This window comes from Bacillus sp. FSL K6-0073 (assembly GCF_038006085.1).
GTDB classification, from domain to species: domain Bacteria; phylum Bacillota; class Bacilli; order Bacillales; family Bacillaceae_G; genus Bacillus_A; species Bacillus_A cereus.
Genome location: NZ_JBBOUN010000001.1, coordinates 592,672 through 650,342, shown reverse-complemented (window position 1 = coordinate 650,342; position 57,671 = coordinate 592,672). Strand labels below are relative to the sequence as shown.

Genomic DNA, 57,671 nt, shown 5'->3' with positions numbered 1-57,671 from the left:
TTAAAAGTCATTGCAACTTTCACAGATAAGTTCACCTATATTTTCATCGTTGTTCTCCCTCTTTTATTTCTACTCTATTCAGTAATAAGAAAGAAGAAAGGAGAACAGTATGTTTCCAAAAAGATTTAAATTACTTTTTATATTATGTACTAGTTGCCTCCTTTCTGGCTGTTGGGATCAAGAACCATTAAGAGAAGCTAGATTAGCTTATAGCATTGGATATGATGTTACGGAAGAGAATAAGCTTCAGCAAACGCTTGAACTCGTAAAAAGTTCAAGTGGAGAGCAATCTTCATTCGAAAATGAAATACATTCAGCAACCGGGCATAACATAAGGGATACAAGCGATGCCCTAAAAAAAAATGTGACTGGGAATATTCGCTATTTTAAATATGGTGTTCAATTACTAGGAACCAAAATTCTAAAAAAAGGTATATTACCCTATTTAGATGTCAGCTTTCGGGACCCAACAAACCCAACTGCTTTAGTAAAACTTATTGCAGTAGATGGTGAAACATCGGAGATACTCGAAAAAAAGAAAATAGGAAATTTACTAATTGGAGATTTTCTACAGAAAAAAGTGAAAAGTTTAGAAGATATGAGTGTATTTCCAAAAGAAACTTTAGAAACAGCCGCTACAAAAATGTTAGATCCCGGTAAAGACTTTACACTCCCTTCTATAAAAATAAAAGGAAAAGAATTAATTACAAATGGGTTAGCTTTATTTAACAATGATAAATTGACTGGACATTTACCTTTGAAACAATCTGTTTTATTCGTATTATTAACCGGAAAAATGGGAACAAGTGCCCGTATAACCCAAAAACTTACTAGTGATGAATCTGAGAAGACATCTGATTATTTAACAATGGAAATTAGCAATCGAAAGTTAAAACGAGATTTAAAAATAACAACGGATAAAAAAGGAAATGTTTATGCTCACATTAAGCTCCAACTAAAAGTAATAGCACTTGAAGCCCCAAGAGATAATATTTATAAAATGGAAGCCAGAAAAAAACTAAATAAGGAATTATCAAAGCAACTTACGAAAGAAGCGAAAAAAATAACAAATAAACTACAAAAAGCAAATTGTGATGCTTTTGGAATTGGTAGACATCTCATCGCTTATCACCCTGATTTATGGAAGAAAAAAAATTGGAATAAAGATTATGCAAAAGTAAAATTCAAACCTGAAGTAGACGTAAATATTTTGTATAGTGGTGTCTTAAAATAAAAAGGTTGTATGCCGCTCGGGCATACAACCTTTTTATTTCGTATATCGATACACAATTGATTCATATGGTCTTAATTTAAGTTTTGTAATATCCTTGCTGGAATCTTTATAATTCGACAGTAGTACCTCTTGTTTCATTCCATCTAATTGAACGTGCGCCGGTACAGAGTACGTTATTTCTTCTCCATAGAAGTTATTTATAACAAGTAGTACTTCACTTTCTGTAGTACGAGTATATGCCCAAATTTTAGGATCATTTTTATCCAAAATAGCATATTCTCCTTCTGTAATTACATCATACGTTTTTCTAAGCTCTATTAACTTTTTATAATGATAAAATACGGACTCTTTATCTGCTAATGCCTTCTCTACGTTTATTTCTTTAAAATTTTCAGCCACTGAAATCCAAGGTGTACTTGTTGTAAAACCACTGTTCACCTCTTCATTCCACTGCATCGGAGTACGAGAGTTGTCACGAGATTTTTGCTTTAAAACCCCTATAATCTCTTCTTGTGATAGCCCTTCTTTTAGCTTTATATCGTATATATTTAACGATTCCACATCACGATATTGCTCGATGGACTTAAATTTAGGATTTGTCATACCGATTTCTTCCCCTTGATAAATATAAGGCGTTCCTTGCAGCATGTGCATAGCTGTCGCTAACATTTTTGCAGATTCGTTTCGGTACTTTCCATCATCACCAAAGCGTGACACGATGCGAGGCTGGTCATGATTACACCAAAATAACGCATTCCATCCTCCGCCCTTTTGCATTTCAATTTGCCAATTAGACATAATTTCTTTTAATTTAATGAAATCAAAATTCGCTTTTGTCCACTTATCTCCATTGGGATAATCTACTTTTAAATGATGAAAACTAAACGTCATACTTAATTCATTACGCTTAGGATTTGAATATTTAATACAATTATCAATTGTCGTAGAAGACATTTCTCCAACTGTAATTACATCTTTTCCTGCAAAAACATTGCGATTCATCTCTTGTAAATATTCATGAACACGCGGGCCATCTGTATAATACTTGCGTCCATCACTTGTCGCAGTATTACCTTCATCATTTAAGAAGCATTGGTCTTTTGAAATTAAATTAATGACATCTAATCGGAATCCCGTTACCCCTTTATCCAGCCAAAAGCGCATCATATCATATACTTCTTCACGAAGTTTTTCATTTTCCCAATTTAAATCAGCTTGTGTTTCATCAAATAGATGTAAATAATATTGCTCCGTCTTCTCATCATATTTCCAAGCAGATCCACCAAACTTAGACTGCCAATTATTTTTTTCATCACGCCAAATATAGTAATTACGATATGGACTATTTTTATCTTCCTTCGCTTCTTTAAACCACTTATGTTCAGTCGAACTATGATTTACAACAATATCAAGCATAATTTCAATGTTACGTACTTTCGCTTCTGCTAAAAGTTCTTCAAACTCTTCCATCGTTCCGTAAGATGGATCAATGCTGTAATAATCACTTACATCATATCCATTATCATTTTGTGGTGATTGGTATATCGGTGTTAACCAAATATAATCCACTCCGAGTTCTTTTAAATAATCTAGTTTCTCTGTAACCCCTTTTATATCACCGGTTTCTCTATTGTAATAACTATTAAAGCTCTTCGGATAAATTTGATAGACTACACTTTTATGCCAATCCTTCATGTTTAACTTCCTCCTACTTCTGTTTCACTCTTTTTGCAAATAACCATGTTAAAGTAAATGGGATTACAACTGCAATAATCATTCCGACAATAAACATTGGAATCGATTTCGGAATGATAGAAATAAATGCTGGCAATCCCCCAATTCCGATAGCAGGTGCTAATACACCATTTAATGTAATGAATATCGCTGCCACAGCAGACCCTATAATCGCTGCATAAAACGGGAACTTATTTCGTAAATTCACACCAAACATCGCTGGTTCTGTAATACCGAAGTATGCTGAAATGGCTGATGTTGATGCCATACTTTTATCATTTTGATTTTTAGAAATCCAGAACATCGCAAGTGCCGCACTACCTTGCGCAATGTTAGAAAGAGCAATCATTGGCCAAATAAATGTACCGCCATGTTGTGCAATCAATTGTAAATCAATTGCAATAAACATATGATGCATACCTGTAATTACAAGCGGTGCATATAACGCTCCAAATAATACTGCTCCAACTACTGGTACTGTTTCATATACACCTACCAATCCTACTGTTAATAAATCTCCAATATGACGTGTAACCGGACCAATAATTCCTAATGCTAACACACCTGTCACAACGATTGTTGTAATTGGTACAACTAATAATTGAATTGCATTTGGTACATGTTTCTTTAAGAAAATTTCTACTTTACTTAACACAAATGCAGCTACTAAAACCGGCAAGATTTGACCTTGATACCCTACCTTTTCAATTTGGAACAGTCCTAAAATATCGAAGTACTCAATCTTTTGTCCGTCTAAACCAGTCGCTGCTTTTCCATAGTCCCAAGCGTTTAATAAGGCCGGGTGCACAAGCATTAGTCCCATAACAATCCCTAGTATTGGACTACCACCAAAACGCTTCGTTGCTGACCAACCGACAAGTGCTGGTAAGAATACGAATGCTGTATTGGCCATCATATTAATTAAATCCCAAAGCCCGCCTAAGTTCGGATAAACATCTAATAAATTTTTCCCATCAAAAAATAAGTCCTTTGCGCCTAATAGATTGTTAATACCCATTAGTAAACCAGCTGTTACGATCGCTGGTAATATCGGCATAAATACATCCGAAAATATTTTTACAAACTTTTGAGCTGGATTTAACTTCTGATTTCCAGAGTCTTTTACGTCAGCTACAGTCGATTCTTTCATACCTGCAAGCGTTATCAATTCAGCGTAAACACGATCTACATCCCCTGGACCAATTACAACTTGAAATATACCAGCGTTATGAAACGCTCCTTTCACTAATGAAACAGACTGTAATTTATCATTATCTATTTTACTTTCATCTTTTAAAGCGATACGGAGCCTCGTCACACAATGTGCAGCTTGTTCAATATTGTCTTTCCCACCAATATACTGCAACACTTCCTCTGCTGTTTTACGATAGTCTTTCCCCATATTCCCATCCCTCTTTTCTTTTTTTGATACCGTTTACAATTACATATTAACTCGTATATATAAGTTAGTCAACACTCGTATATACGAGTTTGTGTTTTTTTTATAAAAAAAGAGATGAAACAATATTTTGTTCCACCTCTTTACTTCCTGCGTGCCACATCCGAAAAGTGAAAAATATCTAAACGGTGGCGTGATTCTGTATATTCAAACTGACTTCCATCATACAAATGTGTAAAGTTTTTCACAACGACAACATAGTCTGTTCCATTTAAATCTAAATACTTTCTGTCATCCTCTGTACATGGCTGTACTTCAATTACCCTCTGCGAATAACTAATATGTAGCCCAAGCTCTTTCTCGATGTATTTATAAATCGATGCAGTTGCAATTTCTTTCGTTAATCCTGGAATAAACTCAGATACAAAATGATTTATATCTAAAATTACTTTTTCTCCATCAATATTTCGTACACGTTTAATATGATCAATCTCTGTTTTTTCTTTTACATTTAATAATTTTGCAATTTCTTTTGTGGCTTTTTCTTTGTCCATTTCCACAACTTCCGTAATACAATGACGTCCCAAACGTTCATTTTCTTCTTGGAAACTTACAATACCGCCAAAATTAAATTCAATATTTTTTCGCTTTAAAACAAAAACACCTTTTCCATGAATTTTTTGCACATATCCACGCTCTTGCAGTAAATCTACAGCTTTTCTCACCGTGCCTCGGCTTGCCTCATACTGCTTCATTAATTCTGTTTCTGATGGGATTTTGCATCCCTCTTTTAATTGTTTATTATCAATAGATTTACTGATTTCTGTATAAATTTGTTCATACTTACTCATCATCTACAATAGCCCCTTGTCACCTTCTAATTCTATATGTATTATAACATGCTTCACTCTTCTGCCAATCTCTCACTTATTTTCCAGTACAAGAAAAATATAGGTAAATATTTAATCTTTAAAACGTATTTTTATAAAAATTTTTATATTTTTCTTTTCATTCAAAAAAACATGTAGTATACTAACTTCAAAATCAGAGGAGAAAGGGAGCAAAGAACTATGCTTACTTATACAACAACTGTAGTTACATTTGCACAAAAACATCATCATCATACGTAACCCTTGAAACCTAGCGGAAAAATTACGCGTAGGTACAAGGGTTATTCCCGTTGTACCTACGCTTTGGCAAAAGAGCCATGTAGGTATTTTTTTATCTACATGGCTCTTTTTTTATTGTCAAAAAGCTAGTAAAAAATGATGTTTAAGCAAAACTTACTACAAAGGAGTTAACAAAAATGGAAACGAAAAAATGGGGATTATGGGTTTTAACAGCATTTGTTATCGGGAATATGGTTGGCGGTGGCGTATTTATGCTTCCAGCAAATTTAGCACAAGTATCAGGTCCAATGGGTTCTACACTCGCATGGAGTATTACAGGCCTTGGCGTATTTATGATTGCACTTGTATTTGGAAATTTAGCGATTCGTAAACCAGAATTAAAAGCTGGACCACAAAGCTATGCTCAAGCGATGTTTCCTTCAAAAAAAGCTGGTAAAGTTGCAGGATATAGTATGGCATGGGGATATTGGGCTGCTAACTGGGCTGCAACAGCATCTGTTATTATTTCCTTTGCTGGATATTTATCAACATTCTTTCCAGTTTTACAAAGTAAGCAAATTCTTTTTTCAATAAACGGATTTTCACTAGAACTCGGAAAAGGGTTAACTTTCCTTGTATGTAGCCTTATGCTATGGGGAATTCAATATATTCTTTCTCAAAATATTGATCGAGCTGGAAATATGAATCTACTTGCTACTATTGCAAAAATTATCGGATTTACAATGTTTATTGTAATTACATTATTCATTTTCAATGCTTCTAATTTCGGAGACGGTCAAACCTTTATGAATGAAGCAGGACAATCTATCTCGTTAGGTGGCCAAATCAATTCAGCTGCTATTGCAACACTCTGGGCATTTATCGGTATTGAATCAGCGGTTATGCTTTCTAACCGTGCAAAATCACAGCGCGATGTAAAAAAAGCTACGATTTTCGGATTAATTATCGCTCTTCTTATTTACATGTCAATTACTTTACTTACAATGGGAGCTCTTCCGCAAGATGCTTTAAAGGAGTCTCAAAAACCGTTAGTAGATGCATTAAATTTAGCAATTGGAAATAAAGGTGCATATATAATGGCCTTACTCGCTCTTATATCTTTATTTGGATCTACAGTTGGCTGGATCGTTGTTAGTTCAGAAGTACCTTACCAGGCAGCAAAGAATGGACTTTTTCCTAAGTTTTTTGGGAAAACAAATAAAAAAGGTAGTCCTTCAAAATCATTATTGATTACAAATGTAATGACGCAAATTTTCTTATTTTCAACGATTTCTGGTACTGTTTCAGAAGCATATAGTTTCGCTATCGTCGTAGCAACATTAGCCTATTTAATTCCATACCTTGTTTCTACCTTGTACCAATTAAAATTAGTTATTACAGGAGAAACGTATGATATACTACCAGGATCTCGAGTAAAAGATGGAATTATCACTACATTGGCATTGGTATACTCCATTTGGGTTATCAAAACGGGAACTGCTGATTTAAAAACGTTCTTCTTAGGAATTGGATTGTTTATATTAGGTCTTATTCTTTATCCAGTACTAATGAAAGACTCACAAAAAACGGATTAAATAAAGAGAAGCTGCTGGCTTCTCTTTTTTATTAAAAATCTGTAATTAACTTTTCTTTTAGCTCTCCTACAGATAAAGGTTTCGCATAATAAAATCCCTGTACATAATCACAGCTCATTGATTGTAACAAACTCTCTTGCTCTACTGTTTCTACTCCTTCAGCAACTACTGCTAAATTTAAACTATGAGCAATTTCAATAACGGATTTTACAATCGTTCGTTCTGGTTGTGCGTGATCATAATGAAATTCACGAATAAAATTACGATCAATTTTTACAATATCCAGTGGTAGTTGTTTTAAATAATATAAGGAAGAATAGCCAGTTCCGAAATCATCCAAAGCAATTAACACACCCATATTTCTTAATTCTTGTAATGTAGCAATAATATAATCAAAATGGCGGACTGCTATGCTTTCCGTTATTTCTAATATTAAACGGTTCGGAGGAAAACCAGTTCTCTTTAAAATGCTACGTACAGAGAAAATAAAACGTTTCTGCATTAATTGTTGTATAGATAAATTCACTGATAACTTTAGTCCTTCTTGATAATTTGGCAATGTTTTAAACAATCGGCACGATTTTTCTAATACCCAGTCTCCTAGCTTTATAATAAGTCCAGACTCTTCAGCTACCGGGATAAATTCGTTTGGTGAAATAGGTCCGTCTTCTGTCATACAGCGTACTAGAGCTTCTATACCAGAATATCTCTTCGTTTTCAAATCAATAATAGGCTGCAATACTACATCTAACTCTTCATCACGAATTGCCTTTTGCAAAGCAAACTCAACTTTCATTCTACGATTTATTTTCGCGCGTAGCTCATCTGTAAAGAAACATGCAGCATTTCTCCCCTGTTCTTTTGCACTATACATAGCTAAGTCGGAGTTTTTCAATAATGTTTCCACGTCTTGTCCATCTTGTGGATAAGAACAAAGTCCTAGACTAGCTGAAATATATACTTCATGGCCTTCAAGAATAAATGGTGCCTGGAAACATGACAACACAGATGTCGCTAACTGCCTCATATCATCTTGTCTATGATTTTTTGTTAACAGCACAAATTCGTCGCCACCTAGCCTAGCCAGAACATCTTTCTCTCCTAGTACATAATGCAACCTTGAAGCGACTTCGCTTAAAAGTAAGTCCCCTATCATATGACCTAACGTATCATTTACTAATTTAAAACGGTCCAAATCAAAGTAAATCATACCAAATTCTTTTTTATCTGCAATCAATTTATTAACGGTCGTTATTAATTGCAAACGGTTCGGCAAACTCGTTAAAGCATCATGATAGGCAAGTTCCCTATAACGACTTTCACTTAGCCGCAACCTCTGTTCCGCTTCTTTTCTACTACTAATATCATTTCGTATTGCGATAAACTGGTATGGCTCTCCTTTTTCATTTAAAAATGGAACAATTGTTGTTTTGACCCAATAATATGTACCATCTTTCGCTCGATTCCGAATCTCACCTGTCCATACTTTCCCATTCAAAATACGTTTCCATAAGTTTTGAAAAAAGGTTTTCGGATGATGACCTGAATTTAAAATACGGTGATCTTTTCCAATTAATTCTTCCCTTTTGTATTTAGAGATTTCACAAAATTTATCATTTACATATGTAATAAGACCTTCTCGGTCTGTAATTGCAACAATTGAAGACTCATCTAATGCTAACTTTAAATCTCGCAACGAAGAGTCATATAATGCATGACCTCTCTGTTCTAGCATGCGCATCTCTCCTTGCTTCTATCTGACTAAAACACAACCTGTTTCTCTTCATAGAAATAGAGATATTTCATTTTCTAATACTAGCCCTTTACATAAATTATCTTTTTAAATAAACCGATTAAAATAACATAATATTATTTGTAATAAAAAGCAATATTATACCGTTTCAATTATAACTGGTAGCTTCCCATATCTCTAATTACTTCGCGCCTTATTATACCGCAATCCTTTTAAGTAGCTCTATGCAAGCCTTGTTTCCAACTAATACCACTCATATCTGATCTCTTTGTTATTTAATAACGAAATAGAAATTAGATCATACTACATAACTATTCACGAATAATAATATGAAAATCTACATTAATGTGTATGTTTTTGAATTACAATAACAAAATATTAACATATTTCTACCTTAACTTTGGAATTATTTTATAAATAAATACTGTATTAAACTAAAAAAGAGGATAGCCTCTTTTTTAATTTAATACGAATATGGTATTTGCTGATAACCTGGGTATGGCATTGGATACGTTACAGGGTATGGCGATGGATAAGCTACTGGATATGGAGCTGGATAATATCCTCCACTTGTTGCACCTGTTAATGCACCAGCTGTCAGTCCGCCTAACACTCCTCCTGCAAAGCTTCCAGGGAAAAATCCACCTCCCCATGAACTACCACCACCCCAGCCCCATCCGCCTCCGTGATGATGATGGTGATCATAGTGATTGTGTCCTCCATGGTGATGATGTCCACCGTTATGATTGTGCCCACCATGATTGTGTCCTCCATGATGATGATTCCGATAGTACAATCCATTGTTTTCTATATAATTCATGTTTCTCCGCTCCTTTTCGATTTTTTCATTTTCATATGCGTTAAGAGTGAGATAAAAAATGGGATAGTACACTGTATGTAGGACAAATGCGGAAAGTATAGGTGATATGTCTATATTTTGTAAAAAAAGCAAAACACCTTATAATAAAGATGTCATATTACATCTTCTATTTAAGAAGTCTATATTGAAAAAAGATTAGGGGAATTATATAGAAATGAAAAAGCCTATCGTTCAATTACTATTAATATTTACAATCGTATCTATCGTTCTGTTCCTATTAAATACATCGTATATTTCGTTATATACATTTGTCGGTGCTCTATGGTCCATCACAATCGTCGGAATTTCATTCGTTATTTTTATAGAAAATAGATCTCCACAAAGTACGTTAGCATGGTTTTTAGTATTAGCACTTCTTCCTATTATAGGTGTGCTTTTATACGCTATTTTCGGACGCAGCCGCTGGAGAAGAAAAAAACATCTCCATCGTTCAGAAGAACAAAGAAAATTATTCCGTGAAATATTAGAAGGAAGAAGACTAGAGTTATTACTCACAGTCCCACTAAATGAACGTTCCATACATTTAACAGAAGTCATACAAAAATTTGGAGGTGGTCCTGCCGCAGATAAAACAACTACAAAACTTTTAACAAACGGAGATCAAACATTTTCAGAAATTTTGCGAGCTATAGAGCAGGCAAAGCATCATATACATATTCAATACTACATTTATAAATCTGATGAAATTGGTACAAAAGTTCGAGATGCTTTAATACAAAAAGCAAAAGATGGTGTTATTGTACGCTTCCTTTATGATGGCCTTGGAAGTAATACGTTAAGAAGACGATTTTTGCAACCTATGAAAGAAGCTGAGATTGAAATTGTAGAATTTGACCCTATTTTTTCAGCTTGGTTACTTGAAACTGTCAATTATCGTAACCATCGAAAAATCGTTATTGTAGATGGAGAAATTGGTTTTACCGGAGGACTCAACGTCGGTGATGAATATCTTGGCCGTTCAAAGAAATTTCCCGTTTGGCGTGATAGTCATTTAAAAATAGAAGGAAAAGCATTATATAAATTACAAGCAATCTTTCTAGAAGACTGGCTCTATGCCTCTAGTGGTTTAAATACCTATTCCTGGGATCAATTCATGAATAGACAATACTTCCCAGGTAAAGAAATTTCAAATGCAGAAGGTGCTGTTCAAATCGTAGCAAGCGGACCAAGCTCCGATGATAAAAGTATTCGTAATACATTATTAGCTGTTATGGGCTCTGCAAAAAAATCCATTTGGATCGCTACCCCTTACTTTATTCCAGATCAAGAAACTTTAACATTATTACGCTTAAGTGCAATTGCCGGAATAGATGTACGGATTTTATATCCAGGTAAAAGTGATAGCATCATTAGCGATCAAGCATCTCAATCCTATTTCACTCCGCTTTTAAAAGCTGGTGCTTCTATTTACAGTTATAAAGATGGTTTTATGCATGCAAAAATTGTACTCGTTGATGATACAATTGCAACTATCGGAACAGCGAACATGGATGTACGTAGCTTTGAATTGAATTACGAAATTATTAGCGTACTTTATGAATCAAAAACAGTTCACGATATTAAATGTGATTTCGAAGAAGATTTTAAACATTCAACTGAAATTAAATGGAACTCTTTCCAAAAAAGAAGTATAAAAAAACGCATATTGGAGTCTTTCATGAGGCTCATTTCTCCTTTACTGTAGGCAATCAACTTTATCTTGATTGCTTTTTCTTTTCCCTTTATCCTCCTTCCTTTTCTTTGCATACCATATTAAAACAAGTTATCATAAGATGTATTACTTTATGAAAATAATGTTAGGTGGGAAATACATGTTAGAACAATTTCATATACATGCTGATTTAAAACAACAGCTTTCTACGATTCATGAAAAGAATAAACAAGAAGCTGGTGAAAATGCACATTTAATCGGAACGAAAATATATAAAGCGTCTGATAATAGCATTATTGAAGATGCGATTACAGCACTTCTTCTTGGCAAGAACATTCTCTTAAAAGGACCGACTGGTAGTGGTAAAACAGTACTAGCGGAAACTCTTTCTTCTTTATTCCAAAAACCAATGCATAGCATTAACTGCTCTGTCGACTTAGATGTAGAGGGTATTTTAGGATACAACACACTACAAACGAAAGATGGTGCATCTGAAGTTTCATTCGTTAACGGTCCTCTTATGAAAGCAATGAAGAACGGTCACTTCCTATATATTGACGAAATCAATATGGCAAAACCTGAAACTTTACCGCTACTTCACGGCGCATTAGATTACCGTAAAATGATTACAAACCCATTTACACAAGAGGTTGTATACGGTGATGACGAATACCGTGTAATTGCTGCGATTAACGAAGGTTACGTTGGAACAAGTGAACTAAATGAAGCGTTAAAAAACCGTTTCGTTATTATTGAAGTTCCTTACATTCAAGGTGACACATTAAAAGAACTATTATTAGCAGAATCAAAATTAAATGATGTTGCAACAATTGAAAAGTTTGTTGCATTTGCAAGCGACCTTATGCCTTTAGCTCGCGATGGACGTGTAAGTGAAGAAGCAGCAAGTATTCGTGGTATTATCGACGCATGTGATTTAGGTGTATATATTCCTATTATGCGAGCGATTGAACGAAGCATAATTGCAAAACTTAATGATGAAACAGAACAAATGACTGTCCGTGAATTAGCAGAAAGTTATTTCTTTGAGGGATAATTTATGAGACAAATTTTTAGTGACAAAAAAATTGATGCGTCGCTGTTTCTACAAATGGAAAACTTAATGTATGCCCTTCTAAAAGAAGACGATGCCTATCTTGAATATGGCTATAAAGCATACTACGACGAAATTGAAAAGAAAGTTGTCATTAGTCACTTTTGGGATGATCGAAAAGAAGAAGATACAGTAATCGGATTAAAAAGCGAAGTGTTCTTAAAAGCACTTGGTAATAAACATTACTCGGACATGACTTTAATTCGTTCTTATGCGATTGAATTGCAAGAATCGCCCCTAAAAAAGTTTTTAACACAATTATTTGTTCTATTAGAAGATTTACGCGTTGAGGAAATCGTAAAGAACTTACGTCCTGGCACGAAGCATGTTTTTAAACGTCGAAAAGAAATGTACCGCAACTATTTCGGCTCTCAAAATGAAATAAACCGCGTTCGTAATTATCACGGTGATCGTCTATTTTGCCTATGCTATCTTTCATTAACGAGCGATAAATATGAAATGTTTAATAATGAATATTTTGAGCAAATTGAAGCGATTTTACATGAAACATTCCAAGCACGTAATACAGAAGATATTATGTATATCGTTGAGAAAATTCGCTATCGCTTAGAGGCGCTTCTTGAAAGTGATATGCTTAACAACTATTTCGGACATGCTCCACTTTACTTATCTGTCCTTGCAGACGAAAAGAACTGTCGCGTCGAAGATTTAGCAAATGATGATACGCAGCTTATAGATGACGATGAAAATAAAAACAAAATGGATGAAAGTTTCTCCACATGGCATCGTGAAAATAAAAATAACGAAAACGAGAACTTTTTACGCTTTGAATTAGAAAGCGGAACAAAAACAAACATGATGGGCGATACTGCTCGCGAATCAGAAGATGGCGACCAAGCACTTGGTTCTGTACAAGGTACTTCTCAAAAAAGTACACAATCCAACTTTGATGGCGCTGATACAGAAGAAGCAAGGGCTTCACACGCTTCTAGCCAGCACGACGGTGCATACGGTAAGTATAATGTAGGTGCTTCTCATACATTTAAAGAAGCTCGCAAAGCAAACTCAGATGAGAAAAAAGATTACCAAGCTATCAAATCAGTCGTCAATAAAGATGTAAAAGAATTAAAGAAAATTATCGAAAAAACGATTGAAAATAAAACGAATGCGAATAGTGATAAATATTACGGAAGACTTCGTAAGAAATTCCTTCGTATTTATACCGAAAAACAACCACGTATGTTTTATAAAAAAGGACAAGAGTCACAAGAACTCGATGTTGCATTCCAACTGTTAGTTGACTGTTCTGGTTCTATGTATAACAAAATGGAAGAAACGAAGAAGAGTGTTGTACTATTCCATGAAGCTTTAAAGTCTTTAAAAATCCCGCACGCTATTAGCGGATTTTGGGAAGATGCCTCTAGCGCTAAACCTGAAGATAAGCCGAACGTTATTCATGAAGTTGTAAATTATAAAAACTCAACGTTACCAAACGTTGGTCCAGAAATTATGCAACTTCGTGAAGAAGAAGATAACCGCGACGGATATATTATTCGTATCGTTTCTGAAAAACTTGCCAAAAGACCTGAGAAACATAAATTCTTACTAGTCTTCACAGACGGTGAGCCTTCTGCGCTAGACTATCAACAAGACGGAATTTTAGATACGCATGAAGCTGTTAAACTCGCGCGTAAAAGTGGTATGGAAGTAATCGGTATCTTCATCGAAGAAGGCGAAGCGAAAGAAGCAACTTATCAATTGATGAAAAACATTTATAACCATCACTTCTTAGTTGCAAATCATGCTGAAGATTTACGATTGAAGATTAAACCATTGCTGAAAAAACTATTACTGAAGACGATTGAATAGAAAACAGGAGCCTTGTGGCTCCTGTTTTTTCGTTCAATTACTTTGTTTCTGGTTGAAACTTGTATGGAATGGCTACTTCTAATAAAGATTCAAATCCTCCGTCATAGTATGGGAAGCGCTCATTCGCAATTGTTCGATCTACCCACTCTATTGCAGAAATTTCACCTTCATCTTCCGCAATAAGTTCCCCTTTTACTACATTCGCTCGGAATGTAAAAAACAGTGCATGATTCCCTGATTCTTCAAAGAATTTTTCATTGATCGCAACAAGTCCACCTAACGTAGCAGTTAAACCTGTCTCTTCTTTCACTTCTCTTATTAGTGCTTCCTCTAATATTTCACCTTTTTCCACAGCCCCACCTGGCAATGACCAAACGTTTTGTTCTGTATTATGTACCATTAATATTTTATCTATTTCCTCGTCATGTATTAGTGCGTATACGACATCAACTCTTTGCATAAGACTTCTCTCCTCCCAAAAATAATGAAGAGCCGATTCCTAAGAATCGACTCTTCCTATTAATTCATCACTAACTCAGCTGCGAGCTTTTTTTTTAACTTAGCCAGCATGTCAGTTGTCATTTTGTCTAAATCGTATTCTGCTTTAAAGCCCCACTCTTTCATTGCTGCAGTTGCGTCAATAGAGTTTGGCCAGCTATCAGCGATTGTTTGACGAGCTGAATCTACTGCGTAATCCATTGTAAACGTCGGAATGTGTTTACGAATTGACGCTGCAATTTGCTCTGGCTCGAAGCTCATTGCTGTAATGTTAAATGCATTTCTATGCACTAGCTTACTTGGATCAGCTTCCATTAATGAAATGATCGCTTGTAAAGCATCAGGCATATACATCATGTCCATGTACGTTCCTTCAGCAATGTATGAGGTGTATGCACCTTTTTTAATCGCCTCATAATAAATTTCAACTGCATAATCAGTTGTTCCGCCTCCTGGAGGAGCTACGTAAGAAATTAAACCTGGGAAACGGACACCGCGCGTATCTACACCAAATTTTTGATGATAATAATCACATAGTAATTCTCCTGCCACTTTGTTTACCCCGTACATCGTAGTAGGACGCTGAATTGTATCTTGCGGTGTATTATCTTTTGGCGTCGATGGACCGAATGCGCCGATAGAACTTGGCGTGAAGAATTTACAGTTTAATTCACGAGCTGCTTCTAATGCATTTACAAGTCCGCCCATATTTAAGTTCCATGCAAATAACGGATTTTTTTCTGCTGTTGCTGAAAGTAAAGCTGCTAAATGAATAATTGTATCTACTTCATTACGCTTTGTGATATCATGTAGTTTTTGTCCATCTGTTACATCTAACGTTTCAAATGGACCAGACGTTACTACTTCACTATCTGTTTCACGAATATCTGTTGCAATAACATTTGATGCGCCGTATACATCACGAAGTTTCATTACTAGTTCAGAACCAATTTGCCCTAAAGAACCGGTTACTAGAATTTTTTTCATTTTCCCCACTCCTCATTTGCAAGCTATTCAAAAGATGTCGTTACTTAAATGATGCCCATTTCTTTTCCTACTTTTTCATACTTAAGAATTGCTTCATCTAACATTTCTTTCGTATGAGCTGCTGTAGGCATATTACGAACGCGCCCTGTTCCTTTTGCTACAGTTGGGAACACGATAGATTTTGCGTATACACCTTCTTCATTTAGACGTTTACTAAATTCTTGTGTTAATACCTCATCCCCAATGATACAAGGTGTAATTGGCGTTTCACTTTCCCCAATGTTAAAGCCAAGTTCTTTTAATCCTTGTTTTAAGTAGCGACCATTTTCCCATAAGCGATCGTGTAACTCTGTGCTTTCCATTAAGATTTCAATTGATCTCATGCAAGCTGCTGCATCAGCTGGTGTTAATGCTGTAGAGAATAAGAATGGACGTGAACGAACTTTTAACCAGTCAATTAAATTTTGTTTCCCTGCTACATATCCACCAATCACCCCAATTGCTTTTGATAATGTACCAATTTGGAAATCAACTTTATCAGAAAGACCGAAGTGCTTTACAGTTCCTGCACCTTTTCCAAGTACACCTGAACCGTGTGCATCATCTACGTATGTCATTAAATCTAACTCTTCTGCAATCTCAACAATTTCTGGTAGTTTTGCAACATCTCCATCCATTGAAAAGACACCGTCTGTAATTACCATTAATTTATTGTAAAGACCTGATTCTTTCGCCGCAATTGCTTTTTGGCGTAAATCTTCCATATCCGAATGTTTATAAACAATAATTTTTGCTTTTGATAGACGACTACCATCAATAATAGAAGCATGGTTTAATTCGTCTGAAAGAATTGCATCATTTTTATCCATAACAGCTGAAATCGCTGCCATATTACAGTTAAATCCTGATTGATAAGCAATTGCTGCTTCTGTATGTTTAAACTTTGCAATTGTTTCTTCTAACTTAATATGCAAATCTAAAGTACCGTTAATTGTACGAACAGCCCCTGCTCCAACACCGTACTTATGAATAGCACCAATTGCTGCTTCTTGCAAACGGCTATCTGTTGCTAATCCAAGATAGTTGTTTGAAGATAAGTTAATATATTCTTTTCCGCCAATTGTAATGATCGGTCCATTTGAACTCTCAAGCGGATCAATTACGTTATAAAGCCCCTTTGATTTTAAATCCTCTAAGTTTTCTTCTAAAAATTTCGCAAGTGTTTTACTAGACATCGTGAAGCCTCCCATCGTTCATGTAAGCGGATTATTGTCTTAATAGTTCTAATAATCCCTCTACTAGCTTAACACGTTTTCAGAATTTATTATAGAAAAATAGTTTAAAGTAACCGCTTACATTTTTAGATTATATATGATTCATTACAATAAATCTATCATTTACTTTTCATATTTGATAGAATTAAAAAAATATTTCGGGAGGTTTCAAACATGGCATTTACAGAATCTGATGTATACAATAACACAGCATTTTTCGAACAATATATGAAACGAAGATACCGAGAAAATAGCCCAAATGAATCCATTGAAAAACCAGTATTCTTTCAGATCATTGGTCATGTACGAGGAAAACAAATTCTCGATTTAGGCTGTGGTGATGCTAAGTTTGGCGCGGAATTATTAGAAAAGGGATGCTACTCTTACACCGGCATTGAAGGCTCCGAACTTATGTATGAAAAAGCTAAAAAACAACTAGAAAATAAAAATGGATCTGTTCATTTTTTAAACCTCAAAGATTATACCTACCCCTCTTCCACTTTTGATTTAGTAACATCTAGACTCGCCTTACATTATATTGAACATCTTGATACCATTTTTCAAAATGTATTTCAAACTTTAAAAACAAATGGCACCTTTACCTTTAGCGTTCAACATCCCGTTATTACTTCTTCGTTTGAAAGCTTACAAACAAGTGGTAAAAGAACGAGTTGGCTCGTCGATGATTACTTTAAACTAGGCAAACGGGTTGAACCATGGATTGACCAAGAAGTTATTAAATATCATCGTACAACGGAAGATTATTTCACATTATTACAGCAAGCCGGATTTACCATTACATCATTAAAAGAAGCTACACCAAATCCAACCTATTTTCAAAATGAAGCAGATTATAAACGTCGCTTACGTATTCCTCTCTTCCTCTTATTTTCTTGTACCAAATAAAAAAAACGATGAATCACTCATCGTTTTTTTATCTCATTGCCTGAGCAACTTCTTTAACTACACGTCTTCCTCTTCCGTGAGGTATACAAAGCGGTGTTCCAAACAACGGATCCGTACTAATTTGACACTCCATTCGGAATACATCACGTACTAGTTTCTCATCTACCACTTCTTCAGGTTTACCTTGTGCATATATTTGTTTATCTTGAATGGCTACAATGTTATCTGCATAGCGACATGCTAAATTTAAATCGTGTAATACCATAACAATTGTTCTTTGTTCTGTTTCATTTAATTCGAATAATAAATCTAGCACTTCAATTTGGTGAGTCATATCTAAATATGTAGTAGGCTCATCCAGTAAAATAATATCTGTATCTTGTGCAAGCGTCATTGCAATCCAAGCACGTTGTCGTTGTCCACCTGAAAGAGCATGCACATCACGCTCAGCAAATTCTGTCATACCTGTTGCTGCAAGTGCCTTCTGTACCATTTCCTCATCTTTTTCTGACCACTGTTTCAGCCATGTTTGATATGGATAGCGTCCTTGTTTTACAAGTTGCAATACTGTAAGCCCTTCAGGTGCTTGCGGTCCTTGCGGTAAAATTGCCATTTGACGAGCAATTTGCTTCGTTTGCATACTTTGAATAGCTTGATTATCTAACAAAATGTCACCAGTTGTTGGCTTTAATAATCTAGCTAGTGAACGTAATAAAGTTGATTTCCCGCAACCGTTGGAACCGATAAAGATTGTAATTTCACCTTTTGGAATTTCTAAATTCAACTCATCAATAATAATTGTTTCACCATAAGACAACGTCAAACATTTCGTCTCCAATGCTTTTTGCATATTCATCTCCCTTTATGAATTCCGACTTTTATAAAGTAAATAAATAAAATAAGGTGCACCAATTGCTGATGTAAATACCCCTGCTGGAATTTCAAGTGGTGTGAAAACTGTACGCCCAATTAAATCTGCAGCAAGTACTAGAATTGCACCGACAATAGCTGCAACTGGGAGTAATGCACCGTATAAAGAACCAACTAGCCTTCGTGAAATATGAGGTGCCATTAAACCGACAAATCCAATTCCTCCGGCGAAGGCAACTGCTCCCCCAATTAAAGCCGTACTAAGTAATAACATGAATACGCGTGACTTCGTTAAAGGAACACCAAGTCCTACCGCAATATCATCCCCTAGCTCTTGCGCATTTAAATGTCTAGCAGCTATAAATGATATTACCGTTAAAATGAGAACCCACGGTGCAAGCACCATAACGTTTTGCCATGAAGAACCATAAACAGTACCTGTAATCCATACATTCGCTTGACTCGCTTGATAAATTGGTGCTAACAACATAAACAAAGTCGTTGCCGCTTTCGTTAATGCCCAAAACCCCACACCAATTAAAACAAGACTAATCGGCGATAACCCGTCATTTCTCCATGCAAATAAATATACAAAAAGCGCCACAATCGTTGCCCCAACAAAGGCTGCTAACGGCATATAATGAATGCTTACAGTTAGCGCATTATTTTTATCACTAAATATAGCTAAAAACAATACAACTGCAACACTTGCCCCACCCGTAATCCCGATGATATCCGGAGAAGCAAGTGGATTTCGAACGAGACCTTGTAAAATACATCCTGCTACAGCAAGCGCAATTCCTACAAGGATGGCAATTAAAATACGCGGCATACGAAACTTATTTACAACCATGTTAGACATCGCATCGCCATTTCCAGTGATCGCTTGCCATACATCATAAGGAGCAATTTTCATGTCTCCCATACCTGCACTCGCAAAAAATAATCCTATTAAAACAACTAATAAACTAAATAAGACGAGACAAGCTCGTTTATACATTAAAAACGAGGGCCCGCCTTTCCCTATACGAAATGGAATATACTTCTTCATTTGCTAAGCCCTCTCTTACGTGCAATATAAATAAAGAATGGAGCTCCAATAAATGCTGTCATAACTCCTACTGGTACTTCTTGTGGCATAATGACATATCTTGCTGCTATATCAGCTAAGATTAATAGTATTGCACCTAATAAACCGCTATACGGTACTCTCCACCTATGATCTACTCCAACTAGAAATCTGGCAAAATGCGGGGTAACAATACCAATAAATCCAATTGGACCTGCGACCGCAACTGAACCACCAGACAACAGGACAATAATAAGTAGTACGAATGATTTCATTAAAATCGTTCGTTGTCCAAGTCCTTTTGCAACGTCTTCCCCCATCATTAATGTATTTACTTTCCCTGCCATCATAAGAGATGCAATCCATCCTATTAATAAATATGGGAATACAGATTGTAAAATTTCTAACTTTCTCCCTTGCACAGATCCAGCAAGCCAAAATAATACCTCTTCAAGTGCTTTTTCATTTAACACAAGTAATCCTTGTGTTAATGATGAAAATAATGCACTAATTGCGACCCCTGCTAACGTTAACTTAAGAGGTGTAGTCCCTTCTTTTCCTAAAGAACTAGAAGCAAATACAAGTACAGCTGCAACCGCCGCTCCTAAAAAGGCAATCCATGTGAAAGCTGATAATGATGTTACTGAAAAGATTACAATTGCTACAACTATAAAGAACGCAGCACCTGAATTTAATCCAATAAAATCTGGAGAAGCAAGTGGATTCTTAGTTAAAGTTTGCATAAGACAACCAGCAATGGCTAAACTAGCACCAACACTAGCTGCAATTAACGCCCTAGGCAGACGTACATTTTGAATAATAATATGTTCATTGGAACCGTTAAAATGGAAAAAAGCATCCAATGCTAGTTTCCAACTCGTATTTGTATATCCGAAAATAATACTTCCCCAAATACAAATAACGACTGCAATGATTCCAACAAATAATCCAATCCATTTTGCTCGATTTGTTTTTAATAACATGCAGCGTTTCCCCTTCAATGTATAATGATACGTTGTTAGTGTATTTCAACTTAATTCTCATTGTCAACGGAAATGAGAATTATTTTCACCCATATGTATTGACAATCAAAAGATAAAGGCTTAATATCATGCTTGCTATTGAAAAATATTCTCAACATGTAGGGGGTACATAATGAATTTCATGCGGAAGAAATCGTTTACAGTATTTGTATTTTTACTAGCATTTTCAATGCTTTTAAGCGCTTGTGGAAAATCAAATAACAAAGAAGAATCTACAAAAGAAGATAATAAAAAAGAAGTGGTTACTGTAGAACATGCAATGGGTAAAACAGAAGTTCCTGCTAATCCAAAACGTGTAGTTATCTTAACAAATGAAGGAACTGAAGCTTTACTTGAATTAGGTGTGAAACCAGTTGGTGCTGTAAAGTCTTGGACTGGTGACCCATGGTATCCACATATTAAGGATAAAATGAAAAATGTAAAAGTTGTTGGTGATGAAGGACAAGTTAACGTTGAAACAATTGCTTCTTTAAAACCAGACTTAATTATCGGTAATAAAATGCGCCACGAAAAAGTGTACGAACAACTAAAAGCAATTGCACCTACTGTGTTCTCAGAAACATTACGTGGTGAATGGAAAGATAACTTCAAATTTTATGCAAAAGCATTAAATAAAGAAAAAGAAGGTCAAAAAGTTGTAGCTGATTACGAATCACGTATAAAAGATTTAAAAGGCAAACTTGGCGATAAAGTAAACCAAGAAATCTCTATGGTTCGTTTCATGCCTGGTGATGTTCGTATTTATCATGGCGATACATTCTCTGGTGTTATTTTAAAAGAACTTGGATTTAAACGTCCTGGAGATCAAAATAAAGATGATTTTGCAGAGCGTAACGTATCTAAAGAGCGTATTTCTGCTATGGATGGTGACGTATTATTCTACTTCACATTCGATAAAGGAAATGAGAAAAAAGGGTCTGAACTAGAAAAAGAGTATATAAACGATCCTCTATTTAAAAATTTAAATGCAGTAAAAAATGGTAAAGCATACAAAGTTGATGACGTTATTTGGAATACAGCTGGTGGCGTAATGGCCGCTAACCTACTATTAGATGACATCGAAAAACGCTTTGTTAAATAATATTTCCTTAACCAGCTCCCTTATGTGGAGCTGGTTATTTTTCAATTCACTTAAATGTCACATTATTTCGTTTTGTATTTTTATTCCCAATATGTTATATTGAGAAAGTAAATAGAATATATTTTCTTTATATCAGAATAAATGTTTTAATCTAAATTTTCTGATTAATCACTATTTTATTTTCTTTTAGAATTCAATTATTACATTTGAAAACGCTTATCATCTCGTTTTCAGGGCAAAATACAGTAACGGTCGAAGAAAAATAGAACTTTTTTAGAAATTTTCTTTCTATTTCCATATAATTCTATTGACTTCTAAATATTTTGTAAATTAAAATGATTACATAAATATCCGTTATACAGGATTAGGGGGAAACAAAAATGGATGCAGCTTTAAAATTAGACAAAGCTGGAGAGCAACAATCACCAAAAAAACATCCACCAGGGTTATACTTGTTGTTCTTTACAGAGGCGTGGGAAAGATTTAGTTATTACGGAATGCGTGGCTTATTAGTTCTTTATTTAACAACGAGCTTAGTAAGCGGCGGTTTAGGATTTGATAAAGCAGTTGCAGTTCAAATTTACGGTATTTTCACAATGTTAGTATACTTCACACCTATTATTGGTGGTTGGTTAACTGACCATTTCATTACGAAGCGACATGCCATTACTATTGGTGGTATCATCATGGCAATTGGTAACTTTGTATTATTCTCAATGAACACAAAAACTGGACTTTTCTTAGGATTAGGATTATTAGTTATTGGTAACGGATTCTTCAAACCAAATATTTCGACTTTATTAGGTCAATTATATAGCGAAAACGATTCTCGTCGTGATAGTGCCTTCACTATCTTCTACATGGGGATTAACTTAGGAGCTCTTATCGCTCCATTCATTTGCGGTTACTTCGCAGATTATAGATACGGTTTCTTAACAGCTTGTATCGGTATGATTATTGGGCAGCTTGCCTTTAATTTCTTAGCACCTCGTTACTTAGGGTCTATCGGAACAACTGTTGTAGGTAAACAATCTAAAGAAAAAAATGCAAAAGCAATTGAGAAAAAACCTTTAACAACACAAGAGAAAAAACGTACTGCTGCAATTTTAATTTTAACTTGTTTCGTAGTATTCTTCTGGGCAGGATTTGAGCAAGCTGGTAGTTCTTTAACACTTTACACAGATAAGTTCGTAGATCGTACAATTGGTGGATTTACAATTCCAACACCTTGGTTCCAATCTGTAAACCCACTATTCATTATCTTACTAGCATTACCTGTTTCTGCGTTATGGATTAAGCTTTCAAAAACAAAAAATGGCGATTTGAAAATCCCAACAAAAATGGCATTAGGCATGATTTTACTAGGGATTGGATATTTAGTTCTAACTTTAGCTGTTTTAAAAACTGGTAGCGATGAAGGTAACATTACAATGAAAGCAAACTTACTATTCATTGTATTCACTTACATGTTCCACACAATCGGTGAGTTATTCTTATCACCAATCGGATTATCTATGGTAAGTGCAATTGCTCCTGTTAAATTAGCATCATTATTAATGGGTGTATGGTTAGCTGGTACTGGCTTCGCAAACTTATTAGCAGGACAATTAGCCGCTTTCACTCAATCTTTAGGATATTTAGAAGTATTCGCAAGCATCGGTATTATCGTAATTGTACTGGGATTAGTACTTCTTATGTTCTCTAAGAAAATTGCACATATGATGGAATAACAAAAAGACGCTTCTAAAATTAGAAGCGTCTTTTTTATTACTTCTCCTCTAAAGCTGTCACGTCCACATGAACGCTCTCACCAGGATTAGATACATCATACACTTGAGCACTCCCCTTCTGCTCATCACAGCTCTCAATCCATACTGGTACGCCCTCATATGTAACGTCAATTCTACTTGAAGAAGATAAGATTTGTTTCACACGTTTCACATCCATACTACTATCCCTCCTTTTGCTTACTATACTCCTTTTTATTTTTTCTTTTCCTTTTAGAATATATTCCGTAAGGCAGCATATTGATTGATAGTCATTTCTTCCTAACATGCTAATATTTACTCTCTCGCTACCTTTCTGACAAATAAAAAAAGACGTATATTCTACACGTCTTTTTCCATAATATTCAAATTTTAAGAAAATAATGTTTTTACTACTGCACTTACTTTATCATTATGGATTTGATAATACACTTCTAATCCTCGTCTTTCAAAGCGTACTACTTTATTTTGCTTTAACTTCGTTAAATGTTGTGAAACAGTTGATTGTGGAATTTCTAATACTTCCTGGAGCTGTGTTACATTACATGTTCCTCTTTGCATAAGTTCCATTACTAGACGTAGACGAAGTGGGTGAGCTAACGCTCTTAACATTTGTACATCTTCTTCTGAAATACGACATTCGAATTGATTTTGGCTCATAAAGTTCCCCTCATTTTCGTTTTTATTTGCGTTTTTATGTTCTTTTTATTTATTTATATATCTGTTCTTATATTTCCTGTTACGACATAACTTTATCAACCTATAAAGCCGAAAAATTTTTCCATCTTTATCAGCAAAAATTCAGGAAAAAATCCTTGCTGATTTTGAATATTATACTATATGATATAACGAAAAAGCAAAATAATGGCCTACGAATACTTTGCTTGCAAACTTTGTTTTATCAGGCTTTTTGTTATATTTTCACCTCATTGAAATGCACAGTAACGGTATTGTAAAATACCGTCTATAATTGATAACCTATCGTAATGTAGTTGAACTATAATTAACCTCTTTGTTACGCTAAAAGGAATTTTCAGTAAAAAGAGATGATGTGATATTAAAAATTTGTTTCTTATTTTTTATTCGTATTGCAAGCGGTTGGATTGTTGTGCAAAACTTCCTATTAAATCCACTCACCGTTCCCCCCACTAGATCAAACAGGACAGATAATTGCATATATCAAACTTTATACTTAATATAAAAGACTTCATCTAATATACGCCTATAAGGAACATGCCATCTGAATAAGCAAAATAATATGCACATAGTTTATACAGCGCACTTAAATTCATTTGAGTGTGTTTTTTGTCTACTTTATGAACAAAGCTTTTCTTTTAACACTATTATGGAATAATTATACTTTTTTACGTTGACAATAGTGTTGAAGGAGAATATACTAAGCATGTAAGTTGATTGTGAATTGTTTCACAAATAATGTGAATTTCTTCACATATAATAGATAGGAGTTGTCATTATTATGAGTACTTGGACACAAATTTATGACCCGTTAAACAATATTTGGTTATCTGCACTAATCGCAGCACTTCCAATCTTTTGTTTCATCATTTGTTTAATGGGATTCAAAATGAAAAGTTACATGGCTGGTCTTTATAGTGTGATTGTCGCTATTATCCTTGCAATATTTGTTTATAAAATGCCAGCAACAGTAGCTGTAGCATCTGCCGGATTCGGTGTTTTATCTGGATTTTATCCAATTTGTACTATCGTTATCGCTGCAATTTTCCTTTACAAATTAACTGTTAAAACAGAGCAATTCAATATTATTCGCGATAGTATTTCAAGCATTACAAATGATCAACGTTTACAAGTATTATTAATCGCTTATTCTTTCGGTGCTTTCTTAGAAGGCGCAGCTGGTCTAGGGGTTCCAGTTGCTATTACAGCCGCACTACTTGTAGGTATGGGCTTTAATCCATTAAAAGCAGCAGGTATTTGTTTAGTAGCTAATATTGCTGGTGGTGCTATGGGTGCTATGGGTATTCCAGTTACAGTACCAGCACAATTAACTCAACTTGACGCATTAACTATTGGTCGTCAAACTGTTCTTATTTTACCTTTCATTAGTGTTATCTTACCTTTCTTACTTGTTTCAATGGTCGATGGAATTAAAGGTATTAAAGAAACTTGGCAAGGTATTCTTGTAAGTGGTGTTTCTTTCGCTATTACTCAATTCGCTGTAACTTACTTCTTAGGCGCAGAACTTACTAATATTTTCGCAGCCGTTGTAAGTATGATTGCTCTTGCATTATTCTTACGTGTTTGGCAACCAAAATCTTCTACTAAAGAAGAAAAACAAGAAACTAAAGTATCACATACATTCAATCAAATTTTATATGCTTGGTCTCCATTCGTATTCTTAACTGCATTTGTAACAATCTTTAACTTAAAACCGATTAAAGCTTTATTTGCTCCAGATGGTGCGTTAGCAAACTTAGTATTTAACATTCAGTTCCCTGGTCTTCATAATGCTGTTATGAAAACTACACCAATTACAAAAGCTGATACACCTTTCGCAGCTGTTTTCAAATTTGATGTATTCTCTTCTACAACTACTGCGATTGTACTAGCAATTATCGTTTCACTTATCGTTTACCGCGTAAAAGGTAAAATGGTTAAGGAATTAATGATTGAAACAATGAAAGAATTAAAAGCTCCAGTATATACAATTTGTAGCGTTATCGCTTTAGCTTACGTAGAGAACTACTCTGGTATGTCATCTACACTTGGACTTGCATTCTCTTCTACTGGTAATGCATTCCCAGTTCTTTCTCCAATCTTAGGATGGATTGGCGTATTCATTACAGGTTCAGTAGTTTCAAGTGGTTCTTTATTCGCACCACTTCAAGCAGTAACAGCAGACCAGTTAAACATCGTTCCTTCTACACTCGTTGCCTTAAACGTAGTAGGTGGTACAATGGCAAAAATGGTTTCACCACAATCTGTAGCAGTTGCTTGTGCCGCAGTTGGACTAGTTGGTAAAGAATCTGCTCTATTTAAAACAGCAATGAAATACAGTTTAATCTTCTTAGCTGTTATTAGCTTACTTCAATTAAACGCTGTATTTAATATCTTTTAAAAATAAAACACCGATCCAAATGGATCGGTGTTTTTCACATTACATTTCTTTATTTTTTAATAAAGAAGCTCCAGCAATTTCAGGGTGAGTCATTTCGAATGGATCTAAAATAATATCCAATTCCTCTTCTGTCAGTACACCATGCTCTAAACATAACTCCCTAACAGATTTTCCTGTTTCAATCGCTTCACGTGCAATACGAGATGCTGCTTCATAACCAATATGAGGATTAACTGCTGTAATAATTCCAACACTTTTCTCAACATATTGCTTCAGCAATTCTTCATTTGCTGTAATTCCTTCAATACAATATTCACGGAATACACGGAATCCATTATTCATAATACTTATAGATTGAATTAAATTAAATACAAGCACAGGCTCCATTACGTTTAACTCTAATTGTCCTGCTTCTGATGCTAAGCAAATTGTATGATCGTTTCCGATTACTTGGAATGCGACTTGGTTAATCACTTCTGCCATAACTGGATTTACTTTACCTGGCATAATCGATGAACCTGGCTGACGTGCTGGCAATTGAATTTCAGCCAACCCAACACGTGGCCCAGACGCCATAATACGAAGATCGTTTGCAATTTTAGACATGTTCATCATACATACTTTAAGTGCTGCAGATACTTCTGTGTATGCATCTGTATTTTGCGTTGCATCAACTAAATGCTCTGCACCAACAAGTGGGAACCCACTAAACGTTCTTAAATGTTTTACCACCTGTTCAATATACGTAGGATTTGCATTTAATCCTGTACCAACAGCTGTCGCCCCCATATTCACTTCATATAAATGTTGACGAGACTGTTTAATTCTTTTTATATCACGCGCAAGCACTCGGCTATACGCTTCAAATTCTTGTCCAAGGCGAATTGGAACTGCATCTTGTAAATGTGTGCGTCCCATTTTAATAACGTGATCAAACTCTTTTGCTTTTTTACGAAAAGCAGAATGAAGTTCTTCCATTGTAATAAGAAGCTTTTCTAACATCATAAGAGTTGCAATATGAATTCCTGTCGGAAACGCATCGTTCGTTGATTGGGCCATGTTCACATGAGTGTTTGGGCTAATTTTCGCATACGCCCCTTTTTCATATCCCATACGTTCTAACGCTCTATTCGCAATTACTTCATTTGTATTCATATTAATAGAAGTTCCGGCTCCGCCTTGAATAGGATCCACGATAAATTGATCATGAAACTTTCCATCAACAATTTCTTGCGCTGCTTCTGCAATTTCATGTCCAATGTCTTTAGCTAAGTAACCAGTATCTATATTCGCAAGCGCCGCCGCTTTTTTCACAATTGCCATTGCTGTAATGAGTGATGGATGAATGCGATATCCTGTAATTGGGAAGTTTTCTACGGCACGTAATGTTTGTACACCATAATAAGCTGCACTTGGTACTTCTTTTTCACCTAAAAAATCTTTTTCTATACGTATATCCTTCGTTGCTATCATTTTTATCACCTATACTTTTTCATTCTAAATCCTTATCCAAAAAATCCGCCCTCTAAAAACACGAGTATCATTCAGAAGAATTTTTCAGTATCCACCTTCACTATATAGTACCTTTTTTGAAAGCGCAAACATTTATTTTTCTGCATATCCTTTTTATTAAAGTTTATAGAAAATCATTCTTCTACTTTCCTTATTTCCACTCGTTTAATTTGATGCATATCCTTTTCAAGGACTTTAAAATAAAAACCGTATTTCTCAATAACATCTCCTTCAGCAACGATTTGTTTTTGTACCATAATCCAGCCACCAATTGTATCTACATCATCAGCAATTAAATGTATGCCAAGCAAATCATTTACTTCACTAATAAGCACTTTTCCCTCTACGATTTTATAACCTTCACTTACATGCTCTATAGGTGGATTCTCATCTTCATCGTATTCATCTCGAATTTCTCCAACAATTTCTTCTAAAATATCTTCTAGTGTAACAATCCCTGCTGTACCACCATATTCATCATACAATACAGCTAATGGAATGTGTTTTCTTTGCATTTGTAATAGTAAATCATGAATTGGAATATTTTCTAGCACTTCAATAACTGGCCTTGTATATGGCATAATCGAGCACTCCTCGTCCCGATTACCATCCATATAACGAATAAATAAATCTTTTACATTAACCATCCCAATAATTTCATCTTTATCTTCACCAAATACAGGATATCTCGTGTACTTTTCTTGCGCGATTACTTTAATATGTGTTTCAAATGGTTCGTCCTCATATAAGCCTACAACTTCCGTACGAGGTACCATAATTTCTTTTGCTACTCTATTATCAAATTCAAAAATATTATTTACATATTTAAATTCCCTTTGGTTAATCTCTCCGCTCTCATAGCTCTCAGATAAGATTAACCTTAATTCTTCTTCTGAATGAGCTACTTCATGTTCAGAAGCTGGATTTAATCCAAATAAACCAGTTACAACCCTCGCTGAACCATTCAAAGCCCAAATAAACGGATACATAACTCGGTAAAAATAAATAAGTGGCTTCGATAACAATAAGCTAACTTGTTCTGCTTTTTGTATAGCAAATGTCTTTGGAGCAAGTTCCCCAATGACAACATGTAAAAATGTAATTACTGCAAAGGCAATAATAAATGAAACTGTACTGGAAATTGTAGGTGAGAATTGCAATTTTAAAAACAACGGCTCGAGTAAATGTTTAATGGTTGGTTCCCCTAACCACCCGAGCCCTAAAGCAGTAATTGTAATACCTAGCTGACAGGCCGATAAATATTCATCTAAATTTGTAGTTACCTTTTTAGCGGCCAGTGCACCTCGTCTTTTTTCGCTAACGAGTTGATCAATACGACTGCTACGTACCTTAATAATTGCAAATTCAACAGCCACAAAAAATGCTGTTAACCCAATAAGAATGACTACCATCAATAATTTTAAAATATCCACATATGCTCTTTAGCTTTCTTAGCTAAAGTTACACCTCCTTTTAAAAAGAAGTTTCACTTTAGTTTCTTCAATTATTGGAAAGCAACTCTATATAAAATCCACCAATTTTCAAACCTCATACAATTCTAAAGGTAAACCATCAGGGTCTTGGAAAAAGACGAATTTCTTCCCCGTTATTTCATCAATACGGATCGGTTCGGTCTCAACACCACATTGATTTAAATGCTTCACAGCTTCTTCTATATTTGTAACAGCAAATGCTAAATGTCTAAGACCGGCTGCTTCTGGAAAACTTTTGCGCTCAGGCGGATTTGGAAATGAAAATAATTCGATTTGATACTCTTCTCCTACACATAAATCTAATTTATAAGAATCTCGTTCCTTTCTATATACTTCATTCATTTCTTTAAACCCTAATATTCTAGTATAAAAATACTTTGACGTCTCATAATTCGAACAAATAATTGCAACGTGATGCACTCTACATATATTCATACTCTCTCTATTCCTTTCTTTACCAAAGATGCATATTCTCCCTTGAAATGAAAAACATATATAGCAGAATATCTCTTTTAGGGGGCTTACCATGAAATTCATTACTTTTTTCGTCGGACTAATTGTTGTTTTCTTGCTCGCTTATATTGCTAGCAATAATAAGAAGCATATTAAATTTAAACCAATTTTTATCATGCTTATTATACAGTTAATTTTAACCTATTTACTATTAAATACAGAAATCGGCCTCATACTTATTAGAATCATTTCCAGTTTGTTTACAAAGCTACTCGAGTATGCTGCTAATGGAATAAATTTCGTATTTGGTGGTCTTGCAAATAAAGGTGAAATGCCATTTTTCCTTACTGTATTATTACCAATCGTCTTTATTTCTGTTTTAATTGGTATATTACAACATTTCAAAATACTACCATTTTTCATTCGTTGGATCGGGTACTTTCTTAGTAAAATAAATGGTCTTGGGAAATTAGAATCTTACAACGCTATCGCCTCTGCCATTGTCGGCCAATCAGAAGTTTTTATTACAGTAAAAAAGCAATTAGCTCAAATCCCAAAACACCGTCTTTATACACTTTGTGCCTCCGCTATGTCAACCGTATCTATGTCTATCGTAGGTGCCTATATGACAATGATTGAACCTAAGTATGTAGTAACTGCACTCGTTCTCAATTTATTTAGCGGTTTTATTATCGTACTCATCATTAACCCTTACGACGTTAAAGATGACGAAGATATTTTAGAAATCAAAGGTGAAAAACAAAGCTTTTTTGAAATGCTTGGAGAATACATTCTTGATGGTTTTCGTGTAGCCATTGTTGTCGGCGCTATGCTCATCGGATTTGTTGCCTTAATTAGTTGTATTAATGACTTGTTCCTCATTATATTCGGTATTACGTTCCAACAATTAATTGGCTACGTATTTGCACCTATCGCATTCCTTATCGGTGTACCAAGTTCTGAAATTGTAGCAGCTGGCAGCATTATGGCAACGAAGCTTGTAACGAATGAATTTGTCGCAATGATGGACCTTAGTAAAATTTCTAATAGCCTTTCTCCCCGTACAGTTGGTATTATTTCTGTTTTCCTTGTATCTTTTGCCAATTTTTCTTCCATTGGTATTATTTCAGGTGCGGTAAAAGGACTAAACGAAGAACAAGGAAACGTTGTTGCGAGGTTTGGCCTTAAATTACTATATGGAGCTACTCTCGTTAGTATTTTATCTGCAATTATCGTAAGCATTATGTTGTAATTAGGTAAAATTTTATCATTTTCTTATCCCTATCTTTTGTATACAATAACGAATAGGTGTCTTATAAAGTGAAACTTTAATCAGAGTGGGGCTATCCCCACTCTGATTATTAGCCTTCACCAATCGGGTATTTACGGGCAGTTATCTCCCACCTAACTTCATTGTATTCACTGGACTTTGAGGTGGGCGTTTTACTGCTCGTTAATACGGGATAAATAATCAAGACATCTATTTTTTATACATGTACAATCGCTTTTATTTAGCGTAAAATATTTTTTATGTGTTTGAATACACTTCTAAATGTATACACTTTGATAGTTTTAAAGGAGAAAAAATGATGAAATCCGACACGAACAACAATACGCGAGCCAAAAAAGGACGCTCAAAGAAAAAACGCCTACTTTGGTTCCTTCTTATTCCATTACTAATTGTAGCACTTGGAGCAGGAGGCTACTCCTTCCATATATACAGTAAAGCAAAGTCCGTCTTAAATAATGCTTATGCTGAACTAGGTCGAGGAGATAAGTCCAGTAAACGTGAAAAAGCTGTTAAACCTATGACCGACAATATTTCCGTACTAATTATGGGTGTTGATGAAAGTGATATTAGGGAAAAAGGTTATGGAAAAGCAACTCGAACAGATGCGTTATTACTTGCAACAATTAATAAAAACGATAAATCCGTTAAACTTGTAAGCATTCCACGTGACTCACGCGTCTACATTAAATCACGTGATAAATACGATAAAATCACACATGCGCACGTATTCGGTGGTGTAGACAGCACAATTGATACGGTAGAGAACTTTTTAGATGTTCCAGTTGATTATTATGTAAAATTCAATTTTAAATCCTTTATTAAAATTGTTGATTCTCTTGGTGGCATTACTGTGGACGTTCCAGTTGAATTCACAGAGCAAAACAGTAAAGATGAAGCAGATGCAATTCATCTAAAAAAAGGACGTCAACATTTAAATGGAGAAGAGGCACTGGCACTAGCTAGAACTCGTCACATCGATAGTGATTATATGCGTGGCCAACGACAACAGCTTGTATTAGAGGCCATTGCTGAAAAGGCACTATCTCTTAATTCCATTAATAAAATCGGTGGCCTACTAGACGCTGTCGATAAAGACTTAAAAACCAATTTAACTTTTGATGATATGATGACAATTACAAAAAATTCAATGGATTCAAATTTAAAGATGGAAAAAATGCAAGTAGAAGGTACAGATAAATATATAGGTGGTATTTATTATTACGTTCCAAATGAAAAAAGCGTCGATACTATTTCAACTACCCTTCAAAAACATCTCGGTGTTACGAATAAAAATGAACATAAAAAATTATAATAAAAAGGCTGCTAGATCTTTCTAGACAGCCTTTTTATTATATTTTTCAACATATTTTTCATACACATTGTGACAAGAAGTGACAATTATTACAGCAATGTAACATTTTTTATGAAAACATTACACACGCAGTGAAAATAATAGTATACTAGTACGTACATAATGTTATTTTCATCATTTTTATACAAAAAATGTAATACATATATTTATACATAAATTTCTGGGGGGAAATAAATGAAGCTAAGTAAAATACTGATTGGTTCTGCAATTGCTGGGGGCATATTACTTTGTGTAGGCGGTGTTGGGGGATATCAATATGTATCCAAATTAAATAATCAATTAGATACTACTGCATTACCAAATACTACATTTGAAGGTATTTCTCTCGATGGAAAAAATAAGAAAGATATTCAAGCAATTATTAATCAAAGGGTAACTGAATTAGATCAAAAATCCCTTACCTACATATTCCAAAACGATAAACAAACTTACACATGGAAAGATTTAGGAGTAAATTATAAAGAGAAAGATATTATTGACAAAATCTTTAAAGAACAAGAAGGAAACGTAATGAATCGTTACAAAATGCGTAAGCAAGCTGAAAACGGTGAATTAAAACGTGACTATAAATTAACACCACAATTAAATACAACAGCTTATGAAACCTTTATAAAAGATAAATATAATGAAACATTAAAAAATCCTGTTAATGCAGAATTAAGCATTGAAGGCTCAACAGTAAATGTTAGTCAAAGCCAAAACGGAGAAAAAATTGATAAAGGAAAACTAAACAGTTTAACAAACGAAGCTATTACTACTGGTAAATCAGATGTTACATTACCAGTTACATTCATAAAACCAGAACGTTCTACAGAAGATATACAGAAAATGGGTATTAAAGAAGTCATTGCTGAATATTCTACTCCAATGGCTGGCCGTAACGGAAATCAATCATTTAACGTAAATAAGTCAGCTAATACTTTAAGTGGGGTTATTGTCGCACCTGATGAAACATTTAGTTTTAACGGCCGCGTTGGCGTAACTGATGCTGCACATGGTTACAAATCTGCAGCAGTATATTCACAAGGTAAAGTAATACAAAGTGCAGGCGGAGGAGTTTGCCAAGTCAGTAGTACTTTATACAGCGCAGCTTTAAGGGCAGATTTAGGCATTGTTTCTCGAAGCAATCATTCTATGCCAGTAAATTATTTACCACTTGGGCAAGATGCAGCAGTAGCAGATTATGGTCCAGATTTAAAATTTAAAAATAATACAGGCAATCATATTTATATTCAAGCATTTTCAAATGGAGGTAGTATTACTACACGCATTTTCGGTACAAATACTGGTAAAAATGTTGAAGTTTCTTCTCAAGTAATTAGTAGGACTAGTGATAAAATCACAGCGGTTACGTATAAAAAAGTAACACAAAACGGGGAAGTAATATCAAATGGACAAATTTCAAAAAGCGTATATAAAAGCGCTCCAAAAGAATAGATAATATCAACCAAATAGCATAAAGAAAAAGGCGTGAGTAAATCACGCCTTTTTCTTTTGCAGTAATAGTAAAAAAGTTTCAAGATGGTCTTTCGTTTCTTCTAAAGACCACATACGGTTTCCTTGCTTCGCAGCTAATACACACGCCTCTTCCCACGCGTTCTTTTTCTTCATATTTATTAATTCATCACGTAATTTCAAAACAATTTCTTCGTCTTCTTGTTCAATAAACTCTTCCATCACGCTTACTATTTCATCCTCATGAATACTTAACGTACAGTACGATTTAAGAAAGTATTGTAATGTCGTATACATAATGTACTCCCCCTTCTTATTTATCAGATGGATAAGAAGTAATAATCTTAAACCCTAATTCCCCTGACTTATCTCTTGCTAAAACAGTAACAGTTTTTACTAACTTGTCTTTTACACTCATATTTTTCTTTATTACCGTTTTTCCAACAGGGAATGAATGAGTTGTATTTAATACGAGACGAGCCTCTTTAGAATTTTTTAACCAATCTTGAATTTCCTTGTCATGTTGCTTCAAGCTATCTTTTACAGCTTTCGTCGCTGTTTCTTTATCATAGTATGTACTTGCGGCTGACACTTTATCTGTCTTCAAGCGATTCTTCAAATCCTCTTCTGACTTGCCTACATGTCTTTCAATCGTATGACCATTTTTAGGTGGTCCTTCCATTTCATCTAAAATATTATCACTAATTTTTTCTACCGATGTAGCTTGATTACCTGTCTGTTTCTCTAGTTTTTGTTCTTTTCCTGCACATCCACTTAAGATCAGCATTAATGCCAATAAACTACTGAAGAAAAGACTGCTTATTCGTTTCATCATATCACCTCTTCCATGATTATTATCGCAACTTCACTAAAAGTCAATTTCACAACGAAAAAATTTATCAGTTTTCATTTTTTTCATCTATTTTTCCATATTTACCCGCGCAATTTCATCAACCCTCTATTTTTCGCCTTTTATAATATATACCCCCTATATTTTATAATTATTTCCCGAATAAAATCACCAATAATATAATTATAAAACTCTTTTAGACAAAGGTTTTTATACTGTTTTTCAAAACGATTTAAAATACCCCTATTTTTATATACCTAATACCCATATAAGGTATCAATAACCCTTCTTATCAACGTTTTTCTACATTATGTAAATTTTCCCTTGCCTATACAATCGAAATATGGTGTAATGCAAAAAAAGATAAAGGATTTTAAACAATGGCTGAAACGATTCAAAATTTCTTAACAGAATACTATTCAATCGCAATTCCACTTAGTATCTTAATTAACATCATCATTAGTCTTTTAGGTGTTATTCCTAGCATCTTTTTAACCGCCATTAATATACAGCTCTTCGGTGTAACAAATGGCACAATCATTTCGATCGCAGGTGAGGCCTTAGGGGCTATTATCTCGTTTTATATTTACCGCCTGGGCCTTCAAAAGTTCACTCACGATAAAGTAAATAAGTACCCAAAGGTAGAGCGTCTTCTTTATGTAGAAGGTAGAGAGGCCTTTCTACTCGTTCTATCGTTTCGATTGATACCTTTCATCCCATCAAGTATCGTGACTTTATTTGCAGCTCTAGGGAAAATGTCATTACTCTCCTTCAGTATTGCCAGTACAATAGGTAAAATACCGGCCTTATTGATTGAAGTATATTCGGCATACCAAGTCATGAACGGAACAAATGAAGCGAAGTGGGTTGTAACAATCGCAGGCGTTATTGGATTGTTTTATTTGTGGAAAAAATGGAGAAAAAAATAAAGAAGGAGCCTATGCTCCTTCTTTATTTTTGAGGTATTTTATTAATAACTATCTCTTAAAGTCTTAGTTTACACCAACAGCACTATATGATTGCTTAACTGCTGCTACTTCTGCAGAGCTAGCACCATATAAATCCGCTGCAGCTTGTACTAATCCAGCACGTGCTTGACTAAAAGTAGTAGATTGAGTGAAATATTGCGTATTTGCACGGTAATAGATCGCTCCTACTTTATCTTTACCAATTCCATTCACAGTAACACCGTAATGCGTACCACCATTCGCTAATAAATAAGCTGCTTTGTTAATAATACCGCTGTTTGTATGAACGCCACCATTGTCACTAGTACCAGTATAACGCTTAGAGTAGTGGTCTGGATCACCATATTTCGTTGGATCACTCATAGAGCGAAGCGCATCTCCAGCTTTACCAGGCGTATAAATATCTTCACCAATTTCCCAATCTGGGTTACGGTTATCATAATACTCTACTAATGTACCAAAAACATCTGAAATAGCTTCATTTAATGCCCCTGATTCATTTTGATAAATTAAATCTGAGCTATACTCTGTAACAGCATGCGTTAATTCGTGGCCAATTACATCAATTCCACCAGATAATGAAGTGAACGTTATACCATCACCATCTCCGTATACCATTTGTGAGCCGTTCCAGAATGCATTGTTATACTTACTTCCGTAATGAACTGTTGATTTTAATGGTGCTCCTGCATCATTAATAGAGTTTCTATTAAATGTAGCTTTATAGTAATCATATGTTTTACCTGCATAGTAATGAGCATCTACTGCCGCTGCATCATACGCTGCATTGAAAACATTATCTGCATCTACCCATAAAGTTCCTGGTAATGTAGTACGATTTTTCGCATCATATGTGAAAATCGTTGCTCCGCGCGTATTATCTTGTAAGTAGTAAGAAGATGCAGATAACGTTGTATTAAGTGACTTCGTATCTCCTAATACACCTTTACCAGTACCCACTGCATTTGTCCCTGTTACAGGCTTTACAGCCGGTTTCGCTTCTTGTTTAGGTGCCTCTTGCTTAACCGGTGATTTATCTTCATTTGTTACATGATCCAATTTATTATATTTATTTAACACTTTACCGCTGTCTGCTTCAATGAAATAGTAGTAGTTTCCTGGACTTGGATCTAAGAAGTTTAGATTTACAACGTATGCATATGTTGTTTCTTCACCATTTTGATATACATATAAGTCCGCTTTTGGTTCTACCTCATATTTCGGTGTTACCCCTAAATCTTGCTGCGCAATTTCAATTGCTTTTGCGCCTTCAATCTTATTTTTATTTTTCAACTTTTCCTTTTTGTCTAAATCAGGTGCAACTGTTCCAGACAATACTTTTAAAGAGCCATCTTTACTTACGTGAGCTACTTGAGTAGAACCCCATACAGGCACTCCTTCGTAAACTTGTTGCATACGTACTACTGTTGAATCAGTTACAGCATCTTTCTTCACTTGTTTCACTTTGAAAGAATCTTGCGCACTCTTTTCCCCTAGCTTGTAATCACCTTTTGCTGCGTTTAAGTAATCAAACACAACAGATTCTGCTTTCTTACCAGTCGCTCCAGTTAGATCACCAGAAATAAACTCAGGTGACTGTACTGTCTCATTGTACTTCTTCGTAGAGAGTACATTTTTAGAATCCGCAAATGCAGAGCCTGTCCCTCCAAACGTTGTAACTGCCATTCCTGTCGCTAACACTAACGCTAAACTTTTCTTTTTCATGAACCTTCCCCCTAATAAATTTTTTTGAAAAAGAGTAGTTTTATATTAGCATTATGTTTTCACTATTAATATACTAAAAATTCAATTAATTTATTTCTCAAGTTTTGTAGAATTTTGAGGAACAAATATTGAAAAACCCCTTTCCTGTTGGAAAGGGGGGGAGATTATAAATTAACTTGTTCAACAGTTTTAGCTTGTTGACCAACAATATCAGGTTTACTGCTATATTGATGTATTCCTCCAGCAACTGTAAGAGTCACTATAAACGCCAATACTCCAAATACCATCTTTTTCATTTTTATTCCTCCTTATTATCATTCATTAAATCAATAACTAACCTATAGTATCGATTACTTTCTTCAAATCTCGATAAACTGGAAAAATGTTCTGCTAGTTCAACGTATACTTTCTTTAATTCTATTTTATTTCCTGCAGATTTATACAACGGGATAGCCTCATTTTCCAAAAATGCTTTATAATCTTTTGCTTCTTCAAAATATTTATATCTAAGCATTAAAAGCAAATATAATTTTGCATTAAATCTCTCTTCCTGTTTTGCTGCATCAATTCCCTTATCAATTAATGTCCTTGCCTCTTCCAACTCTTCTAATTTAATGCATACTAATGCCATTTCGTATATTGTATCTAAATAGTTTAAATCTATTTGTTTTTGAAGTTGTAGACTATCTAAATAATATTTTTTCGCTTGCTGATATTTGCCTTTTTTATAATAGATACTTCCCATATTACTTAAAGTAATAGCTAATAGTACATCCTTATCAGCAAAAGATGTGGCCTCTCTCAATATACTCTCATACATTTTTAAAGCTTCTTCATACTGACCTTTTTCTGTATAACTTACCGCAATAAGGATTTGGCAATTAATTATGTTCCTAAACTTATATTCACTACGAAATCCTTCTAATGCCATATTTACAAAATGAATTGCAAGATGATGAATATCTAAATGAGTATATGCAAGCGCTATATTATAATACAAGCCTGTTTCATGATACCCCTGTTCTTTGGCCATTACTTCTGTTTTTAATAAGTAATCTAGCCCATCCTTCCATCTATACTGTAAACAGCACAATAATCCTCTACTGTACATATATAACAACTTCTGAAATGGAGAATATTTTTTATATACCTTCTTCAACTTATCTAATTCTTCTTCGAGCGCAGAAATATCCCTTTTCATAATTAAATAACGTGTATACAGCAGTTTATAATAATTTATAATTTCAAAATCCAACACATGCTTCATTTCACCTTGCAACTCTTCATATATACGTTCTACTTGTTGCTTGTCCAAATGAACTAGTGCATTCAACCATTCATCCAGCTTCCCCTTTACATCTTCTTCTACATCTCTCAAATCCGTCACAGCAATTTCTAGTCTTGTGCAGAGCAATTGTAGAATTTCTTCTGATGCTTCAATCTTTCCATTTTCAATCTTACTTAAGTATGAGACAGAACAAATGCCCTGACATAATTCTTCTTGTGTCATTTTTTGCTGTAGCCGTTTATAAAAGACTTGTTTGCCTATTTTTTCTAATGTGTGTTGCATTGTCCTCCTCCATTCTCATTACCCCCATTACTCTAATAATACATAAAATCTGGAGAAATATAAATTGATAAATATAAATTTTCTAAAAAATATGCATAATTTCATTTTTTTCTCTCTTGACTTCACATCAATATCTCTTCTTTGCTACGAATGGTGAAAAATTGGTATACTATAACCAAATTATGGAGGTGTTCTCGCGATGACTCATTATAAAGACGATAGTTATGCCTTACATACAGACCTATATCAAATCAACATGGCTTATACATATTGGAAAGATGGTATTCATAATCGCCGTTCTGTTTTTGATTTATATTTTCGAAAGCTTCCATTTGAGAACGGTTACGCTGTTTTTGCTGGCCTTGAGAAAATTGTAGAGTACATAGAAAATTTCAGTTTTACTGAAAGCGATATCGCTTATTTAGCAGAATTACAATTTGAAGAAGAATTCCTTCATTATTTACAAAATATGAAATTCACTGGGACGATTCGCAGTATGCAAGAAGGTGAAGTTGTATTTAATAACGAGCCTTTATTACGTGTTGATGCACCACTTGGTGAAGCACAAATTATTGAGACTGCCCTCTTAAATATTGTGAATTACCAAACATTAATTGCAACAAAAGCAGCACGTATGAAACACGCTGCAAGTAATGATGAGCTTTTAGAGTTCGGCACAAGACGTGCCCATGAGTTCGATGCTGCCCTTTGGGGGACACGTGCTGCCTTTATTGGTGGTTTCTCCTCTACAAGCAACGTTCGTGCTGGGAAACGCTTTGGGATCCCTGTAGCTGGCACACACGCTCACTCTTTCGTTCAAGCATATCGCGATGAATACGTCGCGTTTAAGAAATACGCTGAAACTCATAAAAAGTGCGTCTTTCTCGTTGATACATATGACACATTGAAATCTGGTGTTCCAAATGCGATTCGTGTTGCAAAAGAATTTGGGGATCGTATTGATTTCTATGGCATACGTCTTGATAGTGGTGATATGGCTTATTTATCAAAAAAGGCACGAAAACTATTAGATGAAGCAGGGTTTACAAATACAAAAATTATCGCTTCTAGCGATTTAGATGAATACACAATTATGCACCTTAAATCTCAAGGAGCAAAAATTGACGTATGGGGTGTTGGGACGAAATTAATTACGTCCTTTGAGCAACCTGCATTGGGGGCTGTTTACAAACTAGTTGCGATTGAAGATACTGACGGAAAATTAAATGATACGATTAAAATTTCATCTAACCCTGAAAAAATTACCACTCCAGGACTGAAACGAATTTATCGTATTATCAATCGGGTAAACGATCATGCAGAAGGCGATTATATTGCGTTAGATTCTGAAGAACCTGGAAAAGAAGAGCGCTTAAAAATGTTCCATCCAGTTCACACATATATAAGTAAATTCGTAACAAACTTTGAAGCCCGTGAACTGCATAAAGACATTTTCGTTAACGGTGAAAGAACATATGAACTACCAAGTATATTAGATATTCAAAAATATAATGAACAGAGTCTCTCTCTATTTTGGGAAGAATATATGCGAACTTTAAACCCTGAAGAATACCCTGTCGATTTAAGCCAAGAGTGCTGGGATTATAAAATGAATTACATTCAAACAGTTCGAGAACAAGTTGAAAAAAACATACAAAAGTAAACAGAGAAGTTTCCCCTTCTCTGTTTTTTCAATACTATATGGATATTTGTAAAAAATATATTAAAATAATAAGACGAATGTATTTTATTTGTAAATTTTAATATAACGCTATTTAAAAGTAAAATAATATTTGGTATTATTTTATTGAGTCAATTTCAACAAAATCACCAATAAAAAAAAGGACGCGGGTCGCGTCCTCTTTTTTATAAATCTTTCACTCTTAATACACGCATTGCATTTAACACTGCAAGTAGTGTCACACCAACATCTGAGAAAACAGCTTCCCACATTGTTGCAATACCAAAAGCACCAAGTAATAACACAATCCCTTTTACACCTAGAGCAAAGATGATATTTTGCCACACTATACTTCTTGTACGTTTTGCAATTTTTACAGCTGTCGCAATTTTTGAAGGCTCATCAGTCATAATAACAATGTCTGCCGCTTCAATTGCTGCATCTGATCCTAAACCACCCATCGCAATACCAACGTCTGCACGGGCTAATACTGGTGTATCGTTAATACCGTCACCAACGAAGGCAATTTTTTCTTTTCCGTGCTTCGCTGCATCAATTTTTTCAATCTCTTCTACTTTTTGTTGCGGTAGTAATTCCGCATGAACTTCATCTAAGCCTAATTCTTTACCGACAGCTTCACCAACTGGTTTTGCATCACCAGTTAACATTACTGTCTTTTTAATACCTAGTTCTTTTAACTTTTGAATCGCTTGTTTCGAATCCTCTTTTACCTCATCAGAGATAACAATATAACCCGCATATCTTCCATCTACAGCAACGTGAACTAATGTACCTACTGTTTCTGGTTGCTTAAATTCAATATTTTCTTTTCTCATTAATTTTGCATTACCTGCAAAAATTTCTTTTCCTTGTACTTTTACGACTGTACCGTGACCAGAAATTTCGTTATAATCATCGATTATTTTTTCATCAATTGATTTTCCATATGCCTTTCGAATAGATTGGGCAATTGGATGGTTAGAATATACTTCAGCAAATGCCGCATACTCTAATAACTCTTCACTTGTAGTACCTTCACTCGGTTCCATTTTTGTAACTTTGAAAACACCTTTTGTTAATGTTCCTGTTTTGTCAAAAACAATATATTTTACATCATTTAAAGCTTCTAAATAGTTACTACCTTTTACTAACACACCACTTTTAGATGCACCACCGATACCTCCAAAGAATCCAAGAGGAATGGATACAACTAACGCACATGGACAAGAGATTACTAAGAACACTAAAGCTCTATAAATCCACTCAGAGAATGTAGCTCCTTCTAAAATAAGTGGTGGAATAAACGCCATGATCGCCGCTGTAATAACTACAACTGGAGTGTAGTAACGTGCAAACTTCGTAATAAAGTTTTCCGTTGGTGCTTTTTTACTGCTTGCATTTTGAACTAAATCTAAAATTTTTGATACAGTGGATTCACCGAATTCTTTTGTAACTTCAATTGTCAACACACCATTTTGGTTCACAAAGCCACTTAATACATCATTTCCAACTTCTACTTCACGTGGTACAGATTCACCTGTTAATGCTGAAGTATCTACCATTGATGTTCCTTCAATTACTTTTCCGTCTAACGGCACTTTCTCACCTGGCTTAACGATAATATAATCGCCAATTTTTACATCTTCTGGTGATACTTGCTTCGTTTCATTTCCAACCTTTACATTCGCATAATCAGGACGAATATCCATTAATGAAGTAATTGATTTTCGGGAGCGGTTTACCGCAATACTTTGGAATAGTTCTCCTACTTGATAAAATAGCATTACTGCTACAGCTTCAGAATATTGTTGAATTGCAAAAGCTCCTACAGTTGCAATTGCCATTAAGAAGTTTTCATCAAATACTTGGCCACGAGTTATGTTTCTTATCGCTCTCCAAACGATATCTCCACCTATTAATAAATAAGCAAGGACAAATAACGGAATTGTTACCATTTGTGGTAAGCCCGCTAATGCAGCAATTGCTGTCAAAATTCCGCCGACCACTAATCTCCCTACCATCTTTTTCACATTTGCTTCACCATGATCGTGACTATGTCCGTGGTCATGACCGTTCTTCTCTTCACGAACAACTTTCACATCTGGTTCTAACTTTTGAACGACATTTGTTATATTTGCTACAGTCGCTTCTAGTTCTCTTTTATTCGCAACTTCTACTCGTAATTTCTTCGATACGAAATCAACAGTTGCTTCTGAGACAGCTGGCATTTCCTTCACTTTATTTTCAATTTTCATTGCACAGTTCGCGCAATCTAAACCTTCTAATATAAATACTTCTTTAGCAATTTTATTTTTTTGTTCTTCTTGAACTTTAATATGCGGTTCTAATTTTGTAACGAGTTGTTTTGCTTCCGTAACAACTTCGTTTTCTTTATTTTGTGCTGTTTCTAAGATCATTGTCTTTGTTGCGAAGTTTACAGAACAAGAATTTACCCCTTCTATATTCCCAACACCTTTTTCAATTTTCATTGCACAGTTCGCACAATCTAAACCTTCTAACATCAGTTTCTTTTTCACCAATGCTTCAGCCATCGTTCTCCCTCCTCGCGTTCTTTTATTCTTCTTCGTTTACGTGTTCAAACGCTTGCTCGAAGATATGAATTACGTGCTGGTCAGCTAACGAATAATAAACAACCTTTCCTTCTTTACGATTCTTCACAAGTTTCGCTTGCTTTAACACACGAAGCTGATGCGAAATAGATGATTGTGTCATTCCTAATAAATAAGCTAAATCACAAACGCACATTTCAGCTTCAAATAGCGCATGTAATATTCTCGTACGTGTACGGTCACCTAATACTTTAAATAGTTCTGCTACTTTACTTAAACTTTCATCAGTTGGAATTGTTTGTTTTACTTGCTCTACAACTTCTTCATGAATTATCGTTTGAGAACATGTCTCTTGTGGTGTTTCTACTTTATTTCCAGCCATTATAGCTCACCTCTTTAATTGAACATATGAACAATCATTCATATATCTTATACTCTTATTATATGAGCGTCCACTCATATGTGTCAATGAAATCTGAATTTTTTTTATGAACATTCCGTTCACATTTTAATAAGTCGTATACATATTTTCCGCACTCTCTATATTCTCATACAAAAAAGGATGCACAATTCGCACACCCCTTTTTACTTACTTTTCATTTTTCACCGCATCCACAATTAAAGAAACAAATCCTAACTGATTATCCCGATTTCTATGGTCAAAACGTTTCGAACGATAAATAAATCCATCTTTCTCATTCCAATCATTATAGTGAAACTTACCATTCTCATCACAGTATTCTAAGAGCATCACTTGAAAACCTGCTGATTCAAACATGGACGTGATTGTTTTATAGTTATGAACAATTTTATGGCTTGCTGCAGGATGATCTAATGGACCAGGTCCACCTACTTGTACCCCTTGCTGATATTCTTCATCTGGAAAAAATGCATCTGGTACTGCACAACGAATATATCCATTCTCTATTAAAAACTCATAACAAATTTTTGCAGCTTCAATTCCTTCTTCATATGATAAATGCTCCCATACATGTTCTGCCAAAATTACTGATAAAGAATTAGGTTGAAATTTATCAAGCCAAGTTTCTCTCCGTAATAAATTTAATTCTTCTTCATTCGTATGTAACCAACCAGGGTTATTATTATAACCCTCTGCTCCAACAACAACTTTTGTTTCTTCCATTTTGCCCCCACCCTTTTTTCATATTCCGACATAAAAATTCAACAAAGTAATATACATCCCCTTTATTTCAACAAAAGAAAAAGCCTTGCGCGCTCCCTAGACGCACAAGGCTTACTATACTTATATCCCTTTTAATTAGCTTGTTCTAAATTATCCTGCGAACTTCCATCGTCTTTTAAATGACTATGTTTTTTCGAATAAACAAAGTATACAACTACTCCGATTGCTAACCAAGCACCGAAGTACATCCATGTTTTTAATGGTAGATTTACCATTAAGAATAGACAACATGCAATCGAAATAATCGGCAAGATCGGTACAAGTGGTACCATAAATCCACGTTGTAATTTTGGATGTGTTTTACGAAGAATAATAACTGACACACCAACCATCGCAAATGTTAACAACGCTCCAATATTCGCTAAATTCGACAATTCTTTTAAATCGATAAATCCAGCAATTAAAGCACTACCAATTCCTGTTAACCAAACTGTAAATGTTGGCGCTTCTGTCTTTTTATTAATTTTCGCGAAAGATTCTGGCAATAAACCGTCACGGCTCATCGCGAAGAATACACGTGTCGTTGCATAAATGTAAGCAAAAATTACTGCCATAATACCAATTACAGCTCCAATTGCGATTATACCAGCTACTTTATCTTGTCCTACAACTTCTAACACATATGCCATAGCTTCTGGTACATCTAATTCTTTATAAGAAACCATCCCCGTCATAACGAGACAAACTACAACATAAATGATTGTACAAATGACTAACGAAGCGATAATACCAATCGGTAGATCACGTTGCGGATTTTTTACCTCTTCAGCAGAAGTTGCTAATGCATCAAATCCTAAGAAAGCAAAGAATACTGCTGCTCCCCCCGCGAAAACTCCACTTAAACCGTACGGTGCAAATGGTATCCAGTTTTCTGGTTTCACGTAGAATACACCAACTGCAATGAATAAAACAACGATACCAATTTTAATTAATACCATTATGTTATTCACGCGTTTACTTTCTTTCGTACCTCTTGATAATAACCAAGTTATAACTAATGTAACGATAACTGCTGGTAAATTCACCATACCACCTTGAGACGGAATCGTTAGCAGTGCTTTTGGAATTTCAAGCCCTAATCCACTCACTAAGTTATGGAAGTAACCAGTCCATCCGCCAGCTACTGCGGCAGTCGTTACAACATATACGGATAGTAATGTCCATCCCATTAAATGAGCTACAAACTCGCCAATTGTTGCATATGAGTATGTGTACACACTACCTGAAACAGGAAGTGTAGAAGCAACCTCTGCGTAACATAATGCTGCAAATCCACAAACGATGGCTGCAATCATGAATGAAAAAATAACTGCTGGACCAGCATCTCTTGCTGCTACTAATCCAGTTAATACTAGAACTCCTGTACCAATTATCGCACCAATCCCTAGCATTGTTAGGTCAAATGCCCCTAGCGTTTTCGTCAAAGTTTTACTTTTACTTTCCCCTAACAATTGCGTAACGGATTTCTTTTTAAATAGGTTGGCCACGATGTATGCCCCCTTTTGCCAAGAAGAGCTAAGAGATCTTCACTCTTAGCTCTTATCATGTTGTTTTATATATTGTTCGATTTTGTTTTGTATAATGCTTCTATTAGCAAGATACTGTTTCTGCTTCTAATAATTCTTTAGCACCTTTGTACTCTACACCGTGAGCTTCTGCAACTGCTTCAAATGTTACATAGCCATCTAATGTGTTAATACCTTTTAATAGTGCAGTGTTGCCTAGGCAAGCTTCTTTGTAGCCTTTGTTAGCAATTTGTACTGCATATGGTACTGTTACGTTTGTTAATGCAAGAGTTGATGTACGTGGAACCGCACCTGGCATGTTTGCAACTGCATAATGAACAACGCCGTGTTTTTCATAAGTTGGGTTATCATGAGTTGTAATACGATCAGTTGTTTCGAAAATACCACCTTGGTCAATCGCGATATCTACAACAACAGAACCTGGTTCCATTGATTTAATCATTTCTTCTGTTACAAGTTTTGGAGCTTTTGCACCTGGGATTAATACTGCACCGATTACAAGATCAGACTCTTTAACAGCTTCTGCAATATTGTAAGGATTAGACATTAAAGTTTTTACTTGGTTTCCGAAAATGTCATCTAATTGACGAAGACGTTCTGCGCTTAAGTCGATGATTGTTACATCCGCACCTAGTCCAACTGCAATTTTAGCAGCATTTGTACCAGCTTGTCCACCACCGATGATTGTTACTTTACCACGTTTAACCCCTGGAACACCTGCAAGTAAGATACCTTTACCGCCTTTGTTTTTCTCAAGGAATTGTGCACCAATTTGTGCAGCCATACGACCAGCTACTTCACTCATAGGTGCAAGTAATGGTAATGAACGATTTTCTAATTGTACTGTTTCATATGCAATAGAAACAACTTTTTTCTCGATTAAAGCTTTTGTTAATTCTGGCTCTGGAGCTAAGTGTAAGTATGTGAATAAGATTAAGCCTTCACTGAAGTGTTTGTATTCGCTTTCAATTGGTTCTTTAACTTTCATAACCATTTCCATGTTCCAAGCTTCTTCAGCTGTATCAACAATTTTTGCTCCCGCTTCAACATACTGAGCGTCTGTGAAACCAGACCCTAAACCTGCACCCTTTTGAATGAATACTTCGTGATTGTTACGAATTAAATGTACAACACCTGCTGGTGTCATTGCCACACGGTTTTCGTTGTTTTTAATTTCTGCTGGTACCCCAATACGCATAATGAAATGCCCCCTTATAATTAACAGAAAAAAGAGATTCTTTTTTCTTTTTGTAATAATTAATAACTTATGTCCTTATTCTAGCATAACTTAAAAGTTATGAAAACGCTAACATACCATTTTTATAAAGTTTATATATTTAGAATAGTGTAAATATATAAAACATTGATTCTATTGGGGGTTTCGTGACATTTCATTATCTATCACTCTATTTTTATTATACCTCTTCAAAATAAACAGCAACCTTTTATTATTTGACAATAATTTAACAATGTAAGAAACCTAAGCGATAACGTATACATATACAGTTATTATTTTACTCAATACTTTAGAGATATATTCTTTTCAAAAAAAAAACAGCTACTAGCATTTAGCTAGCAGCTGGGTAACTTATAAATAACTTAGAAAATAAATCATCTGTCGTTTCAGTAATTTTATCAAACAGATCACTTTCTTCCGCTTCTTGCTCTTTTAACATCTTAATTGTTTCACGTGCATCTTCAGGGTAATCGGTTATGATACCATCTACGTTCAACTTATAATATGCCTTTAAATTTTCCATATCATTTACTGTCCATACGTAAATTGGTTTGTTTAACTTCCTTGCTTCTTTTACTAACTTCTTATTTAACATATATTCTTCTGCTACGTAAAAGTCAGCCTTCACATTCTTTAAGTTAGCTCTACTTGCATACAATATATACCCTACTTTTATATCTGGATTTGCACGCTTAAACTCTTTAATAAGTGGATAGTGTAACGTTTGAATTACACATTGCTTCTCAAATTCATTATCTTTAATCGTTTTTAAGACTTTGTTTACAAAATCTTTTTCGCCCCCATGAAGCTTCACTTCTATATTAAGTTTGATTTTGCCATTTGCTAGCTTAATGATTTCATCAAGTGTACTTATTTGTCCTGAAAGTCCATCTTGACTAAGGGTAAGCTGCCTTAACTCAGCCATCGTTAAATCTGACACATGCACATTGGCATTTGCGAGACGTTTCAGCTTCAAATCATGTATAACCGCTAGTTCACCGTCTTTCGTTTGTAATACATCTATTTCAGCGTAGTCTGCTTTTGCATCAATAGCACCTTGCACAGCTTCTTTCGTATTTTCTACACCTTTTGATATATACCCGCGGTGCGCCATAATAATCGGTTCTTTATATGAATTTGAAATAAACGTTACAATGAAAGCAACGACCATTCCGGCAGTAATAATTCCTACAATGTATACGCCAATGAATTTCCAACGATGTTTTTGGAAGAAACATTTATCTGCTTTCGTTTTCGAATAATCTAATCCTTCTTCTAATAAAACATCCTCAACCGGTACCTTTTGTAAGTATAATCGCGTAATCGCCATAATATAAAATGGCGTCACGATAAAGCTGAATAAATACAATGTGCTCGTTAAAAATACAGAAATCGTTGATTCAGCTAATAATGCAAATGTTCCTTTCGGGTTTGTAAATTCATAAACACCCCATAGGCACAATAAATATATTCCCAAAAACACGACATATACAATTCCAATTGAAATAAAAAATCCTACTAAAAAGAATAGTACTTTAAAAAAGCTTTCCTTTACTAAAGTTGCACTTTTACGTGCTGCCACGCGAAATGGTTTTTGCTCTAAAACAACAATGGGTAGAACGAAAATCCATCGAAGATTCAAATACGCGACTACAGCAAAGAACGTGTAATAACCAACTTGTCCCATCGTTGTCTTAAACAGTTCTCCTGTAATAAAGTTAGGAATTTGAATTTGCGGGATTAACGCCGTTTCATATCCCATATTTAAAAGAGGCAACAATACGACAGCATATAAAATAAATCCTGGTAAGCAATATGTGAAAAGAGTAGGTAAATACGTTACCGTTTTATATAAAATCGGACGTAATTTCACCTTCTGTCTTTTATGAGCGAAATACGAAATAATAATAAGCACCGCAAATTCTGTAAAGATAAGAAACAGTGCTAACAATGATAAAATTACGATTGCTAAGATGCCATAAGGCGTCTTTAAAAACGCTAATAATTCATCATTTGTCGCATTTGCATAACCAGCAAAATACAATAACTTATTAAAAATGATTCCAAATAGTGGAACAAACACAATCGCTGCTAATAATTTATAAGCAAGTTGAAAAGTTAATACATTCCAAAAAGCAAATTTAACTGTTTGAAAGGAATGTCTCATTACTCCTGGTATAGATAGTTTTTTACGGTGTTGCATATATTCCTCCAAATTCTAAAACGGTATTTGAGATGGATTCCATATTTCAAGTTCTAATCCATCTTTTTAATAATAATATATTCCGCTTAACATGAACACTCTTATACATATAATGAAAAAAGTGATGGCTACTTCCCATCACTTTTTCATTTATTCTATTTTTTCTCTAGGCCTTGTCCAAATGCTTTCAAGAAGCTAAAACCGAATGTAATAGCTCTATTGATATCTGGATCTTTTAATACTTTAAAGAAATCCATTACTTTTGTTTTTTTACCACTATTTAATTCATCTGTTGCAAATTGCAATCCTGTAACTAAACTTGACGTAATTTGCTTCGTTATTTCTGGATCAACTGAAGATAACGCTTCTCCTGCCCCCATCATATTGTTGAGTGCATTTTTAACTGGTTCACGATTTAATTGCTCCACAGCGATTTTTGAAACATCTTCCTTCGCAGCAAGTAAACTAATTGCTGCATCTAATATACCAGCCTTCTGCAACTGTGCTAAAAGCTGCATCGTTTCTTCTACTGCTTCACGATTATTAGATAACTCATTTAGAAGTTCATCTGCTACTTGCTGTTTCTGTTCTTCCTCTGTTACAACTTTCTTTTTAATTACAGTAATTTCTTTCGCCACTATCTCCGCCCCCTAGTCCACAAGTGATACGTATTGTTTTCTTTGCCATTTTTGCTGGATTTCAACACCATTTTGCGGATTACGCTTTTTATCTCTCGGGTTTGAAGATGGTAACGGACGATTCCCTTTTTCACGTAGTACACGCATCTTTACCATCGTTTGTTTATACGCTGGTGTACACGTATAAAGATCTGTCGCCGTTCCAGTTAAAATATTGATTGCCTCTTCATTTACTGTTGCATGCATCGGTAAATATAGCTCTTTCCCCGTTACACGATCTGTAACAAGTGCCTGTACTTTAATTTTCCCAAATGGTGATGCTAATTCTACAAGACCACCATCTTTCACATTGCGCTCTAGGGCAAGTTCCGGGGAGATTTCAACGAACACTTCAGATACTTTAGATAAAATACCAGCCGATTTATTCGTCATATTCCCTTCATGGAAATGTTCTAACATACGTCCATTATTTAAAAGTAAATCATACTCATCTGGCGCTACAACTGGTGGTATCCATTCATCTAATGATAAACGAGCGAGTTTATCTGGGAAGTTAAATCCGTCTACATATAATAGCGGTGTATCGCTACCATCATGACTACCCCAACATAAACTATTCCATCCTTCTAGACGGTCGTACGTTGCTTGAGAGTATAACGGTGCAAGTGACGCGATTTCGTCCATAATTTCACTTGGACTTTCATAATTCCAATCCCCGCCTAGTGCACGAGCAACTTTTTGTAAAATCCACCAGTCTGGTTTTGAATCACCAAGCGGCTTCAATACTTCATATAATCTTTGAATGCGGCGCTCTGTATTTGTAAACGTTCCTTCTTTTTCTAAGCTTGGTGCCGCTGGTAAAATAACATCAGCAAAACGAGCTGTTTTCGATAAGAACATATCTTGAACAACAAGGAAATCTAAATTCGCTAAAATATGTTGTACATGGTTGGCATTCGAATCTACTAAAGCCATTTCTTCACCCATAACATACATACCACGCAGTTTTCCTTCATCTGCCGCAAGTAACATTGCAATATTATTTAAGCCTGGTGCTTTCGGAATTGTAGTACCGTATGCTTTTTCAAATTTCGCACGGAGCGCATCATCTGAAACCGCTTGGTAACCTGGAAGCCAGTTTGGTAATGTTGCCATATCACAAGCGCCTTGTACGTTATTATGTCCGCGTAATGGGTATGCTCCTGCACCAGGACGACGATAGTTACCCGTAACAAGCAATAGATTTGAAATTGCTGCTGAAGTTGTACTTCCTCCAGTATTTTGAGTTACACCCATTCCCCAAAGTACACAAGTACCATCTGCTTCATATACCATACGAGCCATTTCTTTCAGATTTTCTTTCGAAATCCCCGTGATTTCTTCTGTATAATCAAGCGTATACTTTTCTACCATTTTGCTATATTCATCAAAATTCTTCACATTTTCAGCTATGAATTTTTTATCGTGCCAATCTTGATCAATAATATATTTCGTAATACCAGCGAGCCATACGTAATCAGTTCCTTGGCGCGGATGAATGAATAAATCCGCACGCTCTGCCATTTCATGTTTACGAAGGTCTGCCACAATTAATTTTTGGTCATGTAATTTATGTGCACGTTTTACACGCGTTGCAAGTACAGGATGTCCTTCTGTTGGATTTGCTCCAACGATAATGACAAGGCCTGCTTCCGCAATATCTTTCACTGTTCCAGCGTCCCCGCCCATACCGACAGTTTTAAATAAACCGTCTGTTGCTGGAGATTGACAATAACGGGAACAGTTGTCTACATTATTTGTTCCATATATTTGACGGGCTAGTTTTTGCATAAGATAATTTTCTTCATTCGTTACTTTCGAAGAAGAAATAAATCCAAATGCATCACTTCCATATTCTGATTTAATATGCTGCATATTGGATGCAACAACTTCAAGAGCCTCTTCCCATGAAGCTTCAACAAACATATCTCCTTGGCGAATTAATGGCTTCGTAATGCGATCTTCACTGTTTACAAAATCCCATCCAAATTTGCCTTTTACACATGTGGAAATACCGTTAACCGGCGCATCTGAAACAGGCTGTACTTTCAAAATGTGGCGGTCTTTCGTCCATACTTCAAATGAACAACCTACACCACAAAATGTACAAACTGTTTTTGTTTTATTCACTTTCGTCTTACGCATCGCAGCCTCTACTTCTGAAACTGCTAAAATACTACTATATCCAGGTTCTACATCCTTTACAAAATCAATCATCGGATCTAACACATCCGGTTTCAATCCTGTCATGAATCCAGCTTCACCCAGCATTGTTTTTTCCATTAACGCATTACATGGACATACTGTTACACACTGCCCACAACTTACACAAGATGAGTCATTTATACTTACACCATTGTCCCATATAACACGTGGACGGTCTAAGCTCCAATCAATCGATATAGTTTCATTCACTTGTAAGTTTTGACATACTTCTACACACTGCCCACAAGCAATACATTGATTTGGATCATATCGATAAAATGGATGTGACATATCCACTTCACACGCACTTACTTTCGGCTCATACGGATATTTCTGTTCCTCAATTCCCATCATATGTACTGTATTGTGGACTTTACAGTTACCATTATTGTTATCACAAACAGTACAATACAATAAATGATTCTCTAATATCCGATCCATTGCCTCAGTCTGTGCCTCTTTTGCACGCTGGGACTGTCTTTCAATATGCATACCATTCTCTAATTTCGTTGAACAAGCACGCATTAACTTCCCATTTACTTCTACAATACACGTATCACAAGTTTGAATTGGATCTACTTCTGGTACATGACAAATTTGAGGATGTTCCAAATTACTCTCGTTAAATAATTGTAGTATCGTCTTTTCACCTGATGCAAAAAATTCTTTACCATCGACGGTTACACGGACTGTCTGTTCTGCCATAGTTTCCCCTCTCCTTACAACCAACTGTACAACACAATTATGAATCCGTTTTCAAAATCGCATTACTGTACATATTTTTGAAACGCTCTACCCAAATACTTTCTTATGAAGTCGATTCTAGATGTTATAAGGTATAACTACGAAAGCTTGAAATTATCACTATTCTACAGTTCTATTATATCGTACATATACAATAATAACCAAAATAATCTGTGATCTTCTTGTTAATAGGTGTTTTTATTTTTTCCATTGTTTTATGATAAATGTGGGAGAGAAATACATATAAAAGGGGAATTTAATATGGGGCCTACGCAAGAGACTTATACAATTGTACGCTATCAATCTGGTACATTTTCAAAACAGCTTGATGAGATTGTTACAGAATCTCCTATTACTATTAAGTTGAATGGTGAAGAATATGTAACAGTCGTATGCACACCAAATTATATTGAAGATATGGTAATTGGTTTTTTAATTTCTGAGGGGATTATTTCTTCCTATAAAGATGTTGAAGAACTATGGGTTCAAAAAGATAACGGAATTGTCCATGTAAAATCATCAAAAGTGAATCCGCTCTATCAAACTTTATATAATAAACGATACATCACTTCTTGCTGCGGAAAAGGTAGACAAGGTTTTATTTTCGTAAACGACGCAGCAAAAGCAAAAGACTTACATGATATACATGTAAAAATTACTCCTGAAGAATGCTTTCACTTAATGAATACCTTGCAACAATCTTCTACTACATTTCGCCAAACTGGCGGTGTTCACAATACCGCGCTATGTGATCGAAACAATATCCTCCTATCAAGAATGGATATTGGAAGACATAATGCATTAGATAAAATATATGGTCATTGTTTGCGTAACGATATATCCATTAAAGGAAAAATCATCGCATTTAGCGGACGTATTTCATCCGAAATTTTACTCAAAGTTTCAAAAATCGGATGTGAAATTGTTCTATCTAAATCCGCTCCAACAAAACTGGCATTGCAACTTGCCCATGATTTAGGCATTACAGTCGTAGGATTTATTAGAAATGAATCTTGTAATATTTACACACATCCAAAACGAATTGATGGCTATCAATCCAATGTTTAAAAAATAACTCCTCAATCGAGGAGTTATTTTAGTTATAAAAATGTAACATATTAAACACTTGAATAGTTAACAAAGTTAATATATAATTTCATTACATAATTAAAACAAAACATTGTAGCATATATCTTTTCATTCTTTTACAAATTAAAAGAGAATACTAACAAAACATATACTCAATCTTATAAAAGTAATGGATTTATTTGAAATCCACCAGGGAGGTTACAACTATGGAAATTCGCTTATTAACAACAGAGGACGTAGAAATATATTTAAAAGTTTGTATGGAAGGTTTAACGAAGAATCCGGAAGCTTTTAGCTCTTCTTATGAAGATGTTCTTAAACATGAAAATCCTGTGGCTGCTATGGCTAAACGATTAAGCAATCCGGATAAGTATACTCTAGGTGTCTTCAAAGATAATGATTTAATTGGTATCGCTACTTTAGAAACAAAACCATTTATTAAACAAGAACATAAAGCAAAAATTGGCTCCGTTTTTGTTTCCCCAAAAGCACGTGGTCTCGGAGCAGGACGAGCTCTAATTAAAGCAATTATTGAAAATGCCGATAAATTACATGTAGAACAACTCATGCTTGATGTTGTAGTTGGTAACGTTGGTGCAAAAAAATTATATGAGTCATTAGGTTTCCAAACTTACGGCGTACAAGAGCGTTCATTAAAACACAATGGTCAATATTGGGACGAGGAACATATGGTTTTGTTCTTAAATGATTAATACTTCAATATAAAGTGAAACTTTACTCAGTGTTTTTTTTCCATTCCCTACTGAGTATTAGTTGAACCAATCGGGCTTTTACGGGCAGTTATCGCCCACCTAACTCCCTCGCATTCGCTGAATTTTAAGGTGGGAGTTACTGCCCACAAATAGCGGGGTAGTTTTCCAAAAACATCTTTCTTAATAAGAAAGATGTTTTTTTGCATTACAACAATGTAATCTTCATGTCACCTTTATCGATCGTACCAATCCTTACCATTCATTATACTAAAAATATAAAGTGAAACTTTACTCAGTGGGGAACTACATCCCACGCTGATCGCATGTACTTGATATGTAGAGGAGAATGTGATATGAAACAAAACAAACGAGCTATGCTTTTAATATTTACTACAGCAATTGTAACTTCTGGGTTAGCAATTTTACCTTGGTTTATCATATAGGAATACTCCCCTAACAATGAAAAAAGCTGATTGCTCCTTAAGAAGCAATCAGCTTTTTTATATTATAAAATCCCCAAAATTTTATTTACGCAACTTATAATAATAATCATAGATACGGCAACACACATGACAACCGTATTACGATCTTGCTTTTCTTTTTTTGAAATTTCTTCTTTTGAATTCATGTGTATGATCTCCTTTTAAAAAAAGTGTGAGATAGGAAATTTTTCTTATCCGATGCGAGGTGAATACGAAAACCCTCTCTATCTCACATACACAATAGAATGGAATTGTCATTTTATAAATAAAATGACATGACGTTATGTCGCAACATAGGGTATTTTGTGTCGCTACGTTTTCTATTATAAAAAATAGTTGTGCAAAACTAGTGCATTTTTTATGTCAATTACTCTGAGCGAAAAATAACTCTTCCACTCAATCACATAAAAAGAGTTTTTTATTATTTTCATGTAAACTATACAAGTAGAATGAACAGTTTGGGGTGCACAAGATTATGGTAAAAATTTTATTAGTAGACGATGAAGAACGTATGTTACGATTATTAGATCTGTTCTTAAGCCCTCGCGGCTATTTTTGCATGAAAGCTACCTCTGGCCTTGAAGCACTAAATTTAATCGAACAAAAAGAATTCGATATTATTTTATTAGATGTTATGATGCCAAATATGGATGGATGGGATACTTGCTATCAAATTCGTCAAATTTCCAATGTTCCTATCATTATGTTAACAGCTCGTAATCAAAACTACGATATGGTGAAAGGCCTCACGATGGGCGCAGATGATTATATTACAAAACCATTTGATGAGCATGTATTAGTCGCACGAATCGAGGCTATATTACGCCGTACAAAAAAAGATGGCTTTGTTAGTTTCAATGGTATTGAGTGGGATAAAACGAAACATACTGTCACAGTTTATGATGAAAAAATCTCATTAACTCCTATCGAATTTTCGTTACTCGGACTATTTTTGCAAAATACAAACCGTGCTTATAGCCGAGATGATTTAATCGAAAAAATTTGGGGCTATGAAACAGATATCGAATATAGAACAATTGATTCACACATTCGTAATATCCGTGATAAACTACGCAAAAAAGGATTTCCAATTGAAGATTACTTAGAAACGGTCTATAAAGTCGGATATAAATGGAAAAGTGAATAATTACTTCGGTCAGTGGGAAATCGTATACCACTGACTCTTTATTATGAATAAGGTATGGTGAAAAAATGAGTAAACTTTCCCTTAAAATTGGGACATACTTTTTAATATTAGCTTTATGTATTGAAACAATTGCTTTCGTATCTTTTTATAAAAGCCTTTCAAAAATGCGTATTGTAGAGGAAACAGATGCTCTTTTAGAGAAAGGTAATCGCTATAGTAAAAAAATAAAAAGCCGCGAGAGACGGGATGAATATTATAAAGAAATGAAACACGCTGAACATAATAAAAGTCCTAAACGCCCTGTGTATCCTGAATTCGATATTACGAATGAGGCTGCACACTTAGTTGAATCGGAATCAATTTCTAACTCCGATATAGCTATCATTATTACTGACCATAACGGCAAAATTATTTCCACCTCAGAACCCGTAACAAAAGATATGCAAAAACAACTTACTTGTAAAACAGAAACTGTCCCAGACGGCGGATTGGTCGTTGAAAGGAACTGGAAAAAATCAAAGTTCATCACAACAGTAAGCCCACTTAACACAACAAAGTTTCAAGGAAAGCTATATATGCTATTAAAAACATCTTTCCTAGAAAATATGTTACTTAAA

Annotated in this window: 49 protein-coding genes (2 of these 49 only partly in view); 19 read left to right on the top strand and 30 right to left on the bottom strand. The window is 34.9% G+C overall.

Annotated elements, in window-relative coordinates; all coding sequences use genetic code 11:
* Together MHB52_RS03290 and gerKC are read left to right on the top strand one after the other, a co-directional pair.
* Window positions 1-129: the end of a GerAB/ArcD/ProY family transporter gene (locus MHB52_RS03290; protein ID WP_016117152.1), read on the top strand. Its footprint begins 978 nt before the window's first position; 129 of the gene's 1,107 nt are visible here — the last part of the coding sequence; the start codon falls outside the window, past its left edge; it ends in the stop codon at window positions 127-129.
* A complete protein-coding gene (gene gerKC, locus MHB52_RS03285; protein ID WP_000484123.1) occupies window positions 110-1,234 on the top strand; it encodes a spore germination protein GerKC in 1,125 nt (374 codons plus the stop codon). The genes MHB52_RS03290 and gerKC overlap by 20 nt, the downstream gene beginning before the upstream one ends.
* A 33-nt stretch (window positions 1,235-1,267) precedes the next feature.
* On the opposite strand, the gene treC is transcribed toward gerKC, so the two are convergent.
* From treC to treR, 3 genes are all read right to left on the bottom strand, one after another.
* Window positions 1,268-2,929 (bottom strand): alpha,alpha-phosphotrehalase, encoded by a 1,662-nt coding sequence (gene treC, locus MHB52_RS03280; RefSeq protein ID WP_061664096.1) that lies wholly within the window; start codon window positions 2,927-2,929, stop codon window positions 1,268-1,270.
* 13 nt (window positions 2,930-2,942) lie between these two features.
* Complete coding sequence (gene treP, locus MHB52_RS03275; RefSeq protein ID WP_000513940.1) at window positions 2,943-4,370, bottom strand: PTS system trehalose-specific EIIBC component; 1,428 nt, start codon at window positions 4,368-4,370, stop codon at window positions 2,943-2,945.
* Window positions 4,371-4,510: 140 nt separating this feature from the next.
* On the bottom strand, window positions 4,511-5,221 hold the full coding sequence (gene treR / locus MHB52_RS03270) for a trehalose operon repressor (protein ID WP_000987242.1): 711 nt from the start codon (window positions 5,219-5,221) through the stop codon (window positions 4,511-4,513).
* 452 nt (window positions 5,222-5,673) lie between these two features.
* Between treR and MHB52_RS03265 the strand changes: the two genes are divergently transcribed.
* Window positions 5,674-7,071 (top strand): amino acid permease, encoded by a 1,398-nt coding sequence (locus tag MHB52_RS03265; protein WP_044797131.1) that lies wholly within the window; start codon window positions 5,674-5,676, stop codon window positions 7,069-7,071.
* Between the two features lie 31 nt (window positions 7,072-7,102).
* Here MHB52_RS03265 and MHB52_RS03260 read toward each other — a convergent pair whose 3' ends face one another.
* Window positions 7,103-8,806: a putative bifunctional diguanylate cyclase/phosphodiesterase gene (locus MHB52_RS03260; RefSeq protein WP_000893342.1), complete on the bottom strand. Its 1,704-nt coding sequence runs from the start codon at window positions 8,804-8,806 to the stop codon at window positions 7,103-7,105.
* A 481-nt stretch (window positions 8,807-9,287) separates the two neighbouring features.
* Entirely contained in the window at window positions 9,288-9,644 is a 357-nt protein-coding gene (locus tag MHB52_RS03255; protein WP_001106406.1) for a hypothetical protein, read from the bottom strand.
* A gap of 214 nt (window positions 9,645-9,858) precedes the next feature.
* On the opposite strand from MHB52_RS03255, the gene MHB52_RS03250 reads away from it, so the two are divergent.
* The 3 genes from MHB52_RS03250 (at window position 9,859) to MHB52_RS03240 (ending at window position 14,296) form a co-directional block, all read left to right on the top strand.
* Window positions 9,859-11,388, top strand: a complete 1,530-nt coding sequence (locus tag MHB52_RS03250) for a cardiolipin synthase (protein WP_061664095.1) — start codon at window positions 9,859-9,861, stop codon at window positions 11,386-11,388.
* 127 nt (window positions 11,389-11,515) lie between these two features.
* A complete protein-coding gene (locus tag MHB52_RS03245; RefSeq protein ID WP_000892972.1) occupies window positions 11,516-12,409 on the top strand; it encodes an ATP-binding protein in 894 nt (297 codons plus the stop codon).
* Window positions 12,410-12,412: 3 nt separating this feature from the next.
* Entirely contained in the window at window positions 12,413-14,296 is a 1,884-nt protein-coding gene (locus MHB52_RS03240; RefSeq protein WP_001248850.1) for a vWA domain-containing protein, read from the top strand.
* 37 nt (window positions 14,297-14,333) lie between these two features.
* Here MHB52_RS03240 and MHB52_RS03235 read toward each other — a convergent pair whose 3' ends face one another.
* From MHB52_RS03235 to MHB52_RS03225, 3 genes are read right to left on the bottom strand one after another with little or no spacing between them, the layout of a single operon-like run.
* Window positions 14,334-14,756: an NUDIX hydrolase gene (locus MHB52_RS03235; RefSeq protein ID WP_001189928.1), complete on the bottom strand. Its 423-nt coding sequence runs from the start codon at window positions 14,754-14,756 to the stop codon at window positions 14,334-14,336.
* 59 nt (window positions 14,757-14,815) lie between these two features.
* Window positions 14,816-15,781 (bottom strand): L-threonine 3-dehydrogenase, encoded by a 966-nt coding sequence (locus tag MHB52_RS03230; RefSeq protein ID WP_044797126.1) that lies wholly within the window; start codon window positions 15,779-15,781, stop codon window positions 14,816-14,818.
* Between the two features lie 44 nt (window positions 15,782-15,825).
* A complete protein-coding gene (locus MHB52_RS03225; RefSeq protein ID WP_000095905.1) occupies window positions 15,826-17,016 on the bottom strand; it encodes a glycine C-acetyltransferase in 1,191 nt (396 codons plus the stop codon).
* A 213-nt stretch (window positions 17,017-17,229) separates the two neighbouring features.
* On the opposite strand from MHB52_RS03225, the gene MHB52_RS03220 reads away from it, so the two are divergent.
* Complete coding sequence (locus tag MHB52_RS03220) at window positions 17,230-17,961, top strand: class I SAM-dependent DNA methyltransferase (protein ID WP_061664094.1); 732 nt, start codon at window positions 17,230-17,232, stop codon at window positions 17,959-17,961.
* Between the two features lie 28 nt (window positions 17,962-17,989).
* Here the strand turns inward: MHB52_RS03220 and MHB52_RS03215 are convergent, their stop codons facing one another.
* From MHB52_RS03215 to MHB52_RS03205, 3 genes are read right to left on the bottom strand one after another with little or no spacing between them, the layout of a single operon-like run.
* Window positions 17,990-18,811, bottom strand: coding sequence for an ABC transporter ATP-binding protein (locus MHB52_RS03215; protein ID WP_001167943.1), 822 nt, complete (start codon window positions 18,809-18,811; stop codon window positions 17,990-17,992).
* 12 nt (window positions 18,812-18,823) lie between these two features.
* On the bottom strand, window positions 18,824-19,882 hold the full coding sequence (locus tag MHB52_RS03210) for a FecCD family ABC transporter permease (protein WP_000760070.1): 1,059 nt from the start codon (window positions 19,880-19,882) through the stop codon (window positions 18,824-18,826).
* The gene (locus MHB52_RS03205; RefSeq protein ID WP_000925233.1) at window positions 19,879-20,883 is read right to left on the bottom strand and encodes a FecCD family ABC transporter permease; all 1,005 of its coding nucleotides are present in this window, start codon (window positions 20,881-20,883) and stop codon (window positions 19,879-19,881) included. Before MHB52_RS03205 ends, MHB52_RS03210 begins: the two co-directional genes overlap by 4 nt.
* A 172-nt stretch (window positions 20,884-21,055) precedes the next feature.
* On the opposite strand from MHB52_RS03205, the gene MHB52_RS03200 reads away from it, so the two are divergent.
* Both MHB52_RS03200 and MHB52_RS03195 read left to right on the top strand, forming a co-directional pair.
* Window positions 21,056-22,024: an ABC transporter substrate-binding protein gene (locus tag MHB52_RS03200; RefSeq protein ID WP_001010279.1), complete on the top strand. Its 969-nt coding sequence runs from the start codon at window positions 21,056-21,058 to the stop codon at window positions 22,022-22,024.
* A 380-nt stretch (window positions 22,025-22,404) separates the two neighbouring features.
* On the top strand, window positions 22,405-23,754 hold the full coding sequence (locus tag MHB52_RS03195) for a peptide MFS transporter (RefSeq protein ID WP_000338314.1): 1,350 nt from the start codon (window positions 22,405-22,407) through the stop codon (window positions 23,752-23,754).
* A 37-nt stretch (window positions 23,755-23,791) separates the two neighbouring features.
* On the opposite strand, the gene MHB52_RS03190 is transcribed toward MHB52_RS03195, so the two are convergent.
* Together MHB52_RS03190 and MHB52_RS03185 are read right to left on the bottom strand one after the other, a co-directional pair.
* Window positions 23,792-23,971, bottom strand: coding sequence for an acid-soluble spore protein H (locus MHB52_RS03190; protein ID WP_000382679.1), 180 nt, complete (start codon window positions 23,969-23,971; stop codon window positions 23,792-23,794).
* Between the two features lie 191 nt (window positions 23,972-24,162).
* Complete coding sequence (locus tag MHB52_RS03185) at window positions 24,163-24,450, bottom strand: ArsR/SmtB family transcription factor (RefSeq protein ID WP_000081428.1); 288 nt, start codon at window positions 24,448-24,450, stop codon at window positions 24,163-24,165.
* 817 nt (window positions 24,451-25,267) lie between these two features.
* Here MHB52_RS03185 and MHB52_RS03180 point away from each other — a divergent pair.
* Entirely contained in the window at window positions 25,268-26,887 is a 1,620-nt protein-coding gene (locus MHB52_RS03180; RefSeq protein ID WP_000109101.1) for an L-lactate permease, read from the top strand.
* A gap of 39 nt (window positions 26,888-26,926) precedes the next feature.
* Here the strand turns inward: MHB52_RS03180 and aspA are convergent, their stop codons facing one another.
* The 3 genes from aspA to gloA2 form a co-directional block, all read right to left on the bottom strand.
* Window positions 26,927-28,360, bottom strand: coding sequence for an aspartate ammonia-lyase (gene aspA / locus MHB52_RS03175; RefSeq protein ID WP_000562129.1), 1,434 nt, complete (start codon window positions 28,358-28,360; stop codon window positions 26,927-26,929).
* Window positions 28,361-28,533: 173 nt separating this feature from the next.
* Window positions 28,534-29,832, bottom strand: a complete 1,299-nt coding sequence (locus MHB52_RS03170; RefSeq protein WP_000353325.1) for a hemolysin family protein — start codon at window positions 29,830-29,832, stop codon at window positions 28,534-28,536.
* A gap of 108 nt (window positions 29,833-29,940) precedes the next feature.
* Window positions 29,941-30,327, bottom strand: coding sequence for an SMU1112c/YaeR family gloxylase I-like metalloprotein (gene gloA2, locus MHB52_RS03165; RefSeq protein ID WP_001017685.1), 387 nt, complete (start codon window positions 30,325-30,327; stop codon window positions 29,941-29,943).
* Window positions 30,328-30,418: 91 nt separating this feature from the next.
* Here gloA2 and MHB52_RS03160 point away from each other — a divergent pair, with 91 nt between their 5' ends.
* The 3 genes from MHB52_RS03160 to MHB52_RS03150 all read left to right on the top strand — a co-directional run bounded on the left by MHB52_RS03160 (window position 30,419) and on the right by MHB52_RS03150 (window position 34,445).
* On the top strand, window positions 30,419-31,597 hold the full coding sequence (locus MHB52_RS03160) for a NupC/NupG family nucleoside CNT transporter (protein WP_000668870.1): 1,179 nt from the start codon (window positions 30,419-30,421) through the stop codon (window positions 31,595-31,597).
* A gap of 334 nt (window positions 31,598-31,931) precedes the next feature.
* Complete coding sequence (locus MHB52_RS03155; protein WP_002163841.1) at window positions 31,932-32,948, top strand: LCP family protein; 1,017 nt, start codon at window positions 31,932-31,934, stop codon at window positions 32,946-32,948.
* Between the two features lie 234 nt (window positions 32,949-33,182).
* Complete coding sequence (locus MHB52_RS03150; protein ID WP_061664093.1) at window positions 33,183-34,445, top strand: VanW family protein; 1,263 nt, start codon at window positions 33,183-33,185, stop codon at window positions 34,443-34,445.
* Window positions 34,446-34,487: 42 nt separating this feature from the next.
* Here MHB52_RS03150 and MHB52_RS03145 read toward each other — a convergent pair whose 3' ends face one another.
* Both MHB52_RS03145 and MHB52_RS03140 read right to left on the bottom strand, forming a co-directional pair.
* The gene (locus MHB52_RS03145) at window positions 34,488-34,760 is read right to left on the bottom strand and encodes a hypothetical protein (RefSeq protein WP_000288803.1); all 273 of its coding nucleotides are present in this window, start codon (window positions 34,758-34,760) and stop codon (window positions 34,488-34,490) included.
* 16 nt (window positions 34,761-34,776) lie between these two features.
* The gene (locus MHB52_RS03140) at window positions 34,777-35,295 is read right to left on the bottom strand and encodes an RNase A-like domain-containing lipoprotein (protein WP_061664092.1); all 519 of its coding nucleotides are present in this window, start codon (window positions 35,293-35,295) and stop codon (window positions 34,777-34,779) included.
* A 398-nt stretch (window positions 35,296-35,693) separates the two neighbouring features.
* On the opposite strand from MHB52_RS03140, the gene MHB52_RS03135 reads away from it, so the two are divergent.
* Window positions 35,694-36,242, top strand: a complete 549-nt coding sequence (locus MHB52_RS03135; RefSeq protein WP_000852232.1) for a TVP38/TMEM64 family protein — start codon at window positions 35,694-35,696, stop codon at window positions 36,240-36,242.
* Window positions 36,243-36,305: 63 nt separating this feature from the next.
* Here the strand turns inward: MHB52_RS03135 and MHB52_RS03130 are convergent, their stop codons facing one another.
* From MHB52_RS03130 to MHB52_RS03120, 3 genes are all read right to left on the bottom strand, one after another.
* Window positions 36,306-38,006: a M4 family metallopeptidase gene (locus tag MHB52_RS03130; RefSeq protein ID WP_061664091.1), complete on the bottom strand. Its 1,701-nt coding sequence runs from the start codon at window positions 38,004-38,006 to the stop codon at window positions 36,306-36,308.
* A 164-nt stretch (window positions 38,007-38,170) separates the two neighbouring features.
* Window positions 38,171-38,302, bottom strand: a complete 132-nt coding sequence (nprX, locus tag MHB52_RS03125; RefSeq protein WP_016112135.1) for a quorum-signaling peptide NprX — start codon at window positions 38,300-38,302, stop codon at window positions 38,171-38,173.
* Between the two features lie 2 nt (window positions 38,303-38,304).
* Entirely contained in the window at window positions 38,305-39,576 is a 1,272-nt protein-coding gene (locus MHB52_RS03120; RefSeq protein WP_001164881.1) for a tetratricopeptide repeat protein, read from the bottom strand.
* Between the two features lie 199 nt (window positions 39,577-39,775).
* Between MHB52_RS03120 and MHB52_RS03115 the strand changes: the two genes are divergently transcribed.
* Window positions 39,776-41,239: a nicotinate phosphoribosyltransferase gene (locus MHB52_RS03115; protein WP_061664090.1), complete on the top strand. Its 1,464-nt coding sequence runs from the start codon at window positions 39,776-39,778 to the stop codon at window positions 41,237-41,239.
* A 203-nt stretch (window positions 41,240-41,442) separates the two neighbouring features.
* Here MHB52_RS03115 and MHB52_RS03110 read toward each other — a convergent pair whose 3' ends face one another.
* The 8 genes from MHB52_RS03110 to fdhF all read right to left on the bottom strand — a co-directional run bounded on the left by MHB52_RS03110 (window position 41,443) and on the right by fdhF (window position 53,584).
* Window positions 41,443-43,809: a heavy metal translocating P-type ATPase gene (locus MHB52_RS03110; RefSeq protein ID WP_000796559.1), complete on the bottom strand. Its 2,367-nt coding sequence runs from the start codon at window positions 43,807-43,809 to the stop codon at window positions 41,443-41,445.
* A 22-nt stretch (window positions 43,810-43,831) separates the two neighbouring features.
* Window positions 43,832-44,209, bottom strand: a complete 378-nt coding sequence (locus MHB52_RS03105; protein WP_000918378.1) for an ArsR/SmtB family transcription factor — start codon at window positions 44,207-44,209, stop codon at window positions 43,832-43,834.
* A gap of 207 nt (window positions 44,210-44,416) precedes the next feature.
* Window positions 44,417-44,971, bottom strand: a complete 555-nt coding sequence (locus MHB52_RS03100) for a class I SAM-dependent methyltransferase (RefSeq protein WP_000393176.1) — start codon at window positions 44,969-44,971, stop codon at window positions 44,417-44,419.
* A 131-nt stretch (window positions 44,972-45,102) separates the two neighbouring features.
* Window positions 45,103-46,518 (bottom strand): amino acid permease, encoded by a 1,416-nt coding sequence (locus MHB52_RS03095; protein ID WP_001284890.1) that lies wholly within the window; start codon window positions 46,516-46,518, stop codon window positions 45,103-45,105.
* A gap of 103 nt (window positions 46,519-46,621) precedes the next feature.
* On the bottom strand, window positions 46,622-47,755 hold the full coding sequence (ald, locus tag MHB52_RS03090) for an alanine dehydrogenase (RefSeq protein ID WP_001219744.1): 1,134 nt from the start codon (window positions 47,753-47,755) through the stop codon (window positions 46,622-46,624).
* Between the two features lie 370 nt (window positions 47,756-48,125).
* The gene (locus tag MHB52_RS03085) at window positions 48,126-49,997 is read right to left on the bottom strand and encodes a glycerophosphodiester phosphodiesterase (protein ID WP_001164705.1); all 1,872 of its coding nucleotides are present in this window, start codon (window positions 49,995-49,997) and stop codon (window positions 48,126-48,128) included.
* A gap of 155 nt (window positions 49,998-50,152) precedes the next feature.
* Entirely contained in the window at window positions 50,153-50,635 is a 483-nt protein-coding gene (locus tag MHB52_RS03080; protein ID WP_001040540.1) for a DUF1641 domain-containing protein, read from the bottom strand.
* A gap of 12 nt (window positions 50,636-50,647) precedes the next feature.
* A complete protein-coding gene (gene fdhF / locus MHB52_RS03075) occupies window positions 50,648-53,584 on the bottom strand; it encodes a formate dehydrogenase subunit alpha (protein WP_000840636.1) in 2,937 nt (978 codons plus the stop codon).
* 300 nt (window positions 53,585-53,884) lie between these two features.
* On the opposite strand from fdhF, the gene fdhD reads away from it, so the two are divergent.
* Together fdhD and MHB52_RS03065 are read left to right on the top strand one after the other, a co-directional pair.
* Window positions 53,885-54,691, top strand: coding sequence for a formate dehydrogenase accessory sulfurtransferase FdhD (gene fdhD, locus MHB52_RS03070; protein WP_000529230.1), 807 nt, complete (start codon window positions 53,885-53,887; stop codon window positions 54,689-54,691).
* Between the two features lie 227 nt (window positions 54,692-54,918).
* Entirely contained in the window at window positions 54,919-55,425 is a 507-nt protein-coding gene (locus MHB52_RS03065; protein WP_061664089.1) for a GNAT family N-acetyltransferase, read from the top strand.
* A 505-nt stretch (window positions 55,426-55,930) separates the two neighbouring features.
* Here MHB52_RS03065 and MHB52_RS03060 read toward each other — a convergent pair.
* Window positions 55,931-56,053 carry a hypothetical protein gene (locus MHB52_RS03060; RefSeq protein WP_001085005.1) on the bottom strand — a complete coding sequence of 41 codons (123 nt, stop codon included), beginning with the start codon at window positions 56,051-56,053 and terminating at the stop codon, window positions 55,931-55,933.
* A gap of 329 nt (window positions 56,054-56,382) precedes the next feature.
* Between MHB52_RS03060 and MHB52_RS03055 the strand changes: the two genes are divergently transcribed.
* Window positions 56,383-57,054 (top strand): response regulator transcription factor, encoded by a 672-nt coding sequence (locus MHB52_RS03055; RefSeq protein WP_000238959.1) that lies wholly within the window; start codon window positions 56,383-56,385, stop codon window positions 57,052-57,054.
* A gap of 65 nt (window positions 57,055-57,119) precedes the next feature.
* Window positions 57,120-57,671, top strand: the beginning of a protein-coding gene (locus MHB52_RS03050) for a HAMP domain-containing sensor histidine kinase (protein WP_000041026.1). 903 nt of this gene lie beyond the right edge of the window; only the first 552 of its 1,455 coding nucleotides appear in the window; its start codon is at window positions 57,120-57,122; the stop codon falls past the right edge of the window.

Coding starts and splice junctions, on each gene's coding strand:
- gerKC (WP_000484123.1), top strand. CDS start 110: ATGTTTCCAAAAAGATTTAAATTACTTTTTATATTATGTACTAGTTGC.
- treC (WP_061664096.1), bottom strand. CDS start 2,929: ATGAAGGATTGGCATAAAAGTGTAGTCTATCAAATTTATCCGAAGAGC.
- treP (WP_000513940.1), bottom strand. CDS start 4,370: ATGGGGAAAGACTATCGTAAAACAGCAGAGGAAGTGTTGCAGTATATT.
- treR (WP_000987242.1), bottom strand. CDS start 5,221: ATGATGAGTAAGTATGAACAAATTTATACAGAAATCAGTAAATCTATT.
- MHB52_RS03265 (WP_044797131.1), top strand. CDS start 5,674: ATGGAAACGAAAAAATGGGGATTATGGGTTTTAACAGCATTTGTTATC.
- MHB52_RS03260 (WP_000893342.1), bottom strand. CDS start 8,806: ATGCTAGAACAGAGAGGTCATGCATTATATGACTCTTCGTTGCGAGAT.
- MHB52_RS03255 (WP_001106406.1), bottom strand. CDS start 9,644: ATGAATTATATAGAAAACAATGGATTGTACTATCGGAATCATCATCAT.
- MHB52_RS03250 (WP_061664095.1), top strand. CDS start 9,859: ATGAAAAAGCCTATCGTTCAATTACTATTAATATTTACAATCGTATCT.
- MHB52_RS03245 (WP_000892972.1), top strand. CDS start 11,516: ATGTTAGAACAATTTCATATACATGCTGATTTAAAACAACAGCTTTCT.
- MHB52_RS03240 (WP_001248850.1), top strand. CDS start 12,413: ATGAGACAAATTTTTAGTGACAAAAAAATTGATGCGTCGCTGTTTCTA.
- MHB52_RS03235 (WP_001189928.1), bottom strand. CDS start 14,756: ATGCAAAGAGTTGATGTCGTATACGCACTAATACATGACGAGGAAATA.
- MHB52_RS03230 (WP_044797126.1), bottom strand. CDS start 15,781: ATGAAAAAAATTCTAGTAACCGGTTCTTTAGGGCAAATTGGTTCTGAA.
- MHB52_RS03225 (WP_000095905.1), bottom strand. CDS start 17,016: ATGTCTAGTAAAACACTTGCGAAATTTTTAGAAGAAAACTTAGAGGAT.
- MHB52_RS03220 (WP_061664094.1), top strand. CDS start 17,230: ATGGCATTTACAGAATCTGATGTATACAATAACACAGCATTTTTCGAA.
- MHB52_RS03215 (WP_001167943.1), bottom strand. CDS start 18,811: ATGCAAAAAGCATTGGAGACGAAATGTTTGACGTTGTCTTATGGTGAA.
- MHB52_RS03210 (WP_000760070.1), bottom strand. CDS start 19,882: ATGAAGAAGTATATTCCATTTCGTATAGGGAAAGGCGGGCCCTCGTTT.
- MHB52_RS03205 (WP_000925233.1), bottom strand. CDS start 20,883: ATGTTATTAAAAACAAATCGAGCAAAATGGATTGGATTATTTGTTGGA.
- MHB52_RS03200 (WP_001010279.1), top strand. CDS start 21,056: ATGAATTTCATGCGGAAGAAATCGTTTACAGTATTTGTATTTTTACTA.
- MHB52_RS03195 (WP_000338314.1), top strand. CDS start 22,405: ATGGATGCAGCTTTAAAATTAGACAAAGCTGGAGAGCAACAATCACCA.
- MHB52_RS03190 (WP_000382679.1), bottom strand. CDS start 23,971: ATGGATGTGAAACGTGTGAAACAAATCTTATCTTCTTCAAGTAGAATT.
- MHB52_RS03185 (WP_000081428.1), bottom strand. CDS start 24,450: ATGAGCCAAAATCAATTCGAATGTCGTATTTCAGAAGAAGATGTACAA.
- MHB52_RS03180 (WP_000109101.1), top strand. CDS start 25,268: ATGAGTACTTGGACACAAATTTATGACCCGTTAAACAATATTTGGTTA.
- aspA (WP_000562129.1), bottom strand. CDS start 28,360: ATGATAGCAACGAAGGATATACGTATAGAAAAAGATTTTTTAGGTGAA.
- gloA2 (WP_001017685.1), bottom strand. CDS start 30,327: ATGAATATATGTAGAGTGCATCACGTTGCAATTATTTGTTCGAATTAT.
- MHB52_RS03160 (WP_000668870.1), top strand. CDS start 30,419: ATGAAATTCATTACTTTTTTCGTCGGACTAATTGTTGTTTTCTTGCTC.
- MHB52_RS03155 (WP_002163841.1), top strand. CDS start 31,932: ATGATGAAATCCGACACGAACAACAATACGCGAGCCAAAAAAGGACGC.
- MHB52_RS03150 (WP_061664093.1), top strand. CDS start 33,183: ATGAAGCTAAGTAAAATACTGATTGGTTCTGCAATTGCTGGGGGCATA.
- MHB52_RS03145 (WP_000288803.1), bottom strand. CDS start 34,760: ATGTATACGACATTACAATACTTTCTTAAATCGTACTGTACGTTAAGT.
- MHB52_RS03140 (WP_061664092.1), bottom strand. CDS start 35,295: ATGAAACGAATAAGCAGTCTTTTCTTCAGTAGTTTATTGGCATTAATG.
- MHB52_RS03135 (WP_000852232.1), top strand. CDS start 35,694: ATGGCTGAAACGATTCAAAATTTCTTAACAGAATACTATTCAATCGCA.
- MHB52_RS03130 (WP_061664091.1), bottom strand. CDS start 38,006: ATGAAAAAGAAAAGTTTAGCGTTAGTGTTAGCGACAGGAATGGCAGTT.
- nprX (WP_016112135.1), bottom strand. CDS start 38,302: ATGAAAAAGATGGTATTTGGAGTATTGGCGTTTATAGTGACTCTTACA.
- MHB52_RS03120 (WP_001164881.1), bottom strand. CDS start 39,576: ATGCAACACACATTAGAAAAAATAGGCAAACAAGTCTTTTATAAACGG.
- MHB52_RS03115 (WP_061664090.1), top strand. CDS start 39,776: ATGACTCATTATAAAGACGATAGTTATGCCTTACATACAGACCTATAT.
- MHB52_RS03110 (WP_000796559.1), bottom strand. CDS start 43,809: ATGGCTGAAGCATTGGTGAAAAAGAAACTGATGTTAGAAGGTTTAGAT.
- MHB52_RS03105 (WP_000918378.1), bottom strand. CDS start 44,209: ATGGCTGGAAATAAAGTAGAAACACCACAAGAGACATGTTCTCAAACG.
- MHB52_RS03100 (WP_000393176.1), bottom strand. CDS start 44,971: ATGGAAGAAACAAAAGTTGTTGTTGGAGCAGAGGGTTATAATAATAAC.
- ald (WP_001219744.1), bottom strand. CDS start 47,755: ATGCGTATTGGGGTACCAGCAGAAATTAAAAACAACGAAAACCGTGTG.
- MHB52_RS03085 (WP_001164705.1), bottom strand. CDS start 49,997: ATGCAACACCGTAAAAAACTATCTATACCAGGAGTAATGAGACATTCC.
- fdhF (WP_000840636.1), bottom strand. CDS start 53,584: ATGGCAGAACAGACAGTCCGTGTAACCGTCGATGGTAAAGAATTTTTT.
- fdhD (WP_000529230.1), top strand. CDS start 53,885: ATGGGGCCTACGCAAGAGACTTATACAATTGTACGCTATCAATCTGGT.
- MHB52_RS03065 (WP_061664089.1), top strand. CDS start 54,919: ATGGAAATTCGCTTATTAACAACAGAGGACGTAGAAATATATTTAAAA.
- MHB52_RS03060 (WP_001085005.1), bottom strand. CDS start 56,053: ATGAATTCAAAAGAAGAAATTTCAAAAAAAGAAAAGCAAGATCGTAAT.
- MHB52_RS03055 (WP_000238959.1), top strand. CDS start 56,383: ATGGTAAAAATTTTATTAGTAGACGATGAAGAACGTATGTTACGATTA.